This window comes from Flagellimonas maritima (assembly GCF_003269425.1).
GTDB classification, from domain to species: Bacteria; Bacteroidota; Bacteroidia; order Flavobacteriales; family Flavobacteriaceae; genus Flagellimonas; species Flagellimonas maritima.
In genome coordinates this window covers 1,794,214-1,851,884 of record NZ_CP030104.1, presented here as the reverse complement: position 1 = coordinate 1,851,884, position 57,671 = coordinate 1,794,214, and the positions used below count along the sequence as shown (strand labels likewise).

General features: G+C 38.0%; 59 protein-coding genes (2 of these 59 only partly in view). 32 read left to right on the top strand and 27 right to left on the bottom strand.

Annotated elements, in window-relative coordinates; all coding sequences use genetic code 11:
* From HME9304_RS08190 to HME9304_RS08180, 3 genes are all read left to right on the top strand, one after another.
* Nucleotides 1-979, top strand: the 3' portion of a protein-coding gene (locus HME9304_RS08190; RefSeq protein WP_112378123.1) for a helix-turn-helix domain-containing protein. The gene continues 32 nt to the left of window position 1, outside the view; the window shows 979 of its 1,011 coding nt (coding positions 33-1,011); its start codon lies off the left edge, out of view; the stop codon is at nt 977-979.
* An 88-nt stretch (nt 980-1,067) separates the two neighbouring features.
* On the top strand, nt 1,068-2,243 hold the full coding sequence (locus tag HME9304_RS08185; protein ID WP_112378122.1) for a PQQ-dependent sugar dehydrogenase: 1,176 nt from the start codon (nt 1,068-1,070) through the stop codon (nt 2,241-2,243).
* Nucleotides 2,244-2,247: 4 nt separating this feature from the next.
* Complete coding sequence (locus tag HME9304_RS08180; RefSeq protein WP_112378121.1) at nt 2,248-2,673, top strand: nuclear transport factor 2 family protein; 426 nt, start codon at nt 2,248-2,250, stop codon at nt 2,671-2,673.
* A gap of 3 nt (nt 2,674-2,676) precedes the next feature.
* Here the strand turns inward: HME9304_RS08180 and HME9304_RS08175 are convergent, their stop codons facing one another.
* Both HME9304_RS08175 and hemH read right to left on the bottom strand, forming a co-directional pair.
* The gene (locus HME9304_RS08175) at nt 2,677-4,068 is read right to left on the bottom strand and encodes an MATE family efflux transporter (protein WP_112378120.1); all 1,392 of its coding nucleotides are present in this window, start codon (nt 4,066-4,068) and stop codon (nt 2,677-2,679) included.
* 84 nt (nt 4,069-4,152) lie between these two features.
* Nucleotides 4,153-5,184 (bottom strand): ferrochelatase, encoded by a 1,032-nt coding sequence (hemH, locus tag HME9304_RS08170; protein WP_112378119.1) that lies wholly within the window; start codon nt 5,182-5,184, stop codon nt 4,153-4,155.
* 122 nt (nt 5,185-5,306) lie between these two features.
* On the opposite strand from hemH, the gene HME9304_RS08165 reads away from it, so the two are divergent.
* A complete protein-coding gene (locus tag HME9304_RS08165; protein WP_112378118.1) occupies nt 5,307-6,155 on the top strand; it encodes an N-acetylmuramoyl-L-alanine amidase-like domain-containing protein in 849 nt (282 codons plus the stop codon).
* Here the strand turns inward: HME9304_RS08165 and HME9304_RS08160 are convergent.
* Together HME9304_RS08160 and HME9304_RS08155 are read right to left on the bottom strand one after the other, a co-directional pair.
* Complete coding sequence (locus tag HME9304_RS08160) at nt 6,141-6,896, bottom strand: ThuA domain-containing protein (protein ID WP_112378117.1); 756 nt, start codon at nt 6,894-6,896, stop codon at nt 6,141-6,143. The two genes, HME9304_RS08165 and HME9304_RS08160, sit on opposite strands and share 15 nt — an antisense overlap.
* A 9-nt stretch (nt 6,897-6,905) precedes the next feature.
* Nucleotides 6,906-7,784, bottom strand: a complete 879-nt coding sequence (locus tag HME9304_RS08155; RefSeq protein WP_112378116.1) for an AraC family transcriptional regulator — start codon at nt 7,782-7,784, stop codon at nt 6,906-6,908.
* Between the two features lie 207 nt (nt 7,785-7,991).
* Between HME9304_RS08155 and hemA the strand changes: the two genes are divergently transcribed.
* From hemA to HME9304_RS08095, 13 genes are all read left to right on the top strand, one after another.
* Nucleotides 7,992-9,248, top strand: coding sequence for a glutamyl-tRNA reductase (hemA, locus tag HME9304_RS08150; protein ID WP_112378115.1), 1,257 nt, complete (start codon nt 7,992-7,994; stop codon nt 9,246-9,248).
* Nucleotides 9,245-10,189, top strand: coding sequence for a hydroxymethylbilane synthase (hemC, locus tag HME9304_RS08145; protein WP_112378114.1), 945 nt, complete (start codon nt 9,245-9,247; stop codon nt 10,187-10,189). Before hemA ends, hemC begins: the two co-directional genes overlap by 4 nt.
* A gap of 9 nt (nt 10,190-10,198) precedes the next feature.
* Nucleotides 10,199-11,302: a DUF559 domain-containing protein gene (locus HME9304_RS08140; protein ID WP_239023420.1), complete on the top strand. Its 1,104-nt coding sequence runs from the start codon at nt 10,199-10,201 to the stop codon at nt 11,300-11,302.
* Nucleotides 11,295-12,320, top strand: coding sequence for a uroporphyrinogen decarboxylase (gene hemE, locus HME9304_RS08135; RefSeq protein WP_112378113.1), 1,026 nt, complete (start codon nt 11,295-11,297; stop codon nt 12,318-12,320). The genes HME9304_RS08140 and hemE overlap by 8 nt, the downstream gene beginning before the upstream one ends.
* A gap of 8 nt (nt 12,321-12,328) precedes the next feature.
* On the top strand, nt 12,329-12,880 hold the full coding sequence (locus HME9304_RS08130; RefSeq protein WP_239023419.1) for a GNAT family N-acetyltransferase: 552 nt from the start codon (nt 12,329-12,331) through the stop codon (nt 12,878-12,880).
* A gap of 3 nt (nt 12,881-12,883) precedes the next feature.
* Entirely contained in the window at nt 12,884-13,378 is a 495-nt protein-coding gene (locus HME9304_RS08125) for a DUF6973 domain-containing protein (RefSeq protein ID WP_112378112.1), read from the top strand.
* Complete coding sequence (gene hemF / locus HME9304_RS08120; protein ID WP_112378111.1) at nt 13,375-14,277, top strand: oxygen-dependent coproporphyrinogen oxidase; 903 nt, start codon at nt 13,375-13,377, stop codon at nt 14,275-14,277. The genes HME9304_RS08125 and hemF overlap by 4 nt, the downstream gene beginning before the upstream one ends.
* A 50-nt stretch (nt 14,278-14,327) precedes the next feature.
* Nucleotides 14,328-14,444, top strand: coding sequence for a four helix bundle protein (locus tag HME9304_RS17310; RefSeq protein ID WP_470299666.1), 117 nt, complete (start codon nt 14,328-14,330; stop codon nt 14,442-14,444).
* Complete coding sequence (locus HME9304_RS08115) at nt 14,441-14,692, top strand: four helix bundle protein (RefSeq protein WP_470299665.1); 252 nt, start codon at nt 14,441-14,443, stop codon at nt 14,690-14,692. Before HME9304_RS17310 ends, HME9304_RS08115 begins: the two co-directional genes overlap by 4 nt.
* Before the next feature lie 156 nt (nt 14,693-14,848).
* On the top strand, nt 14,849-15,838 hold the full coding sequence (hemB, locus tag HME9304_RS08110; protein ID WP_112378110.1) for a porphobilinogen synthase: 990 nt from the start codon (nt 14,849-14,851) through the stop codon (nt 15,836-15,838).
* Between the two features lie 21 nt (nt 15,839-15,859).
* Nucleotides 15,860-17,167: a serine hydrolase domain-containing protein gene (locus HME9304_RS08105; protein ID WP_112378109.1), complete on the top strand. Its 1,308-nt coding sequence runs from the start codon at nt 15,860-15,862 to the stop codon at nt 17,165-17,167.
* Between the two features lie 38 nt (nt 17,168-17,205).
* A complete protein-coding gene (locus HME9304_RS08100; protein WP_112378108.1) occupies nt 17,206-18,327 on the top strand; it encodes a CNNM domain-containing protein in 1,122 nt (373 codons plus the stop codon).
* Entirely contained in the window at nt 18,327-18,797 is a 471-nt protein-coding gene (locus HME9304_RS08095; RefSeq protein ID WP_112378107.1) for a methylated-DNA--[protein]-cysteine S-methyltransferase, read from the top strand. Before HME9304_RS08100 ends, HME9304_RS08095 begins: the two co-directional genes overlap by 1 nt.
* Before the next feature lie 7 nt (nt 18,798-18,804).
* Here the strand turns inward: HME9304_RS08095 and HME9304_RS08090 are convergent, their stop codons facing one another.
* The gene (locus HME9304_RS08090) at nt 18,805-19,617 is read right to left on the bottom strand and encodes a hypothetical protein (protein ID WP_112378106.1); all 813 of its coding nucleotides are present in this window, start codon (nt 19,615-19,617) and stop codon (nt 18,805-18,807) included.
* A 132-nt stretch (nt 19,618-19,749) separates the two neighbouring features.
* Here HME9304_RS08090 and HME9304_RS08085 point away from each other — a divergent pair, with 132 nt between their 5' ends.
* Nucleotides 19,750-20,463, top strand: a complete 714-nt coding sequence (locus tag HME9304_RS08085; RefSeq protein ID WP_112378105.1) for a 3'-5' exonuclease — start codon at nt 19,750-19,752, stop codon at nt 20,461-20,463.
* 96 nt (nt 20,464-20,559) lie between these two features.
* Here the strand turns inward: HME9304_RS08085 and HME9304_RS08080 are convergent, their stop codons facing one another.
* Nucleotides 20,560-22,755 (bottom strand): S8 family serine peptidase, encoded by a 2,196-nt coding sequence (locus HME9304_RS08080; RefSeq protein WP_112378104.1) that lies wholly within the window; start codon nt 22,753-22,755, stop codon nt 20,560-20,562.
* Between the two features lie 157 nt (nt 22,756-22,912).
* Nucleotides 22,913-23,857 (bottom strand): endonuclease/exonuclease/phosphatase family protein, encoded by a 945-nt coding sequence (locus tag HME9304_RS08075; protein WP_239023418.1) that lies wholly within the window; start codon nt 23,855-23,857, stop codon nt 22,913-22,915.
* Between the two features lie 97 nt (nt 23,858-23,954).
* On the opposite strand from HME9304_RS08075, the gene hflX reads away from it, so the two are divergent.
* Entirely contained in the window at nt 23,955-25,166 is a 1,212-nt protein-coding gene (gene hflX / locus HME9304_RS08070) for a GTPase HflX (protein WP_112378103.1), read from the top strand.
* A 344-nt stretch (nt 25,167-25,510) separates the two neighbouring features.
* On the opposite strand, the gene HME9304_RS08065 is transcribed toward hflX, so the two are convergent.
* The 14 genes from HME9304_RS08065 to HME9304_RS08000 form a co-directional block, all read right to left on the bottom strand.
* Nucleotides 25,511-26,443, bottom strand: a complete 933-nt coding sequence (locus HME9304_RS08065) for a DUF3078 domain-containing protein (RefSeq protein ID WP_112378102.1) — start codon at nt 26,441-26,443, stop codon at nt 25,511-25,513.
* A gap of 62 nt (nt 26,444-26,505) precedes the next feature.
* Nucleotides 26,506-27,009, bottom strand: coding sequence for a DUF2480 family protein (locus HME9304_RS08060; RefSeq protein WP_112378101.1), 504 nt, complete (start codon nt 27,007-27,009; stop codon nt 26,506-26,508).
* Nucleotides 27,010-27,078: 69 nt separating this feature from the next.
* Entirely contained in the window at nt 27,079-27,411 is a 333-nt protein-coding gene (locus HME9304_RS08055; RefSeq protein WP_112378100.1) for an iron-sulfur cluster assembly protein, read from the bottom strand.
* 150 nt (nt 27,412-27,561) lie between these two features.
* Entirely contained in the window at nt 27,562-27,984 is a 423-nt protein-coding gene (locus HME9304_RS08050) for a SufE family protein (protein WP_112378099.1), read from the bottom strand.
* Between the two features lie 73 nt (nt 27,985-28,057).
* A complete protein-coding gene (locus HME9304_RS08045) occupies nt 28,058-29,284 on the bottom strand; it encodes an aminotransferase class V-fold PLP-dependent enzyme (RefSeq protein ID WP_112378098.1) in 1,227 nt (408 codons plus the stop codon).
* 64 nt (nt 29,285-29,348) lie between these two features.
* Complete coding sequence (sufD, locus tag HME9304_RS08040; protein WP_112378097.1) at nt 29,349-30,665, bottom strand: Fe-S cluster assembly protein SufD; 1,317 nt, start codon at nt 30,663-30,665, stop codon at nt 29,349-29,351.
* A gap of 70 nt (nt 30,666-30,735) precedes the next feature.
* A complete protein-coding gene (sufC, locus tag HME9304_RS08035; RefSeq protein WP_112378096.1) occupies nt 30,736-31,488 on the bottom strand; it encodes a Fe-S cluster assembly ATPase SufC in 753 nt (250 codons plus the stop codon).
* 17 nt (nt 31,489-31,505) lie between these two features.
* On the bottom strand, nt 31,506-32,381 hold the full coding sequence (locus tag HME9304_RS08030) for an N-acyl homoserine lactonase family protein (protein WP_112378095.1): 876 nt from the start codon (nt 32,379-32,381) through the stop codon (nt 31,506-31,508).
* 79 nt (nt 32,382-32,460) lie between these two features.
* Nucleotides 32,461-33,906: a Fe-S cluster assembly protein SufB gene (gene sufB / locus HME9304_RS08025; protein ID WP_112378094.1), complete on the bottom strand. Its 1,446-nt coding sequence runs from the start codon at nt 33,904-33,906 to the stop codon at nt 32,461-32,463.
* 111 nt (nt 33,907-34,017) lie between these two features.
* Nucleotides 34,018-34,314 (bottom strand): four helix bundle protein, encoded by a 297-nt coding sequence (locus HME9304_RS08020; protein WP_112378093.1) that lies wholly within the window; start codon nt 34,312-34,314, stop codon nt 34,018-34,020.
* Between the two features lie 63 nt (nt 34,315-34,377).
* Entirely contained in the window at nt 34,378-34,707 is a 330-nt protein-coding gene (locus HME9304_RS08015) for a HesB/IscA family protein (RefSeq protein WP_112378092.1), read from the bottom strand.
* Between the two features lie 168 nt (nt 34,708-34,875).
* A complete protein-coding gene (locus tag HME9304_RS08010; protein ID WP_112378091.1) occupies nt 34,876-35,088 on the bottom strand; it encodes a hypothetical protein in 213 nt (70 codons plus the stop codon).
* 75 nt (nt 35,089-35,163) lie between these two features.
* Nucleotides 35,164-36,504, bottom strand: a complete 1,341-nt coding sequence (locus HME9304_RS08005) for a hypothetical protein (protein WP_112378090.1) — start codon at nt 36,502-36,504, stop codon at nt 35,164-35,166.
* Nucleotides 36,505-36,512: 8 nt separating this feature from the next.
* Complete coding sequence (locus tag HME9304_RS08000) at nt 36,513-37,778, bottom strand: choice-of-anchor B family protein (protein WP_112378089.1); 1,266 nt, start codon at nt 37,776-37,778, stop codon at nt 36,513-36,515.
* A gap of 63 nt (nt 37,779-37,841) precedes the next feature.
* On the opposite strand from HME9304_RS08000, the gene thiL reads away from it, so the two are divergent.
* Nucleotides 37,842-38,888 (top strand): thiamine-phosphate kinase, encoded by a 1,047-nt coding sequence (gene thiL / locus HME9304_RS07995; RefSeq protein WP_112378088.1) that lies wholly within the window; start codon nt 37,842-37,844, stop codon nt 38,886-38,888.
* Nucleotides 38,889-39,012: 124 nt separating this feature from the next.
* Here thiL and HME9304_RS07990 read toward each other — a convergent pair whose 3' ends face one another.
* On the bottom strand, nt 39,013-39,267 hold the full coding sequence (locus HME9304_RS07990; protein ID WP_112378087.1) for a hypothetical protein: 255 nt from the start codon (nt 39,265-39,267) through the stop codon (nt 39,013-39,015).
* Between the two features lie 273 nt (nt 39,268-39,540).
* Between HME9304_RS07990 and brnQ the strand changes: the two genes are divergently transcribed.
* Nucleotides 39,541-40,812, top strand: coding sequence for a branched-chain amino acid transport system II carrier protein (gene brnQ / locus HME9304_RS07985; RefSeq protein WP_112378086.1), 1,272 nt, complete (start codon nt 39,541-39,543; stop codon nt 40,810-40,812).
* Between the two features lie 11 nt (nt 40,813-40,823).
* Here brnQ and HME9304_RS07980 read toward each other — a convergent pair whose 3' ends face one another.
* The 3 genes from HME9304_RS07980 to HME9304_RS07975 all read right to left on the bottom strand — a co-directional run bounded on the left by HME9304_RS07980 (nt 40,824) and on the right by HME9304_RS07975 (nt 43,786).
* Nucleotides 40,824-41,786 carry an L-threonylcarbamoyladenylate synthase gene (locus HME9304_RS07980; protein ID WP_112378085.1) on the bottom strand — a complete coding sequence of 321 codons (963 nt, stop codon included), beginning with the start codon at nt 41,784-41,786 and terminating at the stop codon, nt 40,824-40,826.
* A 323-nt stretch (nt 41,787-42,109) separates the two neighbouring features.
* Nucleotides 42,110-42,286, bottom strand: coding sequence for a hypothetical protein (locus HME9304_RS16960; protein ID WP_164674807.1), 177 nt, complete (start codon nt 42,284-42,286; stop codon nt 42,110-42,112).
* A 207-nt stretch (nt 42,287-42,493) separates the two neighbouring features.
* Nucleotides 42,494-43,786: an aminopeptidase P family protein gene (locus HME9304_RS07975; protein ID WP_112379766.1), complete on the bottom strand. Its 1,293-nt coding sequence runs from the start codon at nt 43,784-43,786 to the stop codon at nt 42,494-42,496.
* An 88-nt stretch (nt 43,787-43,874) separates the two neighbouring features.
* Here HME9304_RS07975 and HME9304_RS07970 point away from each other — a divergent pair, with 88 nt between their 5' ends.
* From HME9304_RS07970 to HME9304_RS07960, 3 genes are all read left to right on the top strand, one after another.
* Nucleotides 43,875-46,718 (top strand): WD40/YVTN/BNR-like repeat-containing protein, encoded by a 2,844-nt coding sequence (locus tag HME9304_RS07970; RefSeq protein WP_112378084.1) that lies wholly within the window; start codon nt 43,875-43,877, stop codon nt 46,716-46,718.
* Complete coding sequence (locus HME9304_RS07965) at nt 46,719-47,108, top strand: DUF2721 domain-containing protein (protein WP_112378083.1); 390 nt, start codon at nt 46,719-46,721, stop codon at nt 47,106-47,108.
* Between the two features lie 234 nt (nt 47,109-47,342).
* The gene (locus HME9304_RS07960) at nt 47,343-47,768 is read left to right on the top strand and encodes a hypothetical protein (protein WP_112378082.1); all 426 of its coding nucleotides are present in this window, start codon (nt 47,343-47,345) and stop codon (nt 47,766-47,768) included.
* A 195-nt stretch (nt 47,769-47,963) separates the two neighbouring features.
* On the opposite strand, the gene HME9304_RS07955 is transcribed toward HME9304_RS07960, so the two are convergent.
* A complete protein-coding gene (locus tag HME9304_RS07955) occupies nt 47,964-48,854 on the bottom strand; it encodes a RimK family alpha-L-glutamate ligase (protein WP_112378081.1) in 891 nt (296 codons plus the stop codon).
* Between the two features lie 179 nt (nt 48,855-49,033).
* Here HME9304_RS07955 and HME9304_RS07950 point away from each other — a divergent pair, with 179 nt between their 5' ends.
* The 8 genes from HME9304_RS07950 (at nt 49,034) to HME9304_RS07915 (ending at nt 57,536) form a co-directional block, all read left to right on the top strand.
* The gene (locus tag HME9304_RS07950; protein ID WP_112378080.1) at nt 49,034-50,719 is read left to right on the top strand and encodes a helix-turn-helix domain-containing protein; all 1,686 of its coding nucleotides are present in this window, start codon (nt 49,034-49,036) and stop codon (nt 50,717-50,719) included.
* An 81-nt stretch (nt 50,720-50,800) separates the two neighbouring features.
* Nucleotides 50,801-51,424 (top strand): collagen-like protein, encoded by a 624-nt coding sequence (locus tag HME9304_RS07945; protein ID WP_112378079.1) that lies wholly within the window; start codon nt 50,801-50,803, stop codon nt 51,422-51,424.
* A gap of 99 nt (nt 51,425-51,523) precedes the next feature.
* Nucleotides 51,524-52,138 (top strand): SIMPL domain-containing protein, encoded by a 615-nt coding sequence (locus tag HME9304_RS07940; RefSeq protein ID WP_112378078.1) that lies wholly within the window; start codon nt 51,524-51,526, stop codon nt 52,136-52,138.
* Nucleotides 52,139-52,414: 276 nt separating this feature from the next.
* The gene (locus tag HME9304_RS07935; protein WP_112378077.1) at nt 52,415-53,083 is read left to right on the top strand and encodes a succinate dehydrogenase cytochrome b subunit; all 669 of its coding nucleotides are present in this window, start codon (nt 52,415-52,417) and stop codon (nt 53,081-53,083) included.
* Nucleotides 53,084-53,085: 2 nt separating this feature from the next.
* Nucleotides 53,086-55,089: a fumarate reductase/succinate dehydrogenase flavoprotein subunit gene (locus HME9304_RS07930; protein ID WP_112378076.1), complete on the top strand. Its 2,004-nt coding sequence runs from the start codon at nt 53,086-53,088 to the stop codon at nt 55,087-55,089.
* 8 nt (nt 55,090-55,097) lie between these two features.
* On the top strand, nt 55,098-55,844 hold the full coding sequence (locus tag HME9304_RS07925; RefSeq protein WP_112378075.1) for a succinate dehydrogenase/fumarate reductase iron-sulfur subunit: 747 nt from the start codon (nt 55,098-55,100) through the stop codon (nt 55,842-55,844).
* A gap of 74 nt (nt 55,845-55,918) precedes the next feature.
* A complete protein-coding gene (locus tag HME9304_RS07920) occupies nt 55,919-56,404 on the top strand; it encodes a very short patch repair endonuclease (protein ID WP_112378074.1) in 486 nt (161 codons plus the stop codon).
* A complete protein-coding gene (locus HME9304_RS07915; protein WP_112378073.1) occupies nt 56,391-57,536 on the top strand; it encodes a methionine aminotransferase in 1,146 nt (381 codons plus the stop codon). Before HME9304_RS07920 ends, HME9304_RS07915 begins: the two co-directional genes overlap by 14 nt.
* A 5-nt stretch (nt 57,537-57,541) precedes the next feature.
* On the opposite strand, the gene HME9304_RS07910 is transcribed toward HME9304_RS07915, so the two are convergent.
* Nucleotides 57,542-57,671, bottom strand: partial view of a helix-turn-helix transcriptional regulator gene (locus HME9304_RS07910; RefSeq protein ID WP_262510371.1) — the final stretch only. The gene runs 578 nt beyond the window's last position; the window shows 130 of its 708 coding nt (coding positions 579-708); its start codon lies beyond the right edge, outside the window; the stop codon is at nt 57,542-57,544.

Sequence of the window (57,671 nt, the reverse complement as noted above, 5' to 3'; positions counted from 1 at the left end):
TTGTTTGGGGCTTGTCCAGGCACTTTTCCTGTTTGTTTATCTGATTACCCTTAAAAAGGGAAAACGAAAAGCAAATATATTTTTGGCTTTTTTAATTCTTGGTGTTACCATTCGCATTGGGAAATCGGTTCTCAATACCTACTTTCATTTGGAGCCTTGGCAACGCAATCTAGGCATTTCCGGTATTCTCTTAACAGGGCCATTTTTGTGGTTTTATGGAAAAACACTTTTTGATAGATCAAATGCGTTTTTGCAGAAAAATTATCTACACCTTGTCCCATTTGCTGTTTTTGCATTGCTGAGCACATTTATTCCTAACCGGGGCGATGCATTGTCCTATGTGATTTACATTGCTGTTTTTTTACATTTAGGCCTGTACATTGGGCTGTCTATTTATATATTATATGTAATTGGCAAATCAGTGCACCAACAACTTCACAACTGGTATAGAAACTTGATTATTGGTATTGGTGTTATATGGTTTTTTTATATGGGACATCTTGCAGGAATCTTCTCCTGGTATATTGGTGGAGCTGTTTTCTTCTCCTTTTTGATCTACATTTTTTCCTTTCTCTTTTTACAGAAGCATGCCTTTCAATTGGGAAAATATACCAAATCAACTTTAGATGGTGAAACCTCCAGACAATTGGTTTCTTCCTTAAAAAATCTCTTTGTACAAGAAGAGATGTATTTGCATAAAACTATTTCCCTTGAAATAATTGCAGAAAAATTAAATACTTCCCCAAGAAAATTATCACAGGCCATTAACGAGAACGAGCTAAAGAATTTTTCAGAATTCGTAAACCATTATCGAATAGAAAAGGCCAAGCAATTGTTGTCAGAACCAGATTCCATGAAACAAAAAATAGCAACAATAGCGTATGATTGTGGATTTGGGAACGTGACTTCCTTCAATTTGGCGTTTAAGGCCGCAACCCAATTGACCCCTTCAGCATATAGAAGCCAGTTTAATGCTTGATTGGGCATTTTCGTTTTAAGAATCATGATTTTTAAAGGATTTTGATAAATGCTTGGTCATATTTGCTTTAAAATATTAGAAAAATTTAGTGAAAACCTATACCCTAATTTCCATATTGATTCTAGCAACATTCGGTTGTAAGGAAAGAACCATCGCCGATGAAAAAAACTATCCTACAATTCCGGTTAAGGAAGTGGTTCTGGATAGTCTCAACCATCCATGGAGTATTGCCTTTATTTCTAATGTTGAGGCACTCATATCTGAAAAAGATGGCGATTTACTGCGTGTGAACCTTGAATCCAAGGAAAAACAAATTATCAAAGGATTCCCTACTGACTTGACAGACAGCATACGTGCCATTCACTTTGGCGACAATTCAGGAATCTTTGATGTTTTGGTCGACCCAGATTTTAAAAATAACCAATGGGTCTATGTTTCGTATACAGCTAAAAAAGCTTTTGGAACAACCACGAAAGTGATACGGGCCCAATTGAAAAATGATGCTTTGACCAATCATCAGACCTTGATTGAAGCTGCTCCATTTACTAGAGAATACTACCATTATGGTGGCGGAATGACCTTCGGAACAGATAAAAAACTATACGTAACAATCGGGGAACGGCTTTTTTGGGAACGGGACGAGCCAGAAATTCCCATAGCCCAAAATGTAACCGATAAAAGAGGCAAGATTTACAGGATAAACCCAAACGGAAGCATTCCAAAGGATAATCCCGATTTTGGACCAGATGCTGTCCTTGGATTGTACGCCATGGGAATTCGTGCAGCACAGGGAATAACTGTTGAACCTAGGACAGGCAAGATATGGTTTAGTGAGCATGGCACCATTCAGGGTGATGAAATCAACATTTTGGAAGCTGGCGCTAATTATGGTTGGCCCAATGTTACTTCGGGAAAACTCCGAAGTAAAGATTATAAACCTCCTACTATTGAAGGTGTTGCCTTCACGCCTCCCGCTTGGTTTTGGTCACATACCGTAGCTCCAACAGGGCTCACTTTTTATACTGGTAATGAATTTTCCGAATGGAAAAACAATTTGATCGTTCCCGGATTGTCCAGAGGAAGCTTATGGCGCTTCCGTATTGAAAATGAAACTATAGAGAGTGCCGAAGAACTTTTTATCCATGATAGGGTCCGCTCAAGAAAAGTGATGCAAGGTCCTGATGGTAAACTCTATATGCTTACCGACGAAGACGATGGTAAGTTGATTCGGATTCAACCTAAAATCTATTCAAAAACACAATAATATCATGAAAAAATTTGTACTTATCCTTATGCTATTTGCAAGCTACATCACTATTAAGGCGCAAAACGAAGAAAAAGCGATCCGTGAAACACTTCAAAAATATATTGATGGCTCGTCTTATAATAACCAAGCATTGATAGAATCGGCCTTTTTTGAAGACGCCGATCTGTTTTTATCCAAAAAGGACCAAGAGCTGTGGATTTTAACCCCAAAAGAATACAGTAATCTTTTTAAAGATAGGGAACAAGGTAAATTTAATGGAAGGGTAGGTAAAATACTGATGATAGATTATGCCAACAACATTGCTTGCGCAAAAGCTGAAATCCTCATTCCAAAACGGGATTTAAAGTTTATTGACATATTCTTGTTGAAAGAGCTTGAGGGTGAGTGGAAAATCATCAGTAAAGCGGCTACTCAAATAACCCAATAAATATTATATATCGGTCGGTTTTTGCAGTTTTGTCTTAATCTCTTTCCACAAATAGAATCCCGTAACGATAGTAGCTAGAACATCGGCTATTGGAAAGGAAATCCAAACACCAAACTCACCTAAATAATAGGGCAAAACCAATATAAGCGGAATAAAAAAGAAACCCTGTCGGGTCAAGGTCAACAATAATGCAGGAATTGCTTTGCCCACTGCCTGAAAATAGGCCGCTCCAATCAATTGTAAGGCAATAATTGGTGTTGCTGCAAAAACCCAGCGCATGGCTGTTGGGGCACGCTCCAAAACAAAGGTATTGGTGATCAATTCCTTTACGGGCAAATCTTCACGACTGCTTAGGAAGAGAGATGTGATTGCTTCGGGAAAAATCATCAACCCGATAAAAACCAATGTAGCTACCAATGCTGCATATTTAATTGCTGTGTAAATAGATTCCTTTACACGATCATACTTTAACGCACCATAATTAAACCCTGCGATGGGCAAAAACCCTTGGGTAACGCCAAAAACCGGGAACAAAGCGAACATTAACATTCTACCGATAATGGCATACACGGCAACCATGGCCTCACCCCCCAAATTGAATAAAATGTTGTTCATCAATAGATAGGTGATGCTCGTTACAGCCTGTCTTGCCAAGGTCACAAAACCAAGTGAACCGATTTCCCTTAAAATCGGTACGTCCAATCCAAAATGTGGTAGACTTATTCTTAATTCAGAATTTTTTGATAGAAAAAAATAAAGTATATAACCAAAGCACATTAGATAACCTGCCGTTGTTGCCCATGCTGCTCCGTGCATGCCCCAATCAAAAACATAGATAAAAATATAGTCCATGAGCAGGTTTCCAACGGAAGGAATAATCATGGCTATCATGGCAAATTTTGGTTTTCCCTCTGCCCGTATTACCGTATTGCCCATCATACAAAGTGCCAAGAAAGGCACTCCATATAAAATAATGGTATAATAAATTTTTGCGGGATCAAAAATGCTTCCTTTGCCACCAAATGCGGGAATTAGCCCATCCACAAAATAAAGTCCCAAGGCAACCATGGTTATGGTCACCAAAAGGGTAAGGGTAATTTGGTTTCCAAAAGTCTTAAGGGCTTTTTCCTTATTATTGGCTCCCAATGCTCTAGAAATTATACTGGACCCGCCAATACCGATTGCCATACCCAACGCGGCAATAAAAAAAGATACGGGCAATACCACATTGATTGCGGCAATGGCAATGGGTCCGATCCAATTCCCCACAAAAATTGAATCCACCAAAATATTCAAGGACATTACCAATATGCCAATAGAGGCAGGAACGGCCTGTTTTATAAGCAACTTGCCTATGGGTTCTTGTCCTAACTGATCTGATGAAACTTTTGCCATAATTTTAAGCTGTCATATCCAGCACAGTCAAGATATTGACAACAATTTTATTTAGGGCCTGACTGCGCTAGACCAGACAAGTAATTAAACTGGAAGAGTCCCCTTGGATTTCCACTCGTTGACCCACTTGGCCATTAAAGTAACCCAAGCATCACTATCGTTCAGGCAAGGAATATGTTTATAGCGTTCGCCACCTGCTTCTTCAAATTGTTCTTTGCCTTCCATGGCAATTTCTTCCAAAGTTTCCAAACAATCACTTACGAACGCAGGAGTAATTACGGCCAATCGCTTTTTCCCTTCTTTCGCCAGCCGTTCAAATTCGTAATCGGTATAGGGTTTTAGCCATGGGTCGCCTGCCAAACGCGATTGGAACGAAGAACTGACCTTATCTTCGGGAAGGTCCAGGTATGCTTTTACCAATTCCGTAGTATCGTAACATTGGTGCCTATAACAGGTATGGTGCGCCACCGAATTTATTTTACAACAGCTACCATCAATTTTACAATGAAACTTGGTCGGGTCCGATTTTCTAATATGTCGTTCCGGGATACCGTGGTACGAAAAGAGAATATGGTCATATTCAAAATCCTTCAACCCATCGGCAATGCTTTCGGATAAAACTTTTATGTAATCCGCATTGCTATAAAATGCCGGCAATGTGGTCAAATTAATTTGGGGGAAGTGTTTTTGCTGCTCTTCCATTGCTTTAACAACGACAGTTTCATACGAAGACATGGCGTAATGTGGATATAATGGCACCAACAAAACCTCATCAACTCCTTTATCTTTAAGTTCTTGGAGCGCTTTTTTTATGGTTATGGACCCGTAACGCATACCAAGAGCTACTGGCATGTTGGTATGTTGACGGACCTTTTCGGTAAATCTTTCAGAAATAACGATCAAGGGCGACCCCTCGTCCCACCATATTTTGGCATAGGCTTTTGCAGACTTTTTGGGGCGGGTCTGCAAGATTATGCCACGAACCAATATGTTTCTCAATATGTTTGGAACATCAATGACCCGTTCATCCATAAGAAATTCATCCAAATATGGCTTTACATCCTTTGCAGTTGGACTATCCGGCGAACCCAAATTGACCAATAACACTCCTTTCATAGCTATTTATTAAGAGCAGTAAAAATACTACTTGAGGATGATTTAATTTTTGATTCCAACAATTTGTTTCTTTATAATTCCATAGATAATCCTAATTTAGTTTGATAAACCCAAAATTGTTCATGTTTCCTAAGATTTTACTCTTTATTCTTTTGTTTTTTGGATTTGAAACCAATGCCCAAGTCTTGTACACGGCTGAAGATTCAACCTTGTTTTATTCCAAGTTAAAAACATTTGAAAATTTTGAAACGAATGCCCATCAAAATATCATTGTGGCTATAGGAAAAACGTTTTTGGAAACTCCTTACGTAGAAAAAACCTTGGAACTTGGCGAAAGCGAAAGTTTAGTTGTCAATCTAAGGGGGTTGGATTGTACCACATTTGTGGAGAATGTCCTTGCCTTTGGTTTAATGTATGAAAATCAGCAGTTCCAGTTCTTGGATTTTATTGAAAATCTTGAGAAAATTCGGTATAGAGATGGAAAAATCAATGGGTATCCTTCTCGTTTACATTATTTTACGGAATGGATTCGAAATAACGAAAAGAAAGGTCTGGTCACCGATATTACTTCGGAATTGGGTGGAATCCAAACAGAAAAGAGCATCAACTTTATGGGTACGCACAGAAATTTGTATCCTTTTTTAGGAGAAGAAGAAAACTATAAGGCCATTTTGGAAGTAGAAGAAACCCTTGCCAAAGAAAACCTATGTATTTTGCCCCAAGACCAAATTGAGCAAAATGAAAATTTAATTCAATCCGGTGATATTGTTGCGCTAGCAACCTCTATAAAGGGATTGGACGTTACACATACTGGAATAGCCATAAAGCAACCCGATGAAAGAATCTATCTACTACATGCATCCAGTGCAGGATCTGTAATGATTTCCAAAGAACCCTTGGTGGACTACCTCAAAAAAATAAAATACAATATTGGGATTATTGTAGCAAGACCGACCTTACTTTCTCCCTAGACACCATTCTATCGCTCCCAGTAGGTGCTGTTGAAAGTCTGGCTCATCAAAAGAAGCTTTGCTATGGCCGCCGCCAGTATAATATGCACGGGCACCATCAAATTCATGGAACCAAGCAATAGGATGATTTTTGCCGTTTTTTCCACCTTCATAACTGGTTTCGTCCAAGTTGAGCAAAACAGAAACATCAGGATTTAAATTTTTGTAATTATACCATTCATCACTGCGCTTCCATGTGTCGTTCAAGTGCGCTGTGGAAGGATGTTCTCTGTTTAGGACATCGATTTTCGCATTTATAATATTGGGGTCGTTCGGATGGCTTTCAAAATAAGCTCCTACCAACTTTCCGTACCAAGGCCAGTCGTATTCGGTATCTGTGGCAGCATGTATTCCCATAAAACTCCCCTCATTCCTAATATATTTCTCAAAAGCTTTTTGCTGAACATCATCCAAAACTTCCTTTGTGGTATTGAGGAATATTACTAATCTATAGTTGTTTAAGTTCTGTGGATTAAAGTCAGATGAGCTTTCCGTCTGCAATACAATAAAACCGTTCTCCCTTCCCAATTTTCTTAAAGTTTCAACACCTTTTTCTATGGATTTATGGCGATAGCCTGTCGTCTTGCTAAATACTAAAACAAGTTCCGGAGGTTTTGGAACATCTTCTGGAGTGGGGTTTTCTTGCGCATTTACAAATAGTATTGAACAAAAGATAAAAGGGACTATTAAATAAAATTTCATATTTGCTGTTTAAGCATTTGAAATTAAATATTTTTTTGGTGTGGTCCCATATTTCTTCTTGAACGATGCAATAAAATGGCTTGCCGTGCTGTACCCTACACGTAAACCTACTTCATTGACATTATGGCTTCCGGTCTCTAACATTTTTCTTGCATATTCCATTTTATAATCAAACAAAAAGCCATAAACGGAATCCCCGTAAATCTGTTTGAAACCTTCCTTTAATTTCTTTAGACTAAGTCCTATTTCCTTGGAAAGTTCCGCCAAAGTGGGTGGTTCGGACATTCTGGAAATCATGATTTCCTTTGCCATTTTTAAGCGCCTTACGTTCTCTTCATCCGCTAAAAAAGGGCACTGTTCCAAATCTGCGTTCTGGGTTTTGTTAAAATACAGGGAAATTAATTCATACACCTTCCCCTTTACGTACAGCTCTTTTATGGAGGGGTGCAGGTTATAGTTCATCAACTGGCTCAAGACTACTGCTATTGCTGGAGAAACCGCCTCTTGGGAATAGTATTTCTTTTCTTTGTTCCCTTCACTTAAAAAAGGGATATAATCTGCCTCGTTGGAAAAAAGCGAATGGAATTTCCTTATCGTCATAATTATGGACAATAACCACGTATCTGGGGATACATTTAAATGTAAAGGCAAATCTTTTTGGGTATTGTAAAGCAAGAGCGAGTTTTCTTCGGACACTTCAAGATGGTATTGCCCATCGTTAAAATAAAACTGGGACTTCCCTTTTAGGCAAAAATGAAATTGAATGAACGAGCTATTGATTTCTCTTTCTATTCTCTTTATATCTTCTGTATCGTTCTGAATTTTAAGTATATAAAATCCTTCTTCCAATAAAATTTCCTTATATGAACCTTTGGCGACATTTTCCATTTCCGAATACAAATTTTTAGATGATTAATTCTATTTAGAATGACTCTAAATTGTTTTCGATAATTCAAATTTATCAATAAATGCGGTGTTTTTGAAGAATTTGACCGAAAAATACCCATAAATGGACAAAGGCTGTTATTTATAGTTCCGCTAGCGTTATTTTTTAAAATGTTGCACCCCTATTTTTGTGTCGCGATTATATCCTTTATGAGGAATTACCATATTTCCAAACACAACTCTTTTTATGCCATTGGGCTCAGCTACAAAAAAGCTGATGCTGAAATAAGGGGGAAATTTAGTTTGGATGTTCCTGCGATTGACAAAATAATGGTGCAAGCCAAGGAACAGGATATTGATGGACTTTTGGCAATTTCTACTTGCAACAGAACCGAACTATATGGTTTTGCCCAACATCCCTATCAACTCATAAAGATGCTCTGCGACCATACCCAAGGCAGTGTGGAAGAATTTCAGGAGGTTGCCTACGTCTATAAAAATCATGATGCTATTTCCCACATTTTTAGAGTGGGAACTGGTTTGGATAGTCAAATTTTAGGTGATTTTGAAATAATTAGCCAGATAAAGCAAGGTTTTTTTCGTTCCAAAAAGCACGAAATGGCCAATCCGTTCCTGGAACGTTTGTGCAATGCAGTTATCCAAGCCAGCAAGCGTATAAAAAACGAAACAGAACTCTCTTCTGGTGCCACTTCTGTAGCATTTGCTTCTGTAAGATATATTCTAAACAAAGTTCCTGACATATCAGAAAAAAATATCCTGCTCTTTGGTACTGGGAAAATCGGTAGGAACACCTGTGAAAATCTCGTAAAACACTCCAAAAATTCCCAGATCACGCTCATTAATAGAACCCGTGAGAAAGCTGAGGTCATTGCAGGAAAGTTTGATTTAACCGTAAAAGACTATGGTGATCTACAAACTGAAATTAGACGGGCCGATATCTTTGTTGTTGCTACGGGCGCACAACTGCCCACTATCTCAAAAGCTTTGATCTATACAAAAAAGCCCCTTCTTATTTTGGATCTTTCCGTTCCCAAAAATGTATCCAATGATGTTTTGGAGCTTGAAAATGTTTCCTTGGTTCACTTGGACCAACTTTCCCAAATTACCGATGACACCTTAAACAAGAGAAAAGAATTTGTTCCCAAAGCAGAGAAAATAATCGATCAGGTAAGGGGAGAATTTTTAAAATGGTTGGAGACAAGAAAGTTTGCTCCAGTAATCAATGCGCTCAAGGAAAAACTTAAAACGATGAAAGCAGAGGAAATCGACTTTCATTCCAGAAAAATATCCGATTTTAACGAAGATCAGGCAGAAATCATTTCGGAACGCATCATTCAAAAGATAACCAAGCAGTTTGCCAACCATTTAAAGAGTTCCGAGGTTGATACCGAAGATAGTCTGGAACTCATCCAAAAAGTTTTTCAGTTAGAAATCGGTTCAAAATGAGCAAAATCATACGAATCGGAACCCGCGATAGCGAATTGGCGTTGTGGCAAGCGACCACAGTACAGCAAAAACTGGAAGCATTAGGGCATGATACGACTTTGATTCCAATAAAATCAACAGGGGATCAGATCTTGGACAAACCACTCTACGAACTAGGGATTACAGGAATCTTCACCAAGACGTTGGATGTTGCACTACTAAAAGGTCAAATAGATATTGCGGTACATTCCATGAAGGACGTCCCTACACAATTGCCGAAAGGCATTGTACAAACCGCAGTTTTGGAACGTGCCGTAACCAATGATATTCTGGTTCACAAAGGATTGGATTTTCTAGAATCTGAAAACATAGCTACCATTGCCACAGGTAGCTTACGGAGAAAAGCACAATGGTTGCATAAATATCCGCATCATAACATAGTGGATTTGAGGGGCAACGTAAATTCGAGAATTTTAAAACTTATCGAAAATGATTGGCAAGGGGCCATTTTTGCACAGGCTGGATTGGAACGCATTAAACTATTGCCCAAAGATGCTTTAGAACTGGACTGGATGATACCCGCGCCCGCTCAAGGAGCAATGTTGGTAGTGGCCCTGGAGAAAGATGCGTTTTCAAAGGAGGCCTCACATAAGCTTAATCATCAGGATTCTGAGATAACAACTGCAATTGAACGTGATTTTTTAAGAACACTTGAGGGCGGTTGTACTGCTCCCATCGGAGCTTTAGCACAAATAAAAAATCAATCGATTTATTTTGAAGGATCAGTTTTTTCCTTGGATGGCAAACAAAAGGTTGCAATTAAGAAAAGTAGTGACTTAACCGATTCAAGTGGTTTTGGAAAGGCTTGTGCCAAAGAGCTATTGGAAATGGGCGGAGATAGACTAATGAAAGCTATTAGAAATAATCAAGAAACAGTTCCCTCTCCCGGGGGAGAGGGTTAGGGAGTGGGGATGAACAATAAAATTCAAATAGCAAGATTATTACGCAAAAATCAAACTAAGGCTGAAAAAAAGCTTTGGAGCCACCTTCGAAATCGTAAACTTAAAAATCTGAAATTTAGAAGACAACACCCAATAAAAAGTTATATTGTAGATTTCTTTTGTGTTGAATATGGAATAATAATTGAATTGGATGGCGAGTATCACAAACAAATAAATCAAGCTGAAAAGGACAGAAGGAGGGACATTCACTTACAAAGCTTAGGCTATAAAATTTTACGTTTTGAGAATAGAATGGTTTTTGAAAATGTTGATATCGTATTTCAGTATATTATAGCTGCCAAAGAAAAACAAGAATCCTACGCTAGTGAACGTAAAGAACATTTAAAAAAACATAGCGAGAACACGAAAAAACACCTCACCCCATCCCTCACCTTAAGTAGAGGGAGCAGTATAACAGTGCTCTCCACTAAAATACTTTCCCCCTCACAAAAAGAATTATTTCTCCATTCTGGACTGGGTTTGGTGGAATATAATGCATTGGATATTGAATTTTTGGATGTACCTATCCCCAATAATTTTCAAAATTATATTTTCACCAGTAAAAATGCCGTAAAAGCCTTTTTGAAGTATTCTAAAAAACTGGACATGTCCGAATGCAATGCTTTTTGCGTCGGTGAAAAGACCAAAGCAGTATTGGAAGAAAATGGGTTAAAAATTATTGCTACTACTGAAAATGCCTTGGATTTAGGTGATTTTATTATTAAAAAACATCAAAATGAGAAGTTTTTGTTCTTATGTGGGAACTTAAGAAGAGAAGAATTGCCTAATATCCTATCAAAAAATAATGTTCGGTATACAGAAGTTAAGATTTATAAAACCCATTTGATTCCAAGAAGATTTGATCGCGTATTTAATGGCATCCTTTTTTTTAGTCCAAGTGGTATAAAAAGTTACATACAAGAAAATAGTATCTCAAAAAGCTTGGCTTTCTGTATTGGCAATACCACTGCCACTGAAGCTAAAAAGTATACGGATCAAATTATAATTGCCAACAAGCCAACAATAGAAAATTTGTTGGTTCAAGCTATAAAATATTTTAAGAAACATGATTAAAAATGACCTGTTCCTAAGAGCTCTAAAAGGTGAAATTGTAGATAGACCCCCCGTTTGGATGATGCGCCAAGCTGGACGATATCTTCCTGAATTTATGGAATTGAAAGCAAAATACGATTTCTTTACCCGATGCCAGACTCCAGAATTGGCTTCGGAAATAACTGTCCAGCCCATTCGCCGGTATGGAATGGATGCAGCCATACTCTTCAGTGATATTTTGGTTATTCCGCAAGCCATGAATATTGAGGTAGAGATGAAACCTAACTTTGGTCCTTATTTACCAAATCCCATTAAATCTCCAAAAGATTTAGATAGGGTCATCATTCCAAATATTGAAGAATCATTGGGATACGTTTTGAATGCGATTACAATGACCAAAGAAAAGTTGCAAGATGAAATTCCATTGATTGGTTTTGCAGGCTCACCATGGACCATACTTTGTTATTGCGTAGAAGGGCAGGGAAGTAAAAGTTTCGATAAGGCCCGCGGATTTTGTTTTACCCAACCAGAAGCTGCTCATCAACTACTTCAAAAAATTACGGACACTACAATTGCTTATTTAAAAGCTAAGGTAAGAGCGGGTGTAAATGCCGTTCAGGTTTTTGATTCTTGGGGAGGAATGTTATCGCCAGTGGATTATCAAGAATTTTCCTTTCAATATATTCAGCAAATCGTAGATGCGCTTAAAGATGATGCACCCGTCATCGTTTTTGGAAAAGGTTGCTGGTTTGCGCTAAAAGAAATGGCACAATCAGGTGCATCGGCATTGGGTGTTGATTGGACTTGTTCCGCACAAAATGCTAGATATTTAACGGGAGGAAATATAACACTGCAAGGCAATTTTGATCCTGCACGATTACTTTCCCCACCAGAAACCATCAAAAAAATGGTCGATCAAATGATTCGTGAATTTGGTAAGGACAAATATGTGGTGAATTTGGGTCATGGCATCCTTCCTCATATACCTGTCGAAAATGCAAGAGCTTTTATTGATGCCGTAAAAGAGTATACCGAATAGCTTTATTGATGATGCAAATCGATTTTGAAAACTATAGTATCAGTCCCATTCAAGAAAAGGATGCTTGGAGACTTTGTGACCTTATGGTTTCAAATTCGGAACGATTTAAATCATATTTTCCTCAAACCTTGCAACAAAACCTAACACCCACCTTGGCCGAATTGTTTGTTGGCAAAAAGGTTAAGGAATTTATGCGCAATGAAGAATTCCTATTTACCATAAAAGAAAATACCAATAGGTCTATTATTGGCCTGCTCTATGTAAAAGAGCTTAAAAAAACAGAAGGCCAAGGGGAGTTGGCCTATTGTATTAGCTATCGCTTTGAGGGAAGGGGGATTATAAAAACCAGTGTGGAAAAAATTATCCCGTGGTGTTTTAGGGAGCTTAAGTTACAAACTTTACAGATTATAGTTCACCATAATAATTTGCCGAGCAAACTAATTGCAGAAAAAAACGGATTTGTATGGAAGCGGACTTTGCCAAATGTGCACACAACAGGTAGTGGAGAAATTTTGGACATGGAATTATACGAACTCCACAATCCAAAAGCTATAACTTAAACAATGAATGCAATCAAGGCATTAAAGCAACTGGATTCAAAAAATATCTGGATTTTGGTCAAATTATGTTTTCAATTTCCTTTGTTCGTTTTTCCTACATTGTCCGCCACAAAAAAATGTTTGTCAATTTCCACACAACATTATGGTCGTGCGCACTATAAAAACGGTCCTGCCAATGCCTTTAGACATGCCCTTTGGAATTATTTGATTTCTAAAGAGTGTTATCGTTGGATTAAAAATGAAATCAAAATCCTAAGCTGGTCAGAAAAAATTACGGATTGGCATGAACATGCATTCCCTAACCGAAAATTGGCAAAGGAGATGGATTTGCACAATAATGCCGTTGGTAGATCTATTTTTAAAGACTATTCAAATAAAACTATTCCTGAAACAATCATAATTTTAACGGCAATGACCTCAAAATCAATAAAAGTGAACGAAAATTCCAACTTTGCTAACTTTAAAAACAAATTAGTTCATATAAACGATGAATCATGAAAGATAAATTCTACTCATATATACAAACCCTTCAAGATACCATTACAAATGAGCTTGAAGAAGTTGATGGGAAAGCCAAATTCCAAGAGGACATTTGGAAACGTCCCGAGGGCGGGGGTGGTAGAACACGTGTCATAGAAAACGGAGCTATTTTTGAAAAAGGAGGGGTCAACATTTCTGGTGTGCACGGAGAACTGCCAAAAAGTATGCAGCAATATTTTAATGTTGAAAATGCTGATTTTTTTGCTTGTGGACTGAGTTTGGTTTTACACCCTAAAAATCCAATGGTGCCGACCGTTCACGCCAATTGGCGGTATTTTGAAATGTATGATAAGAACGGAAATAGCATTGACCAATGGTTTGGGGGCGGTCAAGACCTTACTCCATATTATTTATTCGAAGAAGATGGGAAACACTTTCATGCCATTTGCAAAAAAGCATGCGACAACCACAATCCTGACTTCTATTCCAATTATAAAAAACGCTGTGATGATTATTTCTGGAACTCCCATCGCAACGAAGCAAGAGGGCTCGGCGGACTTTTTTTTGATTATTGTAAAGCAACCGACGCCATGACCATGAAGGATTGGTATAACTTTGTCACTGAAGTAGGTGATAGCTTCTTACAGGCATATATACCGATTGTTTTAAAAAGAAAAGGGCTTCCATACACTAAAAAACAAAGAGACTGGCAAGAAGTTAGACGGGGAAGGTATGTGGAGTTTAATCTTGTTCACGACAAAGGAACCTTGTTCGGATTAAAAACAAATGGACGTATTGAAAGTATTTTAATGAGTCTTCCCCCACATGTACAATGGAAATATGACCATCATCCAGAAAAAGGAAGTGAAGAAGAAAGATTGGTTGAAGTATTACGAAACCCAAAGGAATGGATGTAAATTATGATTAGTTTTAAGCTTTAAGTGAAAAGTTTTAAGTTTTACGAGCTATGGTGAATTATAAAAACTACAAAATGTGGCAACGTTCCCATAGCTTAGTTCTTAAAATTTACAAAGTAACTGAACAATATCCTAAATCTAAGCAATTTGGATTGGTTTCGAAATGAATAGGGCATCCGTTTCAATTCCAACCAACATCGCCGAAGGTTGTGGTAGGGAAACGCAGAAAGAACTGATTCGATTTTTATATATTTCATCTGGCTCTGCGCATGAATTGGATTACCTTATTTTAGTTTCAAAAGAACTCGGTCTTATCGACTCTAAGAAAGCTGAAGACTTATTAATGGAAATAGATGAAATCAAAAAAATGTTGGCAGCACTTATAAAAACTATCAAAAAACATTCTAGACACTGACTTTCAACTAAACGCTTACAGCTTAAAACAAAAACATATAACTTTCAGAACCAAGAACCAAGAACCAAGAACCAAGAACCAAAGACCAAAAACCCAGAACCCAGAACCCAGAACCCAGAACCCAGAACTCAGAACTTAGAACTTAGAACTAAAAATATGTACCCACTCATACGCAACAGAAGACTACGCACATCGGAATCCATACGAAGATTGGTTAGGGAAACTATTGTTACACCAGATGATTTTCTAGTACCATTATTTCTGGTTGGAGGAAAGCACGTAAAAGAAGAGATTCCTTCAATGCCAAACTATTATCGTTTGAGTCTGGACAATCTTGAAAAAGAAGTAAAGGAACTTTGGCAAATGGGGCTACGCGCAGTGTTACTTTTTGTGAAAGTACCAGATGATTTGAAGGACAACAAAGGTACGGAAGCCTTAAATCCTGAAGGACTGATGCAACGCGCTATCAAAGCCGTAAAAAATGCCTGTCCAGAAATGTTGGTCATGACCGATGTCGCCCTAGACCCCTTCTCTTCCTATGGGCACGATGGCATTGTTGCCGATAGGCAAATTTTGAACGATGAAACTTCAGAGGTTTTAGCGGAAATGAGTGTTTCACATGCGAAAGCTGGTGCCGATTTTGTTGCTCCCAGCGACATGATGGATGGTCGTATACTCACCATTCGAGAAGCGCTGGAAAACGAAGGGTTTCAAAATACGGGAATCATGAGTTATTCTGCCAAATATGCAAGTGCTTTTTATGGGCCATTTAGAGATGCTTTGGATTCAGCTCCCGTGGATATCGCCAACGTACCAAAAGATAAAAAAACGTATCAGATGGATTATGCCAACCGGTTCGAGGCTCTCAAGGAAACCCAAATGGATATTGATGAAGGAGCCGATATTGTTATGATCAAACCTGGACTTTGCTATTTGGACATTGTCCGTGAAATTAAGAATGAAGTTGATGTCCCAGTTGCCGTCTATCAGGTTTCAGGTGAATATGCCATGCTAAAAGCGGCTTCGGAAAAAGGTTGGTTAGATCATGATGCGGTGATGTTGGAACAACTAACCGCTATCAAAAGAGCGGGTGCTAACATTATTGCCAGTTATTTTGCAAAAGACTTTGTCAGAACAATCAGCTAATCTTTTTGAAGAGATTATACTATGAAAAAATTAGTTTTGATCATTGTTCCACTCCTATTGTTTGCGCAGCTACTACTTCCACAACAATCTGTAGAAAAGAACTCGCCAAATGGATTTAATTTTGACAAAACAAAGATTGAGCTTCAGGTCGATTCAATAATCACCAACGGCATACAAAATCATGCTTTTCCAGGAGCACAGTTGTTGGTTGCCAAAGACAACAAAATAGTGTTTCATAAAGCCTACGGATATCATACCTACGATAGTATTCAAAAAGTAGGGTTGACGGATTTATACGATTTGGCCTCCGTTACCAAAATTTTAGGTCCGTTGCCTGCCCTTATGAAACTAGTGGATGATGGAAAACTCGATTTGGATGTCCCATTCAGAACCTATTGGAAGCCTTGGGGCAAAAGAAAAAACAAAAAGGATATTACCCTAAGGCAAATATTGAGCCATCAGGCAGGTCTGGTTCCCTACATTGTTTTTTTGGGAAAGGTTATTAAAAATGGCGAACTAAAAAAACGCTTTGTTAAAGAAAAACCAAATGCGCGATTTCAAAACCAAGTTTATAAAGGACTCTATATTAAAAATCGATTTCAACGAAAAATGTACCGCATCATTAATCGCTCAAAAGTATCTAATGATAAAGTCTATAAATATTCAGGGCTTACATTTCTTATTTTCCCTGAGCTGATTTCACAACTTACGGGAACTACCTACGAAAACTATTTGAAGAAAACATTTTATTTTCCATTGGGATGTTATACGCTGGGCTTCAATCCAAAATTAAAGGAATTTCCCAATAAAATTGTTCCAACAGAAAATGACACCCTTTTTAGAAAAGCCTTTGTACAGGGCTGGGTTCATGACGAGAATGCATCCCTAATGGGCGGTGTTTCAGGTAACGCAGGGTTGTTTGGTACTGCTGATGATTTGGCAAAAATGATGCTGATGTATCAAAATTATGGGCTTTATGATGGAAAACAGTTTATTTCCAAAAAGACCATTGAGGAATTTACAAAAGTCCAGTTCCCCGAGAACGAAAACCGAAGGGGATTGGGTTTTGATAAGCCTTTGCTCGGTAATGACACCCTTAGCCTAAAAGATGCATATCCATCCCCTTTGGCGAGCCAAACAAGTTTTGGACACTCAGGGTTTACGGGGACTTTTGCGTGGGCCGACCCAGAAAATCAAATGACGTTTATTTTTCTTTCCAATCGTGTTTATCCTACTAGAGACCACCGAAATCTATACGATTTAAAGATTAGGGTAGCTTTACAAGATGTTTTTTATAAAGCCTTCTTACCGAATGAGGTAAAGAAATAGATAGGTATTCATTATCTTGGTGCTTCTAGACATAACCAATGGGACTTCTTTTATTTTACGCTTTTATCTCTATCTTCTTTTCATTTCTGTGCTCCATCCTAGAAGCCGTCTTGCTAAGCATTACGCCAACTTTTATCAATGTCAAAAAACAGGAAGGCAAGGAGTATGCCATCGAACTCGAAAAGCTGAAAAAGGATGTGGACAAACCCCTGATTGCCATTTTGACCCTCAACACCATTGCGCATACCGTAGGTGCAATCCTTGTAGGGGTACAGGCAAAAGTTGCCTATGTGGAATCTTATGGTACATCAACACGTAGCATTCTAGGTATTGAATTTACGGAGGATCTCATGGTCGGTCTCGTATCCACGGCAATGACAATCCTGATTTTGGTCGCGTCCGAGATAATTCCAAAAACGATTGGGGCCACCTATTGGAAACGATTGGCCAATTTTACCTCAAAAGCATTGAATGCAATGGTATTCGTATTAAAATGGACAGGTTTGCTATGGTTATTACAATTATTTACCAAACTAATCGGGAAAAAAGGTCCCCATGGCAGTATATTGAGCAGGGAAGATTTTACTGCAATGACGGATATTGCCCATGAAGAAGGGGTTTTTCAGGAATCTGAATCGACTGTTATTAAAAATTTATTAAAGTTCGATGAAATCCTTGCCAAGGATGTTATGACACCAAGGGCCGTAATGAAAATTGCCTCTGAAGAAACTACTATTCAAGATTTCTTTGAATCGAACAGACCGTTACGGTTTTCACGTATTCCACTTTACAAAGACCGTATGGATAATATAACGGGTTATTTTCTCAAAGACGAATTAATGGAAACCATTATTGCCGAAAAAGGCAATGAAACCCTCGAAACCTTAAAAAGAGAAATTTTGGTTAGCGATAGATCCAAACCCATTCCAGAACTATTTGAAAAGTTCATAGAAAAAAGAGAACACGTTTCCCTAGTAGTGGACGAGTATGGTTCTGTAAGTGGAATTGTTACTATGGAAGATGTAATCGAAACTTTATTGGGGCTTGAGATTATGGATGAAAGCGATAACGTTGAGGACCTTCAAGTTCTGGCCAGAAGAAACTGGGAAAATAGAGCAAAGCGTTTAGGAATAATTGAAGGAAAAAATGAGGTGGATTAATGGAAGTAGCTTATTTACAAACATCTATAGGCTTGGCAGAATTCCATGGAGATGAAAATGGATTGGCATCCATCTCCATTTTGGAAGAAGAAAAACCAATTGGTATAGTCCCAGAAGTTTTAGAGGATGTTATTTATCAATTTGAGGAATACTTTGAAGGAAGTCGAAAAAAATTTGACCTCAAATTGAACCCGAACGGGACCGATTTTCAAAAAAAAGTATGGAACGCACTGATAAAAATCCCATTTGGCAAAACAGTTTCTTATTTAGAACTATCCAACTCTCTGGGCGATGTAAAGGCGATTCGCGCAGTGGCCTCGGCAAATGGTAAAAATCCGTTATGGATCGTAATTCCCTGTCACCGCGTAATTGGAAGCAACGGTGATCTGGTTGGCTATGCAGGTGGGCTACATCGAAAGAAATGGTTGTTGGAACACGAAAGTCCTGTAAAACAGACCTCTTTATTTTAGAACGCTTTTATTGATTTCCGCAAGTAATCTCGCTCATAGCATTTGCACTTTCAATCGCCTGATTTTTGGTAGATGATTCATTGAAAAGTACAAATTTATCGATGGCATGACCTGAAGAACGTGCTGATATTTCCATAGTGTAGATTCCCGGACTGTCAAATTGCACATAGATATCGTGTGCATCGTTATCCGAAGTGGATGATTGCCATTTGAACCCTAAATCGTTTCCGCTTCTATAAATTTTAAACCAGCCATCTTTACTTGAACCTTCGGGAGTTGGCAATTTGTCTCTATCTGCCGGGTATACGATACTGCCATTGCCCTTTTCACCAAAGAAATTGTCCGCGTCATCAAAGCGAAGCCAAGTATCGTTATGGTCACTGCCGCTATTCCCTTGGGTAACAGCAGACCTCCATAAAAACTGATATGTTCCTGTAGAGGAGATATTGATTTTAAAAGTTGTCAGCCCATTTCCTGGTTGTCCCAAAGATTGATTTCCTGTCCAAACCATATACCCTTTGCCGGTATGATCTACATCTGAGCTTTTCAATTCCCAATCTCCAGAAAACTCGGCATCTTCAAATTCAACGTTTACCAACCCATCTTTTTCATTGAAAACAAAATTGCCGGCGTCCGAACATTCACTACTGGGCGCTGTTGGTGTTTCTGATTCTCCGGAACCTTCTTCTTTGGCTAATTCACTTTCGGTTTGCATATCATCATTGGAAGAATCTGAACAGGAAACAGTATAAGCCAACAAAATCAATATGGGTAAATATTTTAAAATTCTATCGGGACAGTTAAGGTTTGGGGAATTCATATAGATAGATTAGGGTTATATTTTGAAAAATTCATCTTATTTTAAAACGTTTCACTTAATCAATTTCTTTTACCAGTTATCGATTAATCCTAAAATATTTATCTTTCCTACAGATTTTACTTACTTAGAACAATGCTTTATAAACTTAACCTAGAACATATCCTATTTTTGGATATTGAGACCGTACCCCAAAGACCGAGCTTTGCAGACTTAGATGAGAATTCCCAAATGCTCTGGGAACAAAAATCCCAATATCAAAGAAAAAACGAAATAACTGCTGAAGATTTCTACGAACGTGCAGGAATTTGGGCGGAATTTGGGAAAGTAGTATGTATTTCCGTTGGATATTTTACCTTAAAAGATAATGAGCGCAATTTTAGGGTCACGTCCTTTTCCGGTGAAGAAACCCGGTTGCTAAAACAATTTAAACAACTGCTCCAAGAACATTTTAATCTAGCTAAGCATCTTTTGTGTGCCCACAATGGTAAGGAATTCGATTTTCCATACATTGCTCGCCGCATGGTCATCAATGGGATGAATCTCCCCTATAAATTAGATCTGTTCGGAAAGAAACCTTGGGATGTACCACATTTGGATACTATGGAGCTATGGAAGTTTGGAGATTACAAGCACTACACTTCTTTAAAACTTTTAGCTCATGTATTGGGCATTCCTTCACCAAAAGAGGATATGGACGGCAGTATGGTAAAAGACGTTTATTATAATGAAAATAATCTGGACAGAATTGTTTCTTATTGTGAACTGGATGTGATTACAACCGCACAAGTTTTTCTGAAATTGCGGAATGAAGAATTGTTGGGACGAGATGAAATCAAAAAAGTATAACGGCAAGGTGAAGCAAGGTTTTTTTTGAAAAATTCAATTTCCCAAACTTGTTTGAAACGATACCTCCTGTTTTTAGTAAATACATATATAGAGCTTTTAATCTTTATAGAATTTGGTGCTTTTCATTCCAGAGTGATCTTCCACCATTAGTATATATAGACCAGAGGCTAGATCAGAAACATCGATACTTTCTATAGCACTACCCTTTCTAAGGGTGTTACCCAAAGTAGTAACTATAGAATAAACCGCATCTTTTGAAAGTTCTGCCTCTACTTTTATCCATTCCGTTGCTGGATTGGGATATACCATTATTTTCAAGCTTTCGCCAAACCCAAAAGGCTCATAAGCATATAGCTCTGTTTCGTAACCATTGAATTCAAAACTGATTGTCTCAGAAAAATCGGAAAGCATGTTCTCCGTACAGATAGAGCGAACTCTAGCTTCATAAACAATACCAGCTTCCAAGTCAGTAATCTCAAAGTTGTTCTCCCAAACAAATTCACTTTTCCAATTGTCGCCGTTGAACTTTTTATACTGAATCTCATAAAGCGTCTCCTCTGCATCTGACCAAGAAATTGTTGAACTGTTTGTAGATGATAAAAGTAAACCTATGTTAGAAGGTGCATCAATACTACATTTTGATATCTGGGCTCCAGAAACGATAAGGGAAAAATCCTGAAATCCATTTTTCAATCTTCCTTTATGTGTAACGGTGATTGTATATTCACCTTTGGCATTTTCAACTTCAACTCTTTCAAAGGGATCTACCAAATTATCACCTTTTGTAGCTGCACTGCTTGCTTTCTTCGGGTTCAATTTCCATGGAAAGTAGGTTTTTCCATTTTTTGTGATTCTAATATCCAAATCATTTACCAAAGCTGGTGTCATATTGTTTAAATCCCCTCTATTGATATATTCTCCTTCAGCGTCCGTCCAAGAGATTGAAGCCATCAAATTTTCTGTTCCATTGGCATTAACAGTTATTGAAAAAGTTGTGTCCTCTAAAAGAGTTTCTTCATCTACAAGTGTACTATACCCTTTATTTTGCAATGTTACGGCAGCAGCCTTTGCGTTCATAACGCCCCAACCCATTTTATAGTCAGGTCCTTGCGAATCTACATCATCTGCAGTATGAAGTGCAAGTCCTTTAAGGGTAGCTGCTTTCATATAATCGCCATACAGTTCCTCATGGTATTGTTGTAATAGTAACAAAGAACCTGTTACTCCAGGAGCTGCCATAGATGTTCCGGCAGAAGTATCATAACTTGTGTTCGTAGTGGAATTTGTAGAAAAAATTGAAGATCCGTCACCAGCTAAATCCGGTTTTATTCTACCATCATCAACAGGTCCTAAACTACTGTAACTTGCAACTCTTGCTTCTTTCAATTCTCCCTTATTACCTATTTTGGTATTTGCCCCTGCAATGGTAAGTCCATTTTTAGAAGTAGCAAATCCAAGTAACAGATCAAATCCATCAGCCGTTTTACCAAAATTTGGAGATTCATTATCAAAAGATTTTTGTGCATTCCCCGCAGCCGTAACCATTAAATAATAGGGGGCGTTATGCATTATCTTGTCCCAATCCTTAGAAGTCTTGATATATGATCCAAAATACCAGTCCGGTACACGGTCCGACTTTATTCCATAAGAATGGTTGCTTAAAAGTAATCCGTTGGCAGCAGCCTCGGCAACTTCTATTTTATCTTTTGTCCAGTTATGGGATAAGACTTGTGCGCCATAGGCAACACCCTTGGCATTTGGTTTTACTCCTGAAGAAATTAGATTTCCAGTTACCAAAGTTGCATGTGAACTTACTTCTGTAGTACCATCCCCACTCTTTGCACGGGTATCAAATTCTTGGTGTGTGGTAAGTGCCACGCCAGCATCCCAAACGCCTACTTGAAGGCCATTCCCATCAAGACCTAAATCTAAAAGTCCATCTGAGTAAAGTGCATTTGCCCTTGATACTTGTTTTGAAGGGTCATTTAGAGTAGTATAATAAAGAGGTGTTCCATCTGTTCCAATATCCTTTAACTCTACAATAGAACCATCTTTTAACTTTTCAGTTTTTTTCCAACCCTTTGTTTTTAATACTTGGTTTATTTTGGCTTCCTTAGATTGTAGGTCGGCTTCCAACTCTGATACAAAAGAACGCATTTCATATTGGTTCGAATTAATTCGAATCAATTCCTTTTTGGTTTCTGACTGCCCATAGACAGTCAGAAATCCAAATAAAGAAAAGATAAGGGATGAAATTAATCCATAACTGTAAGTAGGTTTCTTGTAATACATTTTGTAGGTCTAGTAAGATTTGGACTACAAACATAATATTGATTTGAAACTTTATCGATAAAAACACTTATTATTTCGATGAAATGCACACTTCATGAAAAGAAGTTGTTGTGAAACTATATTTTTTTGTGGTCAAATGAAGTTTTTTCTTACAAATTTAATTTTGTTTCAATATAATATAAACTGGAAAGTGGTCGCTGTAGCCTCCTAAATACTTCTTTCCTACAAACGTTCTAAAAGGAAAACCTTTATATTTCTTTTTCCATTCCCTAAGAAACTTTGGAGTAAAAATATCTGTTTTCATAAAAGAATGCGTTTCTTTTTCATGGTTTAAAAAACTGTGCGATATTAAAATTTGGTCAAAGAGATTCCATTTTCCCCTATAGTTGGCACTTCCGGTATTGGGAGAAAATAACTTTTGTAATGGGTTTATAAAGTTTCCCGTAGCCATTAGTGTTTTTATACTTTCGGAATTGGGATCATCATTGAAGTCTCCCATTATAACACAGTTCAAATTTTCATTTTTTAAACTATTTATCTTTTGAAGTACAGTTGCGGCCGCTTTTACCCTTTTATAACTTGTTACGTTCTGTCCATCTCTACGGGACGGCCAGTGATTGACAAATACATGAATTTCTTCTTTGTGCAATTTTCCATGTACATAAAGAATGTCCCTAGTAAAATCGCGGTCCCCATTAATATTCTTTATTATTAGAGGAATGGTTTCTGCATTCAATACTTTAAAATGCTGCTTATGATAAAGTAGCGCGGTGTCTATACCCCTTTCATCGGGTGAATCAAAATGAACGAAAGCGTAATTATGTTTTTTTAATCCTTTAGAATTAACAAGTGCATTAATGGCGTTTTTATTTTCCACTTCTGCAATCCCTACCAGAACAGGGGGCATCCCACTTTCTTCATATCCAATACACGAAATTGTTTTTGCAAGCTTCTTTACCTTTTTTTTGTATTTATCATCATCCCATTTTTTAGATCCATTGGGGGTAAAGTCATCATCCAAAACATGAAGGTCATTTTTAGTGTCAAAAAAATTTTCGAGATTATAGAATGCAATAGCAAACAGATTTTTTTTGCTTCTCAATTTAAAAGGAGGCTTAGGAAACTTTCGTAATAATAAAATCCAAAGTACAAAAAAGGCTTTCAAAACATTGTTTAGATTTGTACATTAATTCATTTTGATGCTAGAAAAAAAGAATATAGATTATGAAAAGGCGATACTTATTGGTGTTATCAATAAAAGCCAAGATGAAAAAAAGGTCAAAGAATACTTGGACGAGCTGGAATTTTTGACATTTACTGCAGGGGGTGAAGTTACCAAGAGGTTCATACAACGTGTGGACATCCCTAATCCCAAAACTTACATTGGCAGTGGCAAAATGGAAGAAGTTGAGCAGTATGTAAAGCAAAATGAAATAGGTTCGGTAATTTTTGATGATGAACTCTCACCTGCCCAACAGAACAATATTGAAAAAATTCTCCGTTGTAAAATCCTGGACAGAACAAGTCTTATATTGGATATTTTTGCCCAGCGCGCCCAAACGAGCTATGCTAGAACGCAAGTGGAGCTGGCTCAATACGAGTATCTTCTGCCAAGATTAACAGGGCTTTGGACACACTTGGAACGTCAACGAGGTGGTATTGGGATGCGTGGCCCAGGTGAAACCGAAATTGAAACGGATAGGCGTATTGTTCGTGACAGAATTTCCTTATTGAAAAAGAAGCTTGCTAAAATAGATAGGCAAATGGAGACCCAAAGAGGAAATCGAGGAGCTTTGGTCAGAGTAGCTTTGGTAGGTTACACCAATGTTGGCAAGTCCACTTTAATGAACGTGATAAGTAAAAGTGATGTTTTTGCCGAAAATAAATTGTTTGCTACATTGGATACCACGGTCAGAAAGGTCGTAATTGGCAATCTGCCCTTTTTGTTAAGTGATACCGTTGGTTTCATCAGAAAATTGCCAACCCAGTTGGTAGAAAGTTTTAAAAGTACTTTGGATGAAGTTCGCGAGGCTGACCTTTTATTACACGTTGTTGATATCTCCCATCCTAATTTTGAAGAGCATATCGCCTCGGTCAATCAAATATTGGATGAAATTAAAAGTGCCGATAAAAAAACCATCATGGTCTTTAATAAAATCGACCTATATAAGGCTGAAACCATTGATGAAGATGATTTGATTACACAGCGAACCAAAGCACATTTTACAATAGAGGATTGGAAAAAAACATGGTACAATAAAATGGGGGACAGGGCACTTTTCATTTCGGCACTGAATAAGGAAAACCTTGATGAATTTAGAAAACGTGTGTACGATGAGGTCCGTGATATACATGTAACCCGTTTTCCCTATAATAATTTTTTATATCCAGAGCATTTGGATGAATTTTAAATATTGTTTGGTTTTACTATGTACAGAGCTTCTATTTCAACCACCGCTTTTGATTGGTTTGCCACAAAGTAAAAGGCATGTTTTAGACTATCAGTACGTGTAGACCGATGAAATACACGCGTTAACATTTTCTACCACAGTTTTTTGATCGTTCACAACAAAAGTTTAAGAACAATCTCCATAAAAGCTAGTTTTACATTGTGTTTAAGTGTTAGTGTTACAAACCAAGTCTTTCATAAACTTAACCTACTTAAAGCTTTTGGTTTTTAAAAAATTCACTTAAGATATCAGATAACCCCATAAAAAAAGCCGTTCAGTGAGAACGGCTTTTTTATAGCGCTTTTTTAAAAGGCATAGCTTAAACCCAGCGTCCAATATGTTTGTAATTCATTATCAATAGTATCAAAAGTTGCATCAGGATTAGGGGTTGGAGCAAGGTTTACGATATAATTAAGGGTTTCTTGCCTATTGTTCCGTAATCCAAAATCAAATCCTACGCCTACTGCTTTCCAAAATGTATATGCAAAAGAATTGGTCCAAGTCCAATTGCTTAAATCACCATCTTCATAGCTTTGAAACATTGATAGATTGCTCTTAAAATTTATGGCTCCTAGCTTTTTAGTATAGTCTGCAACAATTTTGGCACCTGCCGAAGATTCGAAAATGGCATCCTCGTCACTAAATACAAAATTATAGTTAAGTGGATGGATCACCACCACCAAATCTTCGATTGGGGTCCACGTGGCTCCTATCCCTACGTCCAAATAACCAGGATCGTTCAAGTTGCTTAAAAGGGTAGTACGGTATTCAACTAAACCTGATAAAGCGAATTTCTCGTTTAGTTTTCTTCCATATAAAGATGAAATATTGAAAACATCCGTTGCCTCTCTAAAGCTATCATCATCAGTAGGGTCATCTTTATCGTCCAGTTTCACCCATGCCAGATTTACATTGACCGCGTTTCTCCAAAAGAATTTTTCCTCTTTCAGATTGGCGTATGCATTTACAGTAAAACCTATATTGCCAGATGAGTTATTGGGAATACCTTGGGCGAACCAATTGTTGAATTCAGAGATGCTCCCCCCTATGGTTCCAAAGGCACCTACTTTCCAACCTGGCAGAGCATCAAGTTTGGCTTGTAGAGCACTTACACGTGCTTGAATGGCTGCAATGGAATCTTTCTTTGGAGCAATCTGGGATTTTAATTCTTCTGCTGTTTGAGATTGGGCAGCAACAATAAAAAAGAATGCCGCCACTGTAAAAAGTAGTTTTTTCATAGCGTATGGAGTTTAATGTTTAGAACCCAAAAATAAGAAATGTCACATTTAAGTAGCTATAATTATTTCTTCTTAAACAAAGGAACTGAAGAACAGGCTTCACCATACATTACGCTCTTGGCCACTTGTTGTAATTTACATACAGCCATAATGTACGCATTTTCAGGCACTGGTTTGTTGGAGCACCCTTTTATAATTACTGATTTGTCCTTAAATTCTGAAATATCAGAATTATCTAAAATGGTTTGGTACAATGCCGTTTCTAAATCTGCCAAGTTGCCAACAACAACTTTTTTAGCAAAAGGAGCTAGTTTGGATGTAACCAGCATAAATGCCCAACCTGGTACTATTGCGTCCGTAGAGCAGGTTAAGGCTACATAATTGTCTTGGTAGAAACTCCAATCAACTCCTTCAAGAAATTTTCTAAACTCCTTTTCCCTTAGGATAAAACCTTCGTGCAGCCAGTCCTTTATATCTAGTAAGACACGCCTACCATTTGGGTATAAATCTTCAAGATTGAAAGTAATCAGATTGCTTTGTGCTACTCTGTTTATGATTTCGGACATAAGATTTGAGTATTGAGATTTGAGTATTGAGATTTTCTAAATACTCAATACCAGTGTCTAACATCTATTTTATAAAAGCCCCAATTCCAATTTTGCTTCTTCACTCATCAATTCTTGTGTCCATGGCGGATCAAAGGTGATTTCCACTTCAACATCTTTTAGAGCATCCAAAGACTTCACTTTTTCCTCTACCTCTACAGGAAGTGTTTCAGCAACAGGGCAGTTTGGAGAGGTGAGTGTCATCAATATTTTTGCGTCATAATCTTCGTTTATAAAAACATCGTAAATTAAACCCAGCTCATAGATGTCAACAGGGATTTCAGGGTCATAAATCGTTTTTAGAACCCTAACTATTTTTTCTCCTAATTCTGCGGTATCTATTGCAGTTATTTCTTCGCTCATTTTCCTTCTAGATTAAAATCAGTCCTGCACAAATTTTAAAATATATCATTTATGTCAGGTCGAGCGCAGTCGAGACCATATTGAAATTCAAAGTTTTAATGCCCTCTCGACTGCGCTCGAGTTGACGCGTTCTATTTTATTGACCTTACTTTAATTAAGCTGTGTTTGGTAAGCCACAGCATAAAGTTTCAACTGTTTTACCATACTTACCAAGCCGTTGGCCCTTGTCGGAGATAAATGTTCTTTGAGACCTATCTCATCTATAAAACCCGTGCTTGCATCAATAATTTCGTGTGGTTTTTGATTGCTAAAGGCCCGAATCAAAATTGCAATGATTCCTTTGGTGATAATTGCATCGCTATCAGCTGTAAAAACCAACTTATCACCATCTAGTTCTGCGTGTACCCATACCTTGCTCTGACATCCTTTTATAATATTATCATCAGTTTTATATTGCTCGTCTATCAATGGAAGTGATTTTCCCAGTTCGATCATATATTCGTAACGTTGCATCCAATCATCGAACATGGAAAACTCATCTACAATCTCATCCTGTATCTTTTCTATGGTCATGTATCAATTTTATTCAAAAATACGATTAGGACGGTTGCCAATCAAGCCTTTAAGATAAAGATAACGGACTGGCTTAAAGCAACATGTTCTTGGCTCTTTCAACACCTTTCACCAAAATATCGACCTCTTCTTTGGTATTGTAAAAACAGAAACTTGCCCTAACTGTTCCCGGAATTTGATAAAAATCCATAATGGGTTGGGCGCAGTGGTGTCCTGTACGGACAGCTATACCAAGTTTGTCCAGAATGGTTCCTATATCGTACGGATGAATGTCTTGTATATTGAAAGATATAACGGAAGTTTTATTTTTAGCCGTTCCGTAAATTTTTAATCCTTCAATAGCCAACAATTGTTCCGTAGCATATTGAAGCAGTTCATCCTCATAGCTTGCAATGTTTTCAAAACCTATCCGGTTCATATAATCCAAAGCAGCACCAAAACCAATACCTCCACAAATATTTGGTGTGCCCGCTTCAAATTTATGGGGCAGGTCTGCATATGTGGTCTTTTCAAAAGTTACCTCGGCAATCATCTCGCCACCACCTTGGTATGGAGGTAATTTTTTGAGCCATTCTTCCTTTCCATAAAGCATTCCCACACCTGTTGGGCCACAAACCTTGTGGGCAGAAATCGTATAAAAATCCACATTTAAAGCTTGTAGATCCGCTTTTATATGTGGTGCGGCCTGTGCCCCGTCAACCAATACCGCTGCTCCAATATTGTGAGCGGCATGTATGATTTCTTCAATGGGGTTGATGGTTCCCAAGGCATTGGAAATATGATTGCAAAAAACAAGTTTTGTTTTGTTGGAAAGCAGTGCGTAAAACTCTTCCATGACCAACTCTCCATTTTGGTTCATTGGAATAACTTTCAAAACCGCCCCTGTGCGTTCGGCCAACATTTGCCAAGGCACAATATTGGAATGATGTTCCATCGCAGAAACCAATATCTCGTCGCCTTCCTTTATAAACGAGCTAAATCCATTTGCAACCAAATTGATACCGTGGGTGGTTCCCGAAGTAAAAATCACTTCATGGGATTTGGCAATGTTGAAGTGCTTTTGGATTTTTATTCTAGCAGCTTCGTAGGCATCAGTAGCTTCTTGTGATAGACTATGTACACCTCTATGGATGTTGGCGTTATAGTTTTGATAGTAATCTACAATAACATCAATGACCTGTTGGGGGGTTTGGGAAGTAGCAGCATTGTCAAGATATACCAAAGGTTTTCCGTTGACCTCTCTATTGAGGATTGGGAAGTCTCGTCGAATTGTTTTGACATCAAAGCTTGTTTCTGTCATGATTGCATTAGCTTTTTTAAAATGAAATGAAAATCTAGGTAATCATAAAAACTATTGGAACAATCTATAACTCGAAACCTACACGAACACCGAGCTTTTTTGCAATCAGTTTGTTGATTCGAGTCTTTAATTCCGGAATACGTACGCTTTCCAATACATTATTTGCAAATGCATACATCAATAACGCTGTTGCTTCTTTTTTTGGAATTCCTCTAGATTGAAGATAAAATAAGGCATCCTCATCCAGTTGACCAATGGTGCATCCATGGGAGCATTTTACGTCATCTGCAAAGATTTCCAATTGGGGCTTTGTATTTATAGTTGCTTTGTCGCTTATCAATATATTATTGTTCTGCTGGAATGCATTGGTTTTTTGGGCAATTTTATCAACGATGATTTTTCCATTAAAAACTCCCGTGGATTTTTCACCAAAAATTCCTTTATAATCTTGATGGCTTTCGCAATTGGGTTGTGCATGGTGTACCAAAGTATGGTGATCCACATGTTGTTTTTCCCCTAGAATAGTAACTCCTTTTAACACAGAGTCCATATATTCTCCATTTTGATAGAAGTTCAAGTTGTTACGCGTCAATTTTCCGCCAAAGGAGAATGTATGGACACGAACGATGCTTTTATCTTTTTGGGAAATGTATGTATTGTCGATCAGGGATGCTGTATTCACATCGTTCTGAACTTTATAATAGTCTACGTTAGCGTCTTTAGCGGCGAAGATTTCGGTAACGGAGTTAGTCAGAACTTCGTTGCCCGTTAAGCTTTGATGACGCTCTATAATCTGTACTTCGGCATTTTCCTCTACAATGACCAAATTCCTTGGCTGCAACATTAATGCCGCTTCGGTACCTGTTGCCAGATGCAATATTTGAATAGGCTTTTTTGGGACCTTGTTCTTTGGAATATAAATGTAAGCCCCTTCTTTACTAAAGGCAGTATTCAAGGTTGTCAAGGATTCATCTTTTGAAGCCACTTTGTTGAAGTAGACATCTATAACCTGTTTGTATTGCGGTTTGGTGAGTGCAGCACTCATCAGACATACATCAACACCATCATGGGTGGTCTCAGATAGATAGGAACTGTATACACCATCGATAAAAACAATTTTATAGGTATCTATCTCATGAAGGAAATATTGTTTGATATCTTTATATTCCAGCGTATTTTCCTGTTTGGGAAAAATACTGAAATCCACTTTTTGAATATTATTCAGAGAAGTATATTTCCAAGCTTCTTCTTTTTTAGAGGGAAAGCCCTTTGCCTCAAAATTCTTTATTGCTTCTGAGCGTACATCATGGACTGGGTGATCTAAATCCACATTGTTTTCAAAAGCCAAAAACGAAGAAAGTAATTTATCCTTTAAATCCATTATATTTCAGTTGGCAGTTATCAGTCACAGTTGGCAGCTTATCAGTGCTTTCTGCTACTGCTTACTGTAATTATACCGTTGCTTCTTGTTTGATCCAATCGTAACCTTTCTCTTCCAGTTCCAAAGCTAGCTCTTTGGTACCCGACTTTACAATCCTTCCTTCGTGTAGCACATGCACAAAATCGGGAACAATATATTCCAGCAACCTTTGGTAGTGTGTAATTACGATTATCGCATTATCCTTTCCCCTAAGCTTGTTAACACCGTTGGCGACAATTCTAAGGGCATCAATATCCAGACCCGAATCGGTCTCGTCCAAAATGGCAAGTTTTGGCTCCAACATTGCCATTTGAAAAATTTCGTTCCGTTTTTTCTCACCGCCCGAAAACCCCTCATTAAGAGATCGCGATAAAAACTTACGGTCAATCTCCAACATTTCAGATTTCTCCCGAATCAATTTCAGCATTTGATTGGCCGGCATATCTTCAAGTCCCCTTGCTTTTCTTGAGGCGTTTATAGCTGTCTTCATAAAGTTGGTCACGGATACTCCTGGAATTTCAATAGGGTATTGAAATGATAGAAATATTCCTTTATGCGCTCTTTCTTCTGGGTCCAGTTCTTCCAAATCTTCGCCATTTAGAGCTATACTGCCCTTTTTTATTTCAAATTCCTCTTTTCCTGCAATTACGGATGCCAAGGTGCTTTTTCCAGAACCGTTTGGGCCCATAATAGCGTGAACCTCGCCTGAGTTTACTTCAAGGTTGATACCGTTCAAAATTTTCTTGTCTTCTATGCTTGCGTGTAAATCCTTAATCTTTAGCATTCTATTTTAATTCAATATTATTTTAAAAATTTGGGTGCTTTGGGTAATTTCTCAAAGTCACCTTTGGCGTGTTGTAGGTATACTGTTGCTCCATTTTCTTCTGCAAAGTCCTCAAAAATTTCCATACTGGCCCTTGTTTGTTCAACGTCAAAATTGAAACTGGGCACTCTCTTATGAGTACGGTTCTCATAAAAATGATACATATCGCCAGAGAGCAGTAATGGTCCGTGTTCGCTCAAATCCAAATAAAGTACTTGATGGCCCGGTGTATGGCCCGGCATTGATTTTATAATCACACTACCATCTTCAAACACATCAAAATCGCCATTTAGTTTTTTTGTTTTTTGAAGTTCTTTTATGGCATTGTAGTTATCGGGGTTGTTCTGTTGAACTTCTTCGCTCGTTATAAAATCGTACTCCGCTTCTTGAACCAACCAAGTTGATCTATTAAAAACATTTGCATGACCCGAATGGTCAAAGTGTGTATGGGAAAGGGCTATATAATCAATATCGTCAACTTTCATTCCAATACGTGACAATTGATTGGTTACTGAATCCTTTCTTGAAACGGTAAAAGCGCCACTAGGGTCTGTAAAAGGTTCTTCCAAACCAACCAAAGATTCTGGAAGGCCGGCATCCCACATCAGGTTACCTTTGGGATGGCTCACTACGTAAAAAGCATCTGCAAATTCTTTGGATTGACCTGTGTACGTAGTATCTTGGGAAAACAGTTCCAATTTATTGGCAATTACGGTGCCTCCGCTAAAAGTATAAAGTTTAAGTTCTGGCTTTGAAACTTCTTCTACTTTACCTTCTTCAGGTTTAGCTTCCTTTTTTTCTTGTTTGCAACTGATTACTGCAAATGTCAATATAAATAGTATTATTTTTTTCATCTTTCAAATATCAGTTTGAGGACGGCCGATAAAATTTAATGTCCTCTCGACTACGCTCGAGGGGAACGTTATTAAATTATTATCCAACAGACCCTTCAAGGCTTATTTCCAATAATTTTTGAGCTTCAACTGCAAATTCCATAGGCAATTTGTTCAAGACTTCTTTGCTAAAACCATTTACGATCAGTGCAATTGCTTTTTCTGTATCAATTCCACGTTGGTTACAATAGAAGATTTGGTCTTCGCCGATCTTGCTGGTAGTTGCTTCATGCTCTATCTGGGCTGTTTTGTTTTTTGCCTCAATATATGGGAAGGTATGTGCGCCACAGCGATTACCCATCAATAGAGAATCGCATTGCGAAAAGTTTCTGGCATTTTCTGCCCTACTGTTCACTTGAACCAATCCACGATAACTATTTTGCGATTGACCGGCAGAAATCCCCTTGGAAATAATTGTGCTCTTGGTGTTTTTTCCCAAATGGACCATTTTTGTGCCTGTATCCGCTTGCTGAAAATTATTGGTTACCGCAATGGAATAGAATTCTCCTACTGAATTATTCCCCTTTAAAATACATGAAGGGTATTTCCAAGTTACTGCTGAACCGGTTTCCACTTGGGTCCAGGAAATTTTGGAATTGTTCTCGCATATGCCTCTTTTTGTAACAAAATTGTATACTCCTCCTTTTCCTTCTTTATTTCCGGGGTACCAATTTTGAACCGTAGAATATTTAATTTCAGCATCATCCAGTGCAATGAGTTCCACAACTGCGGCATGCAATTGATTTTCATCGCGTGATGGTGCAGTACAACCTTCCAAATAACTTACATAACTGCTTTCATCTGCAATAACCAATGTCCGTTCAAACTGGCCAGTACCTCCTTCATTGATTCTGAAATAGGTAGATAATTCCATTGGACATCTTACGCCTTTTGGTATATAGCAGAAAGACCCATCTGTAAATACCGCAGAATTTAAAGCAGCGTAAAAATTATCAGTTTTGGGGACAACGGTGCCCATATATTTTTTGACCAATTCTGGATGTTCTTGAATGGCTTCGGAAATGGGCATAAAAATAATTCCCTTTTCTGCCAATGTTTTTTTGAAGGTTGTTGCAACAGAAACAGAGTCCACTACAATATCTACGGCGACGTTCTGTAATTTCTTTTGTTCATCAACGGAAATTCCAAGCTTTCTGTACATTTCCAATAACTCGGGGTCAACATCATCCAAAGATTTGTTGGGGTCTGCTTTTTTTGGAGCAGAGTAATATGAAATTTCCTGAAAATCAGGTTTTTCATAGTTGACGTTCGCCCATTCCGGTTCTTTCATTTGTTCCCAAACACGATACGCATCCAATCGCCAATCGGTCATCCATTGCGGTTCATTCTTCTTTTTGGAAATCGCTCGTACAATATCTTCACTCAACCCTTTTGGAAAAGTATCAGACTCGATATCTGTATAGAAACCGTACTCATATTCCTTGGTTTCCAGTTCTTTCTTTAATTCCTCTTCTGTGTAAGCCATGTCTTAATCTAGTAAAAAAGTTAAAAAGGAAACGAATAGAATTAAACAATCCTCTTTTTAACAAACTTGATATAATTAGCAAGTTGTCTTGAAATATTCAAAACTTCCTCTCTATATTCTATTAACTCCATTTTCCTCAAAGTAACCAATCTCGTTCATTAAATTGAAAAGATTCCTTACCTCTCCAGCCGAACCCTTTGAAAAATAAAGGAACCTAACTAATTCTTTATCTGTTTCTCTTTCAAATCCTTCAGAAATATTATTTAAAATTGAAATAGTTGCTCTTCTTAATTGGTCTACCATTGCAAAATCTTTTTTCAAAGGATTCTTATCCAATAATCTATAAATCTTACCTGTAAACTTTATGGCCGTTTTATAAACATCTAAATCTTCGAACGATTTATACATTTAATCTTAACTTTTTAACTCTTCTCTCTTTACTCGTTTCTTTTTGTAATTTTTTTACTTCCATTATAAAGAAAAACTTTCCCCACAACCACAAGTCCTCTGGGCATTCGGATTGTTAAAAACAAAGCCTTTTCCATTAAGTCCCCCTGAATATTCCAAAGTTGTACCCACTAAATACAAAAAGCTTTTCTTATCAACTATAATACGTACTGAATTATCCTCAAAAACCTTATCGGTCTCAGCTATGTTTTTGTCAAAGGTCAGTTCGTAGGACAACCCACTGCATCCACCGCTTTTTACACCCACACGAACAAAATCATCAGTGGCATCAAAACCTTCTTCGGTCATTAAAGCCACTACTTTTTGTTTTGCTGTTTCCGAAACTTTAATCATTCTTACTTGGATTTATTCTAAATAGCATACAAATATAGCCTATAAGGAGGGTTTTATCATAATTCCTAACATTATAATAACGAATGATACCATAGACTTTGCCTATAAAAAAAACGACCATTGATTTTAAATCAGTGGTCGTTTGTATTGGTACTAAAAAGCTGGTGTTTAATTGTCGTCACCAATATTGTCTATTGCTTCGTCCACTTCTTCATTTACTTCTTCATCAGCCTTTTCACCTGCTCTTTCAAGTATCCCCTTTTCTTCTTCCTTTTCCGCTTCTTTTTCAATAACTACAGTTTTTTCCTTCGTTTCCCTGCACGAAGTAAATGTGCTCAAGGAAAGCATTAAAACTGGTATTAATAAGAATAATTTTCTCATAATTATTTGGTTTTAGTATTTATAAACAAAATAAAGCCACAAATTATAAAACCCAGTGCTTATATAGTGGAATCATTATCTTATATAGATTATAATCAAATCGACTCCACCTTTATGATCAATTCCCATTAAATCTTTGCTTGTAGTTTCACCTACCAGAAGAATGTTTCCGTTGGACGTTTCCAGAGCATCAAATCCAAAATCCAAATCTGAGCCGCCAAATGTTTGCTGATACTCCAAATTTCCATAAGCATCTGTCTTTATTACCCAAAAATCATTTTCCCCCCTGTTTTCTTCAATAATGCCATCAGTACTTTTAGAATTCCCTGCAATAATAAAGCCCCCATCCAAGGTTGTTTTTATCCCTCTTGCAGCATCAAATCCAGAGCCTCCAAATGTTTTCTCCCATACTAAATTTCCGTCATTATCAATTTTTATAAGCCAAACGTCCGATTCGCCATTATTCTTGGAAACGTCTAGATCTGAACTAAAGGTATTCCCTATAATTGCGTACCCTCCGTCCCTGGTTTTGGTAATATCATAGGAAATTTCGATTCCCGAACCGCCAAATGATTTTTCCCAAAGCATAGTTCCGGTTTCATCTACCTTAACTACCCAAAAATCATAACTTCCTTTTGTATTGGATATATCAAAATCATCACTTTCAGAGAAACCGGCCATAACAAAACCACCATCATCTGCCTGTACTGCACCATGCGCGCGATCATTGTTGGTGCCCCCAAAGTATCTACGCCATTCCAAATTCCCGGACTCATCCAATTTAGTTCCCCAAAATTCACCAACGCCATGCCGGGTCAAGTAAGTTCCTTTACCAAAATTCCCAGCTCCTTCAGATTGCGTAACATCTAAAAAACCTGCAAAGAAAAATCCCCCATCAGAAGTTTCTACTACGTCATAAGAATGGTCGTGACCAGAAAAACCGAAACTTTTCTCCCAAAGAATATTTCCTAAAGCATCCAGACGTACTATCCAATTGTCATGAAAACCCTCATTATTACTTCCATCACCATCATCGCTCATAGCATAACCAACAATGGCATAACCTCCATCTGTAGTTTGTATTATGGACTGTCCTCTATCGTCTTTACTGCCCCCGTAAGTTTTGTTCCACTGCATATCTCCATTAGCATCCAATTTAACTAGCCAATAATCATTGACAGGAGTATCTTTACCCGTTAACTCCCCATCCATGCTATTGGTGTATCCCAAAACAGCAAATCCCCCATCTGATGTTTGGATAACTGCTTGGGCCGTCTCATCTCCTGAACCGCCAAAATTTCTTATCCAATCAACCTCTCCTTTAAAGGAATTTTTTTGATTTGAACCTGATTGGGAATCGTCATCATTGCATGAGAAATACATAAATAAAAAAATAAGTATAAAAACCTTTTTCATAATCTGGATCAGTTTGACTTTTGGACAACGAACAATCCAGAATTAATATCACTAATCAAGATTTTTCCACTTTCAAAATAGGGGTAAACACTCCAGGTCCCATTAAATCCCGTAACGTTACCGGCAGGGTATGTATCAAAAAAAGCTTTTTCAGAAATATTCTCATTTTCAATATCGGAAATATCCAAAACACGCATTCCTGCCGTATAATTGGCCAGGAAAAATTCATCATCCAGTACATATCCATTGTGATCAATGGCACTTGTAGGTCCCGAGTAGGTTGTATGAAGTAAAGGGTTGTCCAAATCGTTCATATCAAAAACCAGTGTTCTAGAGTTGAAACCAAAATCCACTTCGTCCAATTCGTCACCTAAAATAAAATAACGCTGGTCTTCTGTAAACCAACCTTGGTGGGTATACGCCAAATTTCCATACACAAGTGTTTCTATCTCAATAGGATTGGATTTGTCCGTTATATCCACAATCGCAATTTGATTCTCGTTTGCACCGATAAAAATCTCACGTCCCGTATAGTCCATATCCGGTCCTGAATAGGTTACTACCTGCGCATCATGCGTATAACCATTTGTACCATATCCCCCGACTCCTTGGGGATTTGTGGGGTTTTGAATATCAATAAAATGAACTCCCCCGTTAAATGCATCGTTTCTTGCCGTACCCACTGGATAAGCAAATCCTAAATCTTCATTGATTACAATATTGTGTGCATTTCCTATTCCGGTATATCTGGCATCGGCCACAAAAACTTGGGGCGGATTTTCAACATTTCTCAATTTTTTTAAGTCAAAAACTTGCATGCCATGATTTGGCGCTTCGGCAACTATAAAAACGTAATCACCATATACCTTTACATCCCTCCAAAAACTGGCTGATGTTGCGGTCAAAAGTTTACCTAAGTACACAGGATTTTGACTGTTGGTAATATCCACAAAGGCTGTTCCATTGTCCAATCCAATCAAAGCATACTCCCTATTGTTCGCTGTGTCCGTCCACCCCCAAATATCATTTGCCGAAGTTGCAGAAAACGCAGACAGGTCCATTTGAAACAAAAGATCATATCCATTGCAAGGAAAGTTTGATGCTCGACCGCTTTCACATAGCGAAAAAGATACTGCAACTGCTCCAGTACCGATTTCCGAATCGGCCTGTTCACCACCTCCATCATTGTTTGTATCGGGATTTTCAGGATCATCCCCGGAACATCCAAAAAGAAAGACTCCTACGAGTACTAAGAATAAAGAATGTTTCAGCATTCAAGAGTGCTATTAAGTTTATTTTAAAGATACGATTTATAATTATCCTTTTATTTTTGCAAGATGCTAGAAGATAAAAATCCTCAAAGAACAACACTGGAAAATTTGGGAGAGTTTGGGCTGATAAAACATCTTACCCAAAATTTTAAATTGAACCATGACTCATCTGTTCTGGGAATAGGCGATGATGCCGCCGTTCTTGATTTCAAAGGGAAAAAGACAATAATCACTACAGATATGCTTGTGGAAGGCATTCATTTTGACCTCAGCTACATGCCGTTGAAGCATTTGGGCTATAAATCGGTCATCGTTAATCTTTCCGATATCTATGCCATGAATGCAAATGCAACTCAAATTACAGTTTCAATAGCGGTTTCCAATAGGTTTCCCCTTGAAGCCTTGGAAGAATTTTATGAGGGAGTAGCTATGGCATGTAAGATGTACAATGTGGATTTAGTTGGAGGAGATACTACATCTTCAACAACTGGAATGCTTATTAGTATTACAGCTATTGGTATTGCCGAAGAAAACGAAATAGTACCTCGAAGTGGTTCAAAACCAAATGATCTATTAGTGGTCAGTGGCGACCTTGGCGGAGCTTATCTAGGACTCCAAGTGTTGGAACGTGAAAAGGAAGTCTTTAAAGTAAACCCCAACAATCAGCCAGATTTAGAGCCTTATTCTTATATCGTTGAGCGGCAATTAAAGCCAGAAGCCAGAAAGGATATTGTAGCGCTACTTCAAAAGCTTGATGTTAAACCAACTGCCATGATCGATATCAGCGATGGATTATCTTCTGAGATTCTACATTTGTGCGAACAAAGCAGTACAGGTTGCAATCTTTTTGAAGATAAAATTCCTTTAGATCCTACAGTCATGTCGACCTCGGAAGAGTTTAAAATGGATGTTACCACGATTGCCTTGAGTGGAGGTGAGGACTACGAGTTATTATTTACGATCGATCAGTCTGATTTTCCAAAGATAAAGGGCAATCCGAACTTGACCGTTATAGGACATATTACGGACAAAGGAGAAGGGGCGCATTTAATTACAAGGGGTGACACAAAGATTCCGGTATCGGCACAAGGATGGAACTCTTTTAATCCATAAAAAACCCGAAAACAAGAACATTTCTTGCTAAACGGTCTTGGGGCACGCGACTGAATAGACAAAACGCTTTCTTAATTTCCGGGAATAAACCTTCGAAATTATGCTATCTAAAGTATACTGTAAATTAAGCTACTTGAGGAACTTGTCTATTATGTCTTTTACGATACATATCTTCTAAAGTACTGTTGATCTCTTGCATTTGTGGAGTCAATTCTGATAGTTTACCACTTACGTCCGTAGTAACTTGTTTTTGACAATGAGAGCATTTGTACTCTTTGATGTGTTGTGTAACCTTTTTGGAAACTATATAATGATGTCCGAACAGGTTACAGAAAAAAGAAGAAAATTTTTTGCCATGGTGGGTAGTAGATCTATTCATAAGCTTGGTTTTGTTTGGGAGAGCATTAGTACGATTTGGGAATCGAAAAACGCAAAAACTATTTACTGTAATTTTATTTTATATACTTGAATTTTGAATGAACATTTACTTTAGGAACGCCTGTTAATAACTTTTTATTATATGGACTTGTTTCAGAGAGGTTTTTTTCGATGAAATGCGTAATTATCGACAAATTGTTGTTTTCAGAGGTCAAAATGCATTGCTTAAATATAGTTTTTTAATTTACCTTAACAAAGAAATTATTAACAATAAATGAATAAAAAATCGATTGCAATAACTGCGTTTGCACTTTTTTCTTTGTTCTTTGGGGCAGGCAATCTGATTCTTCCACCACAACTCGGATTTAAATCGGGTAACCTATGGTGGTTGGTTGCTTTGGGTTTCTGTCTTTCTGCTGTTTTAATTCCTATTCTGGGAATTTTGGCACATGCCAAACTCCAGGGCACCATGTTCGACTTTGCCAAAAAAGTATCCCCAACATTCAGTCTTATATATTGTTATATAGTATATGCCATTTCTATAACATTACCTTCCCCTCGAACGGCATCCGTGACACACGAAATGGCCATTCAACCCATATGGGATTCGTCATATCTGCTAACGAGTATTATCTATTTTGCACTGGTCTATGTTTTTGTGGTAAACCGTTCCAGGATTTTAGACGTTGTCGGCAAACTCCTTACTCCAGCAATTCTTATAATTCTACTGCTTATTATTGGAACAACTCTTTTTAATGCGCATTTTGATTTTGGCTTAACAGAATTCACAAATCCGTTTACACATGCCATTTTGGAAGGCTATCAAACATTCGATGCCATAGGAGCCGTAGTTGTAGGAGGTGTTATCATTATCTCCATCAATTTGAAAGACAGCAAGGCTTCTTACGAATCCAAAAAAAATGTAATTAGAAAAGCTGGTTGGTTAGCTGGGCTAGGTTTGTTTTTAATTTATACCGGACTCATCGTCACAGGTGCTTTGTTCCATAATTCTTTTGACGTTGAAATATCCCGCACTGCTCTTCTAAGCAACATCAGTTCGAAAACCTTAGGGAATACGGCCAATCTATTTTTAAGTATTTTGGTGGGTTTGGCCTGTTTCACTACTGCCGTGGGCATAGTGACGGGTACCGCAGATTTTATTAAGGGACGCTTTAATAATTCGGAACGGGCTTACGTAATTACGGCTATTTTAGGTTGCGTTATTGGCATATTGATGGGGCAGTTCAACGTAGACTATATTATTGCCGTGGCACTACCGGCACTAATGTTCATTTACCCTATCACGATTGTTTTGATTCTATTGAACGTACTCCCGGAAAAATTTGCTCCCTCAAAAGTTTTTAAAGGGGTTGTCATAACTACGATTATATTTAGTATTCCCGATTTTTTAGGAAGTATAGGGTGGGGAGAATCCGTTTCGGGGATTGCCCCATGGATTCCTTTAAGCCAATTTCATATGGGCTGGGTATTACCAGCTTTGATAATTTTTATTTTAGTGAATTTCATTTCAAAACGACCTAAGTAATTTTTGAGGAATTATTCTTTCTTCGTTGCCCTTTGCAACCGGTCGTTGATTGATTTTCCCAATCCGGTATCCGGAAAACGTACCGCAATAATCATATCCAAATTCAATTTGTCCATTTTGTGCAAAGCGCCATATAGCCTTGAAGCAGCTTCTTTAAGGCTTCCAGAGCTTGACAAAACTTCTTGATGAAAAATAATTGGATTTTCTATTTCATCCTTGAAGAGCAAAAGCCCGATTTTTTTATCGGTCTTATTCTTTATGAAAGATGCTACATCATCCACCAGAAAAGTGCTTGTATTTGGGGCATAGTGTCGCGAAAGCATCCCAGGAGCATCTGGGGATTTCTCTTTTTTGTTTTTGATTTCAATTTCACCCACCTCATTTGTGATTTCTTCTAGGGCAATGGAACCCAATCGATACAGTACGGGTTTATCATCTTCAAAACCTACGATGGTGGATTCAATTCCATTTTCGCAGTTCCCGCCATCCAATATCAAAGAAAGTCCATCTTCAAAATAATTGGCTACATGTGATGCTTGGGTTGGACTGATAGATCCGAACGGATTTGCACTTGGAGCTGCCAATGGAAAATTTAAATTCTTCAAAAGTTCTAATGTAACTGGATGTCCTGGAATTCGAACTGCAACCGTATCCTTTTTTGCCGTGACCAAATCAGGAACAGTATCTTTTTTTGGTAAAATCAAGGTCAAAGAACCTGGCCAAAAAGCTTTGGCTAATAACCTTGCTTTTTCTGGAATGTGTGTCACAATTTCTTCGGCTTGAGCTAGAGAATGAACATGAACGATCAAGGGATTAAACAAAGGCCTTTGCTTCAACTGAAATATCTTTTTAATAGCTTTTTCGCTATAAATATTTCCCGCCAGTCCGTAAACAGTTTCTGTGGGAATGGCCACTACATCTTCGCGATTTAAGATTTCAACCGCTTTTAATATGTCCTTGGATATTTTGGTCATCCTAATCTAACTTCTGAAAACTAGTCGGCAAAGGTTGGTGTTTTTCAAAGATTTTGCAAGGTTGATTGTTCATTGTTCATTGTTCATTGTTCATTGTTCATTGTTCATTGTTCAAAAATGTCTTATTTTACTTATATTCTTAATCTTCTAAGAAAAACTTTGTGGTTTGGGTATTCGCTTTAAGCAGAAAGCTAATTGCTATCGGTTCTCCACCACTTATACGCCCATTACAACTTTTCCCGAAAAACTTGAGATTCTTTTTCGAAATTCTGAATCAGTCACCTGACACCTGACAACTGATAACTGATACTATTAAATGACCATCAAGACCCTCTTTTCTTTTTATTATAATAGTAAATAGCATAGGCGACACTGATTAAAACTACAAAAGGCAAATAGCTTCCAATCACCACCCCAATTTGGTAGGCACTGTCTGGAGCCTTGTTTATCTTTTCCTCGATATTGGGTTGTTGTGCGAGTAGAAAGAAAATTGGTTTCATACCTTGATTCGTTTTTATATCGAATTAATTTTATTCAGGTGTCAGGAGTCAGTATTTAGAAAAAAATCTGAAACTTACAGCCCTAAAATTATAACTTCCCACTTACCTCCAAACTTTCACCCTTCATCAAACACGAGAAACTAGAGAAGAGAAAAAAGACTCAAGCTCATAACGCTCGAACAACCAACAAAAATCATCCGTTATCTGTCATCCAAGCATCAGTTCTTCAATCTCCTCAATCTCAATAGGGATATTTTGCATCAAATTAAAAGGCTCTCCGGTTTCCCGAATCACCACATCATCTTCAATTCGAATTCCCATTTGCTCATCCGGAATATAAATCCCTGGTTCAACGGTAAAGACCATATTAGGTTTCATCGGTGTTTTCAGTTCCCCATAATCATGGGTGTTCAACCCAATGTGATGACTGGTGCCGTGCATAAAATACTTTTTATAGGCAGGCCAATCTTTATCCTCGTTCTGTACATCGGCCTTGTTCAATAATCCCAGACCTAATAATTCTGAGGTCATGATTTTGCCTACTTCCTTATGGTATTCTGCCCAAATGCTCCCTGGCACTAAAAGTTTTGTAGCTTCATTTTTTACCCGAAGCACTGCATTGTATACTTGTTTCTGTCGATCTGTGAATTTTCCATTGGCAGGGATAGTTCTCGTCATATCACTGGAATAGTTGGCATATTCCGCACCTACATCCATTAAAATTAAATCCCCGTCCTTTACCTGCTGGTTATTCTCTATATAATGCAGCACATTGGCATTGTTGCCAGAAGCAATAATTGGGGTATAGGCAAAGCCTTTAGAACGATTGCGAATAAATTCATGCAGAAATTCGGCCTCCATTTCATATTCCCAAACACCAGGTTTTGTAAACTGTAAAATACGTCGGAATCCTTTTTCAGTGATGTCGCAAGCTTGTTGCAAAAGTTCAATTTCTTCAGGCTCTTTTACACCACGTATCTTTTGTAAAATTGGATTGCTCTTGGCCCATTGGTGCGCTGGAAAATCTTTTTTACACTTTTCAATAAAACGGTCTTCCCGGGTTTGGGTCTCTACGGCTTGCCTATAATGCTCATTGGTATTGAAATAAATCGTTTCCGCTTCGGTCATCAAATCAAAAAAGGTTTTATCAAAATCCGACAACCAATAAATAGTTTCAATTCCAGAAACCTCCGTAGCTTTTTCCTTAGTTAATTTTTCACCTTCCCAAACAGCAATATGTGCATTGGTCTCACGAACAAACAGTACTTCTTTGTGTTTTTTATCCATAGCATTCGGGAAAAGCAACAGGATGGTTTCCTCTTGGTCGGCCCCGCTCAAATAAAAAATATCCCTGTGCTGTTCAAAAGGCATGGTGCTATCCGCACTAACGGGGTAGACATCGTTGGAGTTGAATACCGCAATGCTCTTAGGTTTCATGTGAGCCATGAATTTTTTGCGGTTTTTTATAAAAAGTTTGCTGTCTATTTGGCGGTATTTCATAAGGCTAAAATCGATTTCTTCAAAAGTAGTTAATTGCGATACCGAAGACAAATTCATACCTTCCGTAGCAAATTAAATCCTTGGCTAAATGAAACGGTTTTTACTTCCTCTTTTTATTCTATTATTTCAACATGTAATCGGGCAACAGACCTCAACCCCTGCTGAAAAAGTAATGCAGGCTTTAGAGCAAAAGGGTAAAATGGCCGAAACCTCTTTGGTTAAAAATATACCGCTAAAAAATATTGGCCCTTCTGTAATGAGCGGTCGTGTGGTAGATCTAGAGGTCAACCCGATTAATCCAACGGAATTCTATGTGGCCTACGCTTCTGGCGGACTTTGGCACACAAATACCAATGGAATTTCCTTTACCCCGGTTTTAGATGGTTCCGACACCCAAAATATTGGGGATATTGCTGTTGATTGGACCAATGGAACTTTGTGGGTAGGTACTGGTGAAAACAATTCCTCACGCTCTTCCTATGCGGGTATCGGTATTTTAAAATCCACGGACAAAGGAAAAACATGGCAAAATATGGGCTTGCCAGATTCCCACCATATTGGTCGTATCATTATTAATCCTAATAATCCTGATGAAGTTGTGGTGGGGGTTACAGGACATTTATATACTTCTAACGAAGAAAGGGGTATTTATAAAACCACGGATGGAGGAGCATCGTGGCAGAAAACCCTTTTTGTAAATGATAGAACGGGAATTATCGACGTGGCCCATGCACCAAACAATTTTAATATTCAGTATGCCGCAGCGTGGGAAAAAGATAGAAAAGCATGGAATTTTTCAGGAAATGGTCCTGGATCGGGAGTTTACAAAAGTGTTGACGGTGGAAGCAATTGGACCTTGATTACGAAAGCGGAAAGTGGTTTTCCAACCGGTGATGGTGTCGGTAGAATTGGTTTAGCGGTTCTTGATGAAAATACGGTCTATGCTATTCATGACAGTCAGTTTAGGCGCGAAAAGAAGGATGCCGAAAAAAAAGAAGAACTCACCAAAGATGATTTTAAATCGATGGATAAGGATGCTTTTCTTGCTCTTGATAATAAAAAACTAAACGACTACCTGAAAACTAACGGTTTTCAAGAAAAATACAGGGCAGAAAATGTGAAACAAATGGTTCGCAGTGGTGCAGTAAAGCCAATTGACCTAGCTAAGTATCTGGAAAATGCAAATTCCCTGTTGTTCGATACACCAGTAGTGGGTGCAGAAGTCTACCGAAGTGATAATGCTGGAAAAACGTGGATGAAAATGAACGAAAATTACATAGATGACCTTTTTTACAGCTACGGATACTATTTTGCGCAAATACGAGTTGATCCCAATAATAAGGACCGTATTTATTTGGCCGGTGTTCCCTTAATAAAATCGGAAGATGGAGGAAACACCTATACATCCATAGGGAAAGAAAACGTACATGCAGATCATCATGCGTTATGGATTAATCCAAAAATGCCGGGACACCTCATCAATGGAAATGATGGCGGCGTAAACATTACGTACGATGATGGTGAAAATTGGATGAAAAACAATTCACCAAAAGTAGGACAGTTCTATGCCATCAATATAGATAATGAAAAACCATATAATGTCTATGGTGGGCTGCAAGATAATGGCGTATGGAAAGGACCCCATAATAATGAAGAGAATAGTCGTTGGCACCAAACGGGAAAGAATCCATGGGAAATGATTATGGGCGGTGATGGTATGCAAGTACAAATCGACAATCGAAACTCCAATGTGGTTTATACCGGTTTTCAATTTGGCAATTACTATCGTTTGGATTTAGAAAATAGTGGCAGAAAATACATTCAGCCCAAACATGAACTGGGCGAATCGCCATATCGATTTAATTGGCAAACACCTATTTTACTATCTAAACACAATCAAGATATCTTGTACTTGGGCGGAAACAAATTACACCGCTCCTTAAACCAAGGTGATGATTGGGAAGCTATTTCCAATGACCTGACTCAGGGCGGTAAGACGGGAAATGTAGCCTATGGTACCTTGACCACCATTTCAGAATCCCCATTCAAATTTGGATTATTATATACTGGAAGTGATGACGGTTTGGTACACATATCCAAAAGTAGTGGTGGAAGTTGGGAAAATATTTCTACTACTCTTCGAAAAAATCTATGGGTGACCGAAGTTGCAGCATCCAAGCACAAAAAAGAACGGGTTTATGTTACTTTGAACGGATATCGTTCCGACGACTTTACAGCGTATGTTTTTATGAGTGATGATTATGGTAAAAGTTGGAAGAGCATTTCAAGCAACATCCCGACCTCTCCGGTAAATGCCTTTGTGGAAGACCCAGAAAATGAAAATCTATTGTTTGTAGGCACCGATAATGGGTTGTACGCAAGTTTTGATCGGGGGGAATCTTGGGAATTGCTCCAGAACGGCATGCCCAATGTTGCCGTTCACGATTTAGTTATTCATCCCGAAGAAAAACATCTCTTGGTCGGTACACATGGCCGAAGCATCTATAAAGCAGATATTAGGGCACTACAGCAGATTACATTGGACGTACTTTCCGAAGAATTGGTAGTCTTTGATGTTGAAAATATAAAACATTCCAAAAACTGGGGCAACTCTTGGAGCTCATGGTCCAAACCGGACACCCCAGGATTGGACATTACATTCTATTCCAGCAAAACGGGAAGTTACTTGGCAAAAATCATGACTGCCAGCGGAACAGAAGTAAGCTACGTGGAAATTGAAGCCGACAAGGGATTGAATATTCTTTCTTATGATTTGGCTTTCAGTAAAAAAGGGAAGAGTAGCTTTTTAAAGAAGAATAAAATGAAATTGACAGAAGCTAAAAATGGTAAAACATACTTGCCCAAAGGAAATTATATAATTGAGATTTCAGGGAATGGACAAACGGAGAAAGTTGAATTTAAGATTGAATAAATGCAATTAACCCTAAGCATTCCGGCCTTATTGTTTCCAGCAATTTCACTGACCATGTTGGCATACAATGCCCGTTATTTGGCAATTGCTGCATTGATCAGGCAATTGCACAAGCAATACGCAGAGGATGCCACTCCTCCACTGGAAAAGCAAATAGCCCAATTAAGAAGAAGATTAGGTATTATTAAAAATATGCAGGCCATGGCCATTATCAGTTTCTTATTGGCCGTTATTACAATGTCCCTAATTTATATTGAACTTACCATTTGGGCCAACATCATTTTCAGTGCCAGTTTGATGGCTCTGATCATCTCCTTGCTCTTATCATTGATAGAGGTACAATTGTCAACAAAGGCGTTGGCCATACAGTTGAATACTATGGATAAATAAACGGTCTTTATGAAATGATTGGCAGAATTAATCTTGGCCCTTAATCGTTATATATGTTATGATTTTAATCTCTACAGCTAAGAAAAAGCATTAGGAAATTCTAATAATCAAAAATGGATTTGGTTTTCCTTAATAAAAGTCAGAAAGTTTACCCAACTTGGCAATCTTATCCTTTCGTGCAAAATCTAGGAATATTAATACCTTTACTAGCACTTTTTTAAAAACGGTTTTGTCATGAAACGTGTTAGGGATATCGCATATTTCAAAAAGATAAGGGAAATAAGGGAATACGAATTTGGTCTTTTCTATTTTTTTGATGGTCTTGTTATTTCAGAAATCCATAGTGGCGTTACTTTCAATTGGAACATGGCTCAAAAAGTGGTTGACGCAGCTCATGAGTTTTACGGGAAGAATATTCCCATTGCCTATATCTCAAACAGAGTCAATGATTATTTTGTGGTTCCCGGAGATTGGGCCAAATTTTATAGAAACAGGCATAAGTTAAGTTTCTATTCGGTTGTAGGAAATACTAAAGGTAGTTTTACAAGTCTTGTTCTTGAACGCATGTTCTTTCAAAACTCCATAAAACAATTTTCCGATGTAGAAGACGCTATTGATTGGAGTCTTACTAAAATTGCAACCCAAAAGGAACTTGCTTAATTACTCTCTTTGGGAAGAAAATCCCTCCACTTTTGTTAAAGACTTTAGTTTAATTTTTCGGGAGCCTTTCGGCACAAGCAAAAAATGCATTAACGGATAGCTAAGGAATTGATTGGTTGTTTAGGGCCTTTTTCCGTTTATCATAACTTGATGGTCATCACAGAAAAATATCTTTGAACTCATTTTGGGATTTTTTTATCTTCTGCTTCTGGGTCCATTATTTTCAACAAATTGAATAATATGTTTTGCAACATTTATGCCTGTAGCCGCTTCTATGCCCTTAAGGCCTGGAGAAGCATTTACTTCTATTAACACAGGTCCTTTTCTAGATCGCATCAAATCCACACCTGCTACTCCCAAACCTAAATATTTGGCTGCGTTTAGCGCTATAAACTGTTCTTTGGCAGAGGGCTTTATGGCAACGGCATCCGCTCCTCTGTGCATATTAGATCTAAAGTCATCCAAATCACTGGAACGTTTCATGCTGGCCACAACTTTATTGCCAACAATGATAATACGAATATCCTCCCCGTTGGCTTCTTCAATATATTGCTGCAGGAGGATACTGGTATCCATTTTATAAAAGGTATCTATGATTGATTTTGCGGATTTTTTGCTTTCTGCCAGAATAACTCCCAAACCTTGTGTTCCTTCTTGTAATTTTATAATTACGGGAGGTCCGCCCAGCAATTTTATCTGCTCTTCAATATTGTCTGGATTGATGGAAAATACGGTTTCAGGTATTGGAATTCCCTTTCGTGCCATAATCTGTAGGGTTCTGATCTTATTTCTTGCACGTGTAATTCCCAGAGAACGGGCCGTACTAAAAACATTGTTCATTTCAAATTGTTTGACTATGGCCGCACCGTGCCTGGTTACCTTTGTCCCTATTCTAGGAACAATCGCATCAAATTCATCGGTAACGTTTTCTTCACCCAGATAGATCTGCGGCTTTCCGTCACCTAATTTTACAGAGCATTTGGTATGATCTATCAGCTCTACATAATGACCTGCTTTCTGGGCTTCTTCAACTATCCTTCTTGTAGAATGTACGTTGAGGCTAACTGATAAAATGGCGATGTCCATTACTGAATTGGATACGTTGGTTTATATTCATGTAATATCGGTCAAAAAATAATCCTTTTTTTTTCTTAAAAGAAAATTTACATGCCATTTATACATTTTTACTTACCAATCAGAAGATAAATCTTTTTTGAAAACCCATTGGGGATTATTTTTAATGTTCAACCTCAGCTTGCCCCAAAATGAACTGGAATCTTTTCAACGGTATTGTTTTATCGACCACCCTACCCATTGTTCTCCTATGCATTTATAAAATCTTTGTTCACAAAAAAGACAGCACTTACCAATACATGTATTGGTTTATTTTGTTATCCAATCTAGTCATTGTCCAGGTTCTATTTATCGATATTGGTCTGACCAAGCTTTATCCTTTGCTATTAATACTATATATGCCATTCCAGTTTCTATGCCCTGCTCTTTTTACAGGTTTTACCTATAGTTATTTGGGAAAATCAGAAATTTTTAAAAAAAGTCTTGTTTATTTTTTGATTCCGTTTATTCTCTTTCTAGGACTTTATACCTTCTTGAAGATAAATGTCATCATGGACTATGCATTCCTTTCCATGGGAGTGGCGGCAAATATTGGAGCAGAATTTGACGAAAACAGTGCGGTGGCCTTTTCACTCCTAATGGCAATCTGGAATCATAGGGTCATAAAAGAATATGAAAGTAGCATAGGTAGGTTGCCCTATAAAGTGGTACTAAAGAAAACCAGATGGTTAAAAAAAACCTATATCGTCATGGTTTTTTTATGTTTTATTTGGTTGTTGGTCATCATGTCAATTAAACTTTTTGACTCATGGAGCGGTCATGTGCCCTATTATCCTTTATGGACGCTTTTCATAGCTTTTTACTATTCCTTCTTATTTCAGGGCGAAAAACATTTAAAGGAATTGGGACAGAAAAAAACCCTTCAGGAAAGTGAGTTAAAATCGATTAACGGAAATTTTCAGGTATCGGCCCTCAGGAATATTTTCAGTACAAATGAGCTAATATCAATTCATGAAAGCCAAGACTATATAACCGAAATTCTCAGCTACTTTGCAACGTCGCTTTTCGATAAAAAAAATGAGGAGGACGTAGTTTGGGACATCACTAAAAATTGTATCGCCAAACTTGGGCTGGAAGATTGTGTTATCTATATTTTCGATAAAAATAGAAATGTGCTGGTGCAAAAAGCGGCTTATGGAAATAAGGACAATGGGGACAAAAAAATTCTAAGCCCTTTGGAAATACCCCTAGGCAAAGGAATTGTTGGTTCCGCAGCAAAAAAAGGAGAATGGGAGATGGTGAAAAATATAGAGCGGGACGGACGCTATATTTTGGACGACAAAAACAGAAAGTCGGAGTTGGCCGTACCCATAATTAATAATGGTGAACTTATCGGTGTATTGGATTCCGAGAATTCCGAAAAAGATTTTTTTAATGAAAAACACTTGTTGCTGTTTCAATTGATAGCCAAGCTAACGGCGACCAAACTATCACATATTGGCAAACAATCCCTGTTCGAGCTTACGGATGACAATGCATATTACAAAGAACTCCTAAATTGGTTTGAAGAGGAAAGACCATATTTGGATCCTTATTTGGACCTACTTTCGGTAAGCAACTATTTAAAAATAAGCGTAGGGTATCTGTCCCAAATCATAAATAAATTAAGCGGTACGAATTTTTCGGATTTTATCAATATGTACCGTCTCAACGAAGCTAAGGATATGCTTGCCAATCCTAGTTTTTCCAATTATACCATAATAGCCATCGGACTGGAATCCGGTTTCAACTCAAAATCCACTTTTTATAATGCGTTCAAGAAAAAGATAGGAATCACTCCATCGGAATACCGACAAATGCATTTGATGATGTCCTGATTCTTTAAAATTGAAAAATACCGGACATCTAGAATTTTTTTGGTTTATAGGTTTGCTGACTAATTTTAACCTCATTTAGTTATGCAAAAAAGAAGAAAATTTTTACATCTATTTTCAATGTTGTTTTTAGGGGCATTAGTAATATCATGCTCCGCCGAAGACGGTGAAACAGGACCTGCCGGCCCAGCTGGGCCACAAGGTGAACAAGGACCTGCCGGCGCGGACGGAGCTCAGGGCGAACAGGGAGAGACAGGTACGGCCAATGTCATTTATTCAGATTGGATAGATTCGGAATTTGATGATAATATTATAGCAACTTCTGCCTCATTCTCCATAGATGCCCCGTTGATGACAGACGATATTATAAACGAAGGTGTAATATTGGTTTTTGGGCGTTCCACGCCCAATCCTATTACCGAAGACACGGATGTGTACCCGCTACCCATTGTTTTTGGTGCATCACGGCAGCAATCCTACTATTTTAGAGCGGAAGAAGCTGGGCAGTTATTCATCATCGTATCTGCAAACGAAGAGGGTAATCCTACAGGGGTGCCATTTTTTGGCGAATACCGCTACGTTTTGATTCCTGGAGGAACTCCCTCTGGAGGTTCTGGGCCAGGAGACATTACTACCAAGAATAGTTCTTTGGACTATTCCAAAATGTCCTATAAAGAAATTACTGAACTTTTTGGTATAGAAGAATAATCCAAATAGGCTCCCGGGTATCCCTGGGGGCCTTTCTTTGGTCGTATAATCCGTTGAAGGAGTTCAAATCACTTTAGCAAGTGTTCAAAAAAAATAATCATGAAAAAAATAATATTCTTTCTTATACTAATATCTTATTTCGGGTTTGGCCAAAAGCAACCATCCATACAAGTTATTGGCAGAGCAGTGCACATTGACAAGACGCCTATGTTCAAAGGTTCCGTGACCTTGAGTTCTGCCTATTCCAGTCTTCCATCAGAAACTTTTACGTTATCCCAAATGAAAGAAAAGTACGATGCAGCCCTTAAGAGCAATGGCATATCTTTAGCACAATTAAAAGAAGATAAATTTGCTTATGAATCATTGGGGTATGATAAAGAAGGTACCATCTATGAATTTGAAACATCCACATTGGAAGACTTTCGAAAATTCATGAAATCCAAGTCCTTTGGTGTACAGCGGCTACAATTTGATCAGGTTATAACACTTGATGAGGAAGAAATTGCATCGCTTTCCAAAAAGGCTTTTGAAAATGCAAAGAAGAAAGCAGAAGCTATGACCAAGAACATTGAATTGGATTTAGGCAAAGTAATAAGCATAGATGACAACAGAAACTATTTGGATGAAGAAATTATTAGAGGGCTCTACTATGATAAACCCTTGGGTCATTTTCAATATGAAGTTGTTGTGACGTTTGCTCTTAAGAATGATTAAAATATTATTAGAGATATTGGAGTTTAAAGCCTTATAATCGATATAGTGATGTTTCCTTTTTTTAAAATCGGATTCAATAGTAATCATTTCTATTTTAAAAGCCCTTTAAAAAGGGTTTTTTTGTTGAAGGGTATTGCTGAATGTTTTTAAAAAACGACACAGACATTCAACAAACACAAACTCACATTATAATCAATCTAAATAAGGCGTCTTGCATTGTTGAAAGCTTGTTAAAAACTTGTTTGTGCCGTAAATTTGTAAGTAAAACTGACTTCAATGAGCGGATTGTTAAAATCTTCGATAGCCCGTAAAATAGTAATGGCACTTTCGGGACTCTTCTTGGTTGTTTTCCTAACACAACATTTTGTCATTAACATTACGTCCGTGATCGACCCGGATGTTTTTAACTCGTGGTCCCATTTTATGGGATACAATCCATTGGTACAATTCATTTTACAACCAATTCTTATTGCAGGAGTTATTATTCACTTTGTAATGGGTTTCATTTTAGAAATACAAAATAGAAGGGCAAGAGGTGTAGGCTACGTAAAATATAAGGGTAGTGCAAATGCTCCTTGGGTATCTAGAAATATGATCTACACGGGTTTGGTAGTGCTTGCATTTCTAGGACTGCATTTTTATGATTTTTGGGTACATGAAATGGCTTTTAAATACATTGAAGCCAACCCCGAAGACCCAACACGTTACCATGAAGAAACAGTTGAGAAATTTGCACCTGTCTGGCGTACCATAATCTACGTTATCTCATTTGTTCTATTGAGCTTGCACTTATGGCATGGTTTCTCATCTTCTTTCCAAAGTATGGGGGTCAATAACAAGTATTCCGCCGGAATTAAATTATTTACAAATATATTTTCAGTGGTGATTCCTTTGGGTTTTATTTTCATCGCCCTATATCATCACCTTAACCCAATAACACATTAATTATGGGAGTATTGGATTCTAGAGAGCCGCAAGGACCATTGGCCGATAAATGGACAAAACATAAAAACGAAATAGATCTTGTTAACCCTGCCAACAAACGCAATATCGATATTATCGTTGTTGGTACAGGTCTGGCGGGAGGTTCGGCAGCAGCAACTTTGGCCGAATTGGGATATAATGTAAAAACGTTCTGCTATCAAGATTCACCCAGAAGGGCACATTCAATTGCTGCACAAGGGGGTGTGAACGCCGCCAAAAACTATCAAGGAGACGGAGATAGTGTATATCGTTTGTTCTATGATACCATAAAAGGAGGGGATTACCGTTCCCGTGAATCCAATGTATATCGCTTGGCTGAAGTTTCAACCAATATTATTGACCAGTGCGTTGCCCAAGGTGTCCCTTTTGCACGCGAATACGGTGGCCTTTTAGATAACCGTTCATTTGGTGGCGTACTTGTTTCAAGAACCTTCTATGCCAAAGGACAGACCGGACAACAATTGTTGTTGGGGGCTTATGCCGCAATGAACAGACAAATCCAAAGAGGGAAAATAAAGTCATATACCCGTCATGAGATGTTGGATTTGGTATTGGTTGATGGAAAAGCAAGAGGTATCATCGCAAGGGATTTGGTCAGTGGAGAAATTGAAAGACATTCCGCACATGCCGTAGTATTGGCAACAGGTGGTTATGGTAATCTATTTTTCCTTTCAACATATTGTATGGGAGCCAACGTAATGGCTGCATGGAAGGCACATAAAAAAGGGGCTTTCTTTGCCAATCCCTGTTTTACACAAATCCATCCAACGTGCATCCCGGTTTCAGGAGATCATCAATCCAAACTGACATTAATGTCAGAATCTTTACGAAACGATGGACGTATTTGGGTGCCAAAACGTTTGGAAGATGCCCAAGCCATTCGTGAAGGGAAATTAAAACCAACACAACTTGGTGAAGAAGAACGCGACTACTATCTGGAGAGACGTTATCCCGCATTTGGAAACTTGGTTCCCAGGGATGTTGCATCAAGAGCTGCAAAAGAACGCTGCGATGCCGGGTTTGGCGTAAACAAAACAGGAGAAGCAGTTTACTTGGATTTCTCAGCTGCAATTATGCGCTATGGAAAAGAAAAAGCATTAACATCCGGCATGAAGGATGTAGACGATGATACCATTCGTGACTTGGGCGAAAAAATTGTAGAAGAAAAGTATGGAAACCTTTTTCAGATGTACGAAAAAATAGTAGATCAAAATCCATACAAAACCCCAATGATGATCTATCCTGCCGTACATTATACCATGGGCGGACTTTGGGTGGATTATAATCTGCAAACCACTATCCCTGGCTGTTATGCTGCCGGAGAAGCCAATTTTAGTGACCACGGAGCAAATCGTCTTGGGGCATCTGCTTTGATGCAAGGGCTGGCAGATGGATATTTTGTATTGCCGTATACAATCGGTGATTACTTATCAGATGATATTAGAACAGGAGCAATCCCAATCGATTCTCTAGAGTTTGATGCCGCCGAAAAGAATGTAAAGGATAGACTGGAGAAATTGATGTCCGGAACAGGAATACATTCTGTAGATTATTACCACAAGAAATTGGGTAAAATTATGTGGAACAAATGTGGCATGTCCCGTAATGCCAAAGAATTAAAAGAAGCCATTAAGGAAATTGCTGAATTGCGAAAGGATTTCTGGGAAAACGTAAAAATTCCCGGCAGTCCTAACGGCAAGAACCAAGAACTTGAAAAAGCTGGAAGAGTTGCCGATTTCTTGGAACTCGGAGAACTTTTTGCAAAAGATGCTTTAGAACGTAACGAATCTTGTGGAGGACACTTTAGGGAAGAATACCAAACACCGGAAGGAGAAGCATTACGTGATGACGAAAACTTCAAATTTGTATCCGCTTGGGAATACATGGGGGAGCCAAGTGATGCAAAACTGCATAAGGAAGATTTGGTCTATGAAAACATTAAAGTAAAAACTCGTTCTTACAAATAAAAATAGCTATGAAATTATATTTGAAGATTTGGAGACAAAAGAATACTTCCACCAAAGGTCAAATGGTAGATTATACTTTGGATGGTGTGGAAAGCGATATGTCTTTTTTGGAAATGTTGGATATCCTAAATGAGGAACTGATTTCCAAAGGGGAGGAACCTGTTGAATTTGACCATGATTGCCGAGAAGGAATCTGTGGCACCTGTTCATTACAAATAAATGGAAGGCCGCACGGACCCGATTCCATGATTACCGTTTGCCAATTGCACATGCGCAGCTTTAATGATGGTGACGAAATTGTAATTGAGCCATGGAGAGCAAAAGCATTCCCCGTAGTAAAAGACCTAATTGTGGATAGAACTGCTTTTGATAGAATTCAACAAGCTGGGGGCTATATTTCCGTTAATACTTCTGGAAGGCCTGTAGACGCCAATGCCATCCCCATTGAGAAAGACATGGCGGACAAGTCTTTTAACGCTGCAACATGTATTGGCTGTGGTGCCTGTGTAGCTGCTTGTAAAAATGCGAGCGCTATGCTATTTACTTCTGCGAAAGTATCACAGTTCGCATTATTGCCACAAGGACGGGTAGAAGCTGCGGAGCGTGTTGAGAATATGGTCCGGCAAATGGATTTGGAAGGATTTGGAAACTGTACCAATACCGGAGCATGCGAGGTTGAATGCCCTAAAGGGATTTCTTTGGAAAATATAGCACGGATGAATCGCGAATATCTTTCTGCCAGTATAAAAGGATAGGACCATTATTTTTTAGCTTATAAAAAACCCGGATTCCATTCAAAGGGAGTTCGGGTTTTTCGTTATCTTGAAATATGCCGAAAAATTATTTAGAAGAGCCTATAAAAGTTCCCCGGTTTAATGAAGAAGCAGGGTTCTATACTACACCGCAGCGCTCCAAGATCATGAGCAAAATACGTGGTAAGAACACCAAGCCTGAGCTTGCATTTAGAAAAGCGCTGTGGAAAGCAGGTTATCGTTATAGAATTGACTACAAAAAGTTGATAGGAAAACCGGACATCGTCTTAAATAAATATAAAACCGTAATCTTTATTGATGGCGAGTATTGGCATGGCTATAATTGGGAAGAACGAAAAACCAAGATAAAGACCAATCGTGAATTTTGGATTCCAAAAATTGAACGGAACATGCAAAGGGACAGGGAGGTAAATGAAGAATTAAAACAGTTGGGGTATACTGTATTTCGATTTTGGGAAAGCGACATCAAAAAAAACCTGCAATCTTGCCTACAAAAAGTAATTTTCCATCTGGAAAAATATTCAAATAATGGTGCAAATTAATTCAAAGTTACCCAATGTGGGAACTAATATTTTTAGCCATATTGGTAAAATGGCCAATAAACATAAGGCCGTCAACCTATCCCAGGGCTTTCCAAATTTTTCTCTAGACCCCCAACTTTTACAACTGGTGGAAAAAGCTATAAAAACGGGCCATTACCAATATGCCCCGATGCAAGGAATTTTTTCACTTCGTGAAATTATTTCAGAAAAAACAGAAAATCTTTATGGAAAATCATACAATCCTGAATCTGAAATAACGATTACCGCGGGTGCAACACAAGTCATTTTTACTGCAATTTCTGCCTTTGTCCAACAAGGCGACGAAGTTATTGTCCTGAAACCCGCTTATGATTGTTATGAACCCACGATTGAGCTATTTGGTGGCACGGTCGTTCCCGTTCAGTTGAACGGTCCGGAATTTAAGGTAGACTGGAAAGAATTTGAATCTGCTATAAACAGTGATACAAAAATGGTGATTATCAACACGCCGCACAATCCATCCGGAACTATTTGGTCCAGAGAAGATATGCTTCGGTTGCAGGATATTCTCAAAGGAACCCATATTATATTGCTGAGCGATGAAGTATACGAGCATATTGTTTTTGATGGCAAATTTCATCAGAGTGTTTCCAAGTTTCCAGATTTGGCGTCACGGAGTATTATTTGCTCTTCCTTTGGAAAAACATTCCACGTTACCGGGTGGAAAATTGGTTATTGTGTTGCCCCAAAGGTTTTAATGGAAGAATTCCAGAAAGTACATCAGTTTAATGTATTCTGTATAAACCATCCCATTCAAAAGGCATTGGCCACTTATTTGCAAACGCCTCGGCACTATCTCCATCTGAGTTCATTTTATCAAGAAAAACGAGATTATTTTTTAGAGGCTATCAGAGAATCACGATTCCGGTTAACTCCATCATCCGGCACATATTTTCAATTGCTCGATTATTCTGAAATTACAAATGAGACCGATACAGATTTTGCGGAAAGACTTGTTAAAGAACATAAATTGGCAAGCATTCCAGTTTCGGTCTTTAATTTAAACAATCAAGATAATAAGCAACTCCGTTTTTGTTTTGCCAAAACAAACGATACATTGGACCGAGCCGCTGAAATTCTAAATCGAATTTAGAAGCTTTAAAACTGTTTCTTGATTATTACAAACGTCTTTAAAATATCATCTAAGGCGAGTTCAAAGTCTTGATATTCTGGAGACTTATTTAAATTTTGACAATAGACCGTATTTTTTTCGGGATTAAACCCTGTA

Excerpts from the sequence above, each read along its gene's own strand:
- thiL (WP_112378088.1), top strand. The coding sequence starts at position 37,842 with ATGCTAGAAGATAAAAATCCTCAAAGAACAACACTGGAAAATTTGGGA.
- HME9304_RS07915 (WP_112378073.1), top strand. The coding sequence starts at position 56,391 with ATGGTGCAAATTAATTCAAAGTTACCCAATGTGGGAACTAATATTTTT.
- brnQ (WP_112378086.1), top strand. The coding sequence starts at position 39,541 with ATGAATAAAAAATCGATTGCAATAACTGCGTTTGCACTTTTTTCTTTG.
- HME9304_RS08095 (WP_112378107.1), top strand. The coding sequence starts at position 18,327 with ATGGAAGTAGCTTATTTACAAACATCTATAGGCTTGGCAGAATTCCAT.
- HME9304_RS07965 (WP_112378083.1), top strand. The coding sequence starts at position 46,719 with ATGCAATTAACCCTAAGCATTCCGGCCTTATTGTTTCCAGCAATTTCA.
- HME9304_RS08130 (WP_239023419.1), top strand. The coding sequence starts at position 12,329 with ATGATGCAAATCGATTTTGAAAACTATAGTATCAGTCCCATTCAAGAA.
- hemA (WP_112378115.1), top strand. The coding sequence starts at position 7,992 with ATGAGGAATTACCATATTTCCAAACACAACTCTTTTTATGCCATTGGG.
- HME9304_RS07980 (WP_112378085.1), bottom strand. The coding sequence starts at position 41,786 with ATGACCAAAATATCCAAGGACATATTAAAAGCGGTTGAAATCTTAAAT.
- HME9304_RS07940 (WP_112378078.1), top strand. The coding sequence starts at position 51,524 with ATGAAAAAAATAATATTCTTTCTTATACTAATATCTTATTTCGGGTTT.
- HME9304_RS08085 (WP_112378105.1), top strand. The coding sequence starts at position 19,750 with ATGCTTTATAAACTTAACCTAGAACATATCCTATTTTTGGATATTGAG.
- HME9304_RS08000 (WP_112378089.1), bottom strand. The coding sequence starts at position 37,778 with ATGCTGAAACATTCTTTATTCTTAGTACTCGTAGGAGTCTTTCTTTTT.
- HME9304_RS07950 (WP_112378080.1), top strand. The coding sequence starts at position 49,034 with ATGAACTGGAATCTTTTCAACGGTATTGTTTTATCGACCACCCTACCC.
- HME9304_RS08160 (WP_112378117.1), bottom strand. The coding sequence starts at position 6,896 with ATGAAATTTTATTTAATAGTCCCTTTTATCTTTTGTTCAATACTATTT.
- hemF (WP_112378111.1), top strand. The coding sequence starts at position 13,375 with ATGAAAGATAAATTCTACTCATATATACAAACCCTTCAAGATACCATT.
- HME9304_RS08030 (WP_112378095.1), bottom strand. The coding sequence starts at position 32,381 with ATGAAAAAAATAATACTATTTATATTGACATTTGCAGTAATCAGTTGC.
- HME9304_RS17310 (WP_470299666.1), top strand. The coding sequence starts at position 14,328 with ATGGTGAATTATAAAAACTACAAAATGTGGCAACGTTCCCATAGCTTA.
- HME9304_RS07920 (WP_112378074.1), top strand. The coding sequence starts at position 55,919 with ATGCCGAAAAATTATTTAGAAGAGCCTATAAAAGTTCCCCGGTTTAAT.
- HME9304_RS08090 (WP_112378106.1), bottom strand. The coding sequence starts at position 19,617 with ATGAATTCCCCAAACCTTAACTGTCCCGATAGAATTTTAAAATATTTA.
- HME9304_RS07975 (WP_112379766.1), bottom strand. The coding sequence starts at position 43,786 with ATGAAATACCGCCAAATAGACAGCAAACTTTTTATAAAAAACCGCAAA.
- HME9304_RS07945 (WP_112378079.1), top strand. The coding sequence starts at position 50,801 with ATGCAAAAAAGAAGAAAATTTTTACATCTATTTTCAATGTTGTTTTTA.
- hemB (WP_112378110.1), top strand. The coding sequence starts at position 14,849 with ATGTACCCACTCATACGCAACAGAAGACTACGCACATCGGAATCCATA.
- HME9304_RS07970 (WP_112378084.1), top strand. The coding sequence starts at position 43,875 with ATGAAACGGTTTTTACTTCCTCTTTTTATTCTATTATTTCAACATGTA.
- HME9304_RS08125 (WP_112378112.1), top strand. The coding sequence starts at position 12,884 with ATGAATGCAATCAAGGCATTAAAGCAACTGGATTCAAAAAATATCTGG.
- HME9304_RS08140 (WP_239023420.1), top strand. The coding sequence starts at position 10,199 with ATGAACAATAAAATTCAAATAGCAAGATTATTACGCAAAAATCAAACT.
- HME9304_RS08045 (WP_112378098.1), bottom strand. The coding sequence starts at position 29,284 with ATGACAGAAACAAGCTTTGATGTCAAAACAATTCGACGAGACTTCCCA.
- HME9304_RS16960 (WP_164674807.1), bottom strand. The coding sequence starts at position 42,286 with ATGAAACCAATTTTCTTTCTACTCGCACAACAACCCAATATCGAGGAA.
- HME9304_RS07955 (WP_112378081.1), bottom strand. The coding sequence starts at position 48,854 with ATGGACATCGCCATTTTATCAGTTAGCCTCAACGTACATTCTACAAGA.
- HME9304_RS08065 (WP_112378102.1), bottom strand. The coding sequence starts at position 26,443 with ATGAAAAAACTACTTTTTACAGTGGCGGCATTCTTTTTTATTGTTGCT.
- HME9304_RS08020 (WP_112378093.1), bottom strand. The coding sequence starts at position 34,314 with ATGTATAAATCGTTCGAAGATTTAGATGTTTATAAAACGGCCATAAAG.
- HME9304_RS08050 (WP_112378099.1), bottom strand. The coding sequence starts at position 27,984 with ATGACCATAGAAAAGATACAGGATGAGATTGTAGATGAGTTTTCCATG.
- hemC (WP_112378114.1), top strand. The coding sequence starts at position 9,245 with ATGAGCAAAATCATACGAATCGGAACCCGCGATAGCGAATTGGCGTTG.
- HME9304_RS08105 (WP_112378109.1), top strand. The coding sequence starts at position 15,860 with ATGAAAAAATTAGTTTTGATCATTGTTCCACTCCTATTGTTTGCGCAG.
- HME9304_RS07990 (WP_112378087.1), bottom strand. The coding sequence starts at position 39,267 with ATGAATAGATCTACTACCCACCATGGCAAAAAATTTTCTTCTTTTTTC.
- HME9304_RS08010 (WP_112378091.1), bottom strand. The coding sequence starts at position 35,088 with ATGAGAAAATTATTCTTATTAATACCAGTTTTAATGCTTTCCTTGAGC.
- hflX (WP_112378103.1), top strand. The coding sequence starts at position 23,955 with ATGCTAGAAAAAAAGAATATAGATTATGAAAAGGCGATACTTATTGGT.
- HME9304_RS08080 (WP_112378104.1), bottom strand. The coding sequence starts at position 22,755 with ATGTATTACAAGAAACCTACTTACAGTTATGGATTAATTTCATCCCTT.
- HME9304_RS08015 (WP_112378092.1), bottom strand. The coding sequence starts at position 34,707 with ATGATTAAAGTTTCGGAAACAGCAAAACAAAAAGTAGTGGCTTTAATG.
- HME9304_RS08165 (WP_112378118.1), top strand. The coding sequence starts at position 5,307 with ATGTTTCCTAAGATTTTACTCTTTATTCTTTTGTTTTTTGGATTTGAA.
- HME9304_RS08115 (WP_470299665.1), top strand. The coding sequence starts at position 14,441 with ATGAATAGGGCATCCGTTTCAATTCCAACCAACATCGCCGAAGGTTGT.
- HME9304_RS08100 (WP_112378108.1), top strand. The coding sequence starts at position 17,206 with ATGGGACTTCTTTTATTTTACGCTTTTATCTCTATCTTCTTTTCATTT.
- HME9304_RS07925 (WP_112378075.1), top strand. The coding sequence starts at position 55,098 with ATGAAATTATATTTGAAGATTTGGAGACAAAAGAATACTTCCACCAAA.
- HME9304_RS07935 (WP_112378077.1), top strand. The coding sequence starts at position 52,415 with ATGAGCGGATTGTTAAAATCTTCGATAGCCCGTAAAATAGTAATGGCA.
- HME9304_RS08175 (WP_112378120.1), bottom strand. The coding sequence starts at position 4,068 with ATGGCAAAAGTTTCATCAGATCAGTTAGGACAAGAACCCATAGGCAAG.
- sufB (WP_112378094.1), bottom strand. The coding sequence starts at position 33,906 with ATGGCTTACACAGAAGAGGAATTAAAGAAAGAACTGGAAACCAAGGAA.
- HME9304_RS08060 (WP_112378101.1), bottom strand. The coding sequence starts at position 27,009 with ATGTCCGAAATCATAAACAGAGTAGCACAAAGCAATCTGATTACTTTC.
- HME9304_RS08055 (WP_112378100.1), bottom strand. The coding sequence starts at position 27,411 with ATGAGCGAAGAAATAACTGCAATAGATACCGCAGAATTAGGAGAAAAA.
- hemE (WP_112378113.1), top strand. The coding sequence starts at position 11,295 with ATGATTAAAAATGACCTGTTCCTAAGAGCTCTAAAAGGTGAAATTGTA.
- sufC (WP_112378096.1), bottom strand. The coding sequence starts at position 31,488 with ATGCTAAAGATTAAGGATTTACACGCAAGCATAGAAGACAAGAAAATT.
- HME9304_RS08180 (WP_112378121.1), top strand. The coding sequence starts at position 2,248 with ATGAAAAAATTTGTACTTATCCTTATGCTATTTGCAAGCTACATCACT.
- HME9304_RS07930 (WP_112378076.1), top strand. The coding sequence starts at position 53,086 with ATGGGAGTATTGGATTCTAGAGAGCCGCAAGGACCATTGGCCGATAAA.
- hemH (WP_112378119.1), bottom strand. The coding sequence starts at position 5,184 with ATGAAAGGAGTGTTATTGGTCAATTTGGGTTCGCCGGATAGTCCAACT.
- HME9304_RS08005 (WP_112378090.1), bottom strand. The coding sequence starts at position 36,504 with ATGAAAAAGGTTTTTATACTTATTTTTTTATTTATGTATTTCTCATGC.
- HME9304_RS07960 (WP_112378082.1), top strand. The coding sequence starts at position 47,343 with ATGAAACGTGTTAGGGATATCGCATATTTCAAAAAGATAAGGGAAATA.
- HME9304_RS08155 (WP_112378116.1), bottom strand. The coding sequence starts at position 7,784 with ATGGAAAATGTCGCCAAAGGTTCATATAAGGAAATTTTATTGGAAGAA.
- sufD (WP_112378097.1), bottom strand. The coding sequence starts at position 30,665 with ATGGATTTAAAGGATAAATTACTTTCTTCGTTTTTGGCTTTTGAAAAC.